Origin of the sequence: Paraburkholderia sp. J94 (genome assembly GCF_905220285.1) — a bacterium.
In the GTDB taxonomy this organism is placed as follows: domain Bacteria; phylum Pseudomonadota; class Gammaproteobacteria; order Burkholderiales; family Burkholderiaceae; genus Paraburkholderia; species Paraburkholderia tropica_A.
Map to the genome: position 1 here is coordinate 342,793 of NZ_CAJMZH010000009.1, position 56,953 is coordinate 399,745.

The following is a 56,953-nucleotide window of genomic DNA, read 5'->3' on the forward strand; positions in this document are numbered from 1 at the left end:
GCGCGCCGAGCGCCGCGTGCGTCATCGCGACGAAGCTGCCGCTTTTCATGGCGTGCGAATCCTGGCCGAAGAATTCGTCGTCGAGCGCGCGCGCGATGCCGGACCACAGCGCGCCGTATTGCGCCGCGCTGATGCGCGCGCGCGGCGCGTCGAGCAGATCCGCGCCGATGCCTGCGGCATCGAGAACCGGCGACACATCGAGCCCCTGAGCACGCGCGAGCGCCAGCGTCTCGTTGACGAGACTCATCGCAATCGTGCCTTTTTCGCTCACTCTGCTGGTTTTCCCTGACTGCAAGGACTGGCCTCCGGTGGGGTTGTCGCAGACGATATGGTAAATCCGCTCAGTCAGTTTGATCGTGGCGGGCATCGAATGCCAGTGCGCCGATGCCTAAACTTTTCGCGAGCCTTGCAGCGGTGCGCGGCCGGGGCCACAGTGGCAGCAAGGCTGTGGACGACGCCGATCCACGACACGCGCCGCGCGGCATGAGACACGAAGGGGACAAACATGGACGAGTTCTATACCGAAGACCAGCGCATGATCCGCGACGCGGCGCGCGATTTCGCCACGGAGCGCCTCGCGCCCCACGCGGCGCAATGGGACCGCGACGCCAGGCTGCCCGACGAGGTCGTCGCGCAACTGGGCGAACTGGGCCTGCTTGGCATGATCGTGCCGCAGGAGCAGGGCGGTTCGTACACCGACTACGTGGCCTATGCGCTCGCGATGGAGGAGATCGCCGCGGGCTGCGCCTCGTGCGCGACGCTCATGAGCGTGCACAACTCGGTCGGCTGCGGCCCGATCCTGCAATACGGCACCGACGCGCAGAAGGACCGCTGGCTCGCGAAGCTCGCGAGCGGCGAGATGATCGGCGCGTTCTGCCTGACCGAGCCGCAGGCGGGCTCTGAGGCGAACAATCTGCGCACGCGCGCCGAGCTGCGCGACGGCCAGTGGGTGCTCAACGGCAACAAGCAGTTCGTGACCAATGGCGCGCGCGCGAGCCTCGCGATCGTGTTCGCGGTCACCGACCCGGACGCGGGCAAGCGCGGCATTTCCGCGTTCGTGGTGCCGACCGATACGCCGGGTTTCAACGTCGGGCCGCCCGAGAAGAAGATGGGCATTCGCGCTTCGGATACCTGTCCGATTGCCTTCGTCGATTGCGCGATTCCCGAAGCGAACCTGCTCGGCCAGCGCGGCGAGGGCCTGAAAATCGCGCTGTCGAATCTCGAAGGCGGGCGTATCGGCATCGCGGCGCAGGCGCTGGGCATCGCGCGCGCGGCCTTCGACGCGGCGCGCGCCTACGCGCACGAGCGCGTGCAGTTCGGCGAGCCGCTCATCAAGCATCAAAGCGTCGCGAACATGCTGGCGGACATGCACACGCGCATCAATGCCGCGCGCCATCTCGTGCATCACGCGGCGCGCCTGCGCACGCTCGGCAAGCCGTGTTTGTCGGAGGCTTCGCAGGCCAAGCTCTATGCGTCGGAAATGGCCGAGGAAGTGTGTTCGCACGCGATCCAGATTCACGGCGGCTATGGCTTCCTCAACGACTATCCGGTCGAGCGCCATTACCGCGACGCACGCATCACGCAGATTTACGAGGGCACGAGCGAAGTGCAGCGCATGGTGATCGCGCGTCAGCTTTGACGAAGCGCGATGAAGTTGCAAAGGATGGCTAAATAAATAAACGATAGAGACTGGAGACGACGATGACCGGGTTCACCCCTTCCGCGCAGGCCTTCATCGACGCACGCGATCTGCTGCAGCGTCACCGCACCGACTACGCGCGCGCTTACGCGGAATTCGCGTGGCCGACGCTCGATACGTTCAACTGGGCGCTCGATTACTTCGACGTGATTGCGCGCGGCAATGCGAATCCTGCGCTCTGGATCGTCGACGATCTCGCGAGCGGCGGCACGCAATATTCCTATGCGCAAATGGCCGAGCGCTCGGCGCGCGTGGCGAATTTCCTGCGCGAGCAGGGCGTGGGGCGCGGCGACCGGCTGCTGCTGATGCTGCCGAACCGCGTCGAACTCTGGGACGTGATGCTCGCGGCGATGAAGCTCGGCGCCGTGGTGCTGCCCGCCACCACGCAGCTTTCGCCCGACGACGTGCGCGAACGCGTGGAAGCGGGCGGCGCGCAATACGTCGTGGTGGATGCGGCCGAACTCGCGAAATTCGACGCGCTGGATGCGAACGTGAAGCGCATCGCGGTGGGCGCGCCGAACGTCGGCGCGCCGTGGATCGATCTGTCGCGCGCCTATGAGGCGAGCGCCGCGTTCGCGCCCGACGGCCCCACGCGCGCCAGCGATCCGATGCTGCTCTACTTCACCTCGGGCACGACTTCGAAGCCCAAGCTCGTCGAGCATACGCATCAGAGCTATCCGGTGGGCCATCTGTCGACGATGTACTGGATCGGCCTCGTGCCCGGCGACGTGCACTGGAACATCAGCTCGCCCGGCTGGGCCAAGCACGCGTGGAGTTGCTTCTTCGCGCCGTGGAATGCGCAGGCCTGCGTGTTCGTCTACAACTACGCTCGCTTCGTGCCGAAAGACACGCTGAACGCGATCGTGCAATGCGGCGTGACCACGCTGTGCGCGCCGCCGACCGTGTGGCGCATGCTCGTGCAGGAGCCGCTCGCGAGCTATCCGGTGAAGCTGCGCGAGATCGTTGGCGCGGGCGAGCCGCTCAATCCCGAGATCATCGAGCGCGTGCGCCACGCCTGGAACATCACCATCCGCGACGGTTACGGTCAGACCGAAACCACCTGCCAGATCGGCAATTCGCCGGGCCAGCCGGTGGTGGCCGGATCGATGGGGCGGCCGTTGCCGGGTTATCGCGTCGAGCTCGTCGATCCCGACGATCAGCCCGTGAGCGAAGGCGAAATCGCGCTGCCGCTCGGGCCGGATTCGACGCTGCGTCCGCTCGGCCTGATGACCGGCTACGCGAACAACGCGAAGGCAAGCGAGTACGCCATGCGCAACGGCTACTACCACACGTCCGATGTGGCGATGCGCGGCGAGGACGGCTACTACGTCTACGTGGGCCGCGCCGACGATGTGTTCAAGTCGTCCGATTACCGGCTCAGTCCGTTCGAACTCGAAAGCGTGCTGATCGAGCACGAGGCGATTGCCGAAGCGGCCGTGGTGCCGAGCCCCGACGAACTGCGCCTCTCGGTGCCGAAGGCGTTCGTGATCGTGCGTCAGGGCTATGAGATCGGCCCCGATCTCGCGCGCGAAGTGTTCCGCTTTTCGCGCGAGAAACTCGCGCCGTACAAGCGCATTCGCCGGCTGCAATTCAGCGACTTGCCGAAGACGATTTCGGGCAAGATCCGCCGCGTCGAACTGCGCCGCCGCGAGATGGACCGCACGCCCGACACCGCGCGCCAGCCCGACGAATACTGGGAAGAGGATTTCCCCGAACTGCGCGGCTGAGCCCGCGCGCGCATGGAGTCACGCCATGATCGAATTCGAGTATCTGCATGAAGGCGCGGTCGCGCTCATCACGCTCGCGCGGCCGCCCGCGAACGCCTTTACCGTGGACGGCTTGCGGCAGTTTCAGCAGGTCGTCGAAGCGTTCGACCGCGAGGCGCAGGTGCGCGCGATCGTCGTCACGGGCAATGGGCCGAAGTTTTTCAGCGCGGGCGCTGATCTGAACGCCTTCGCCGACGGCGACCGCGAAGCCGCGCGCACGGCGGCCACGGCGTTCGGCGCGGCGTTCGAGACGCTGCAAAGCGCACGCGCGGTGACCTTCGCAGCCATCAACGGTTATGCGATGGGCGGCGGTCTCGAATGTGCGCTCGCCTGCGATATCCGCGTGGCCGAAGAACACGCGCAGATGGCGCTGCCCGAGCCCGCCGTGGGTTTGCTGCCGTGCGGATGCGGCACGCAGACGCTGCCCTGGCTCGTCGGCGAAGGCTGGGCCAAGCGCATCATTCTCACGGGCGAGCGCGTGGATGCGGCTACGGCGCTGCGCATCGGTCTCGTCGAGGAAGTGGTGCCGCAAGGCGGCGCGCGCGAGGCCGCGCTCGCGATGGCCGCGCGCGTCGCGGGGCTGAGTCCGCAAGCGGTCACGTTCAGCAAATCGCTGATTCATCAGGCGCGCAACGGCGTGCCGCGCGGCGCGGCGCTCGCGGTCGAGCGCGAGCGTTTCGTCGATTTGTTCGATTCGCCCAACCAGCGCGAGGGCGTCAACGCCTTTCTGGAAAAACGCAAACCGCGCTGGCATATTGAAACGGAGAGCTAAGTAATGAATGCACGACCGGAAGCCACGCGGCTGGCCGTTGGGGAAACGGAGGCGCAAACGCCAGCGGAAAGCGAAGTGCTGTACCGCGTGGTCAATCGCGTCGCGATCGTCACGCTTAATCGTCCCGCCGCGCTCAACGCGCTCTCGCACGCGATGGTGCGCGAGCTGGCCGTGCTGATCGAACGCGCGCGTCACGACCGCGATGTCGTCGCGCTCGTGCTCGAAGGCGCGGGGCCGAAGGGCTTTTGCGCGGGCGGCGACGTGCGCGCGATCGACCGGCTCGCGCGTGCGGGCGAGCGGTTCGGCGAAGACGGCTGGCAGCAGTTTTTCGTCGACGAATACCGGCTCGATTACGCGCTGCATACCTTCGAAAAACCGGTCGTCGCGCTGCTCGACGGCGTGACGATGGGCGGCGGCATGGGGCTCGGCCAGGCGGCGTCGCTGCGCGTGGCGACCACGCGCACGAAGATCGCGATGCCCGAGACGCGCATCGGTTTGCTGCCCGATGTGGGCGCCACGCATTTTCTCGCGCGCATGCCCGCGCACTTCGAGCTTTACGTCGGGCTGACCGGCGCGATGCTCAACGGCGCGGACGCGCTGCACGTGCATCTCGCCGACGCCTGCGTGCCGGGCGACTGGCTCGACGGCTACGAGGCGCGGCTCGCGCAGGTGTCGTTCGACGATGGCGTGTATGACGCGCTGCGGCAGGTGTTCGAGACGCCTGGCGACGACGCGAACGCGAGTCCGCTGGCCGCGCGCGAGCCGCTGATCGCGCGGCACTTCGACCGGCGCGCGCGCGTCGAGCAGATCGTCGCCTCGCTGCGCGCCGATCTCGAACGCGAGCCCGCCGACCTGGCCGACGATGAGCGCCAGTGGCTCGAAGCGACGCTCGACGCGCTCACGCATTATTCGCCGACGATGCTCGAAGTCACGCGCGAGGCGCTGCTGCGCGGCCGTCATGCGACGCTCGCGGAGAGCTTCCGCATGGAGCTGGGTATCGTCGTGCACGCGATCGAGGCGGGCGACTTTTGCGAGGGCGTGCGCGCGCATCTCGTCGACAAGGACCGCGCGCCGCGCTGGGCGCCCGCGACGCTCGCCGAATTGCGCGAGCAACGCGTGCAGCAATTTCTCGCGTCGCCGTGGCGCGTGGAGGACCATCCGCTGGCCGACCTCGGCGCGTAAGCGCGACGCAATAGAAAACGCCCGCCGTGCGCAAGGCACGGCGGGCGTTTTCACCTCTGCGATCCGAGACGGGCGCTTACACGCGCGCGGATCTCACAGATAGCTGCAGCAGTAGTCGAGCGTTTCGACCACGTCGATGTCGAAGCGGCTCTTGCCCGGCACCGAGAACGACTCGCCCGCTGCGTAGGTCTTCCATTCTTCGCTGCCGTCGAGACGGATGCGGCACTTGCCGGCTTGCACTTCCATCAGCTCGGGCGCGTCGGTGCCGAAATTCAGCTGGCCAGGCAGGATCACGCCGAGCGTCTTGCGCGTGCCGTCCGCGAACAGCACCGTGTGCGAGACGCACTTGCCGTCGAAGTACACGTTCGCTTTGCGGATTACGGAAACCTGGTCGAATTGCGTTGCTGCCGTCATGGCGGTCTTCCTCTGAGTCGTCGTGAATGAATGCGTGGGCGCTTCGCCGCGCGGGGCGGCGCGCGAAGCGCGGCCCGCCATCATACCGGCTCCCGGTGCGCGCGGCGCGTCCGAAACGTATTCGCCGATCGCTCACGCCGGCAACGAATGCCGACACGCGCGGCGCGTCCGCGCCGACATATTTCGTAATCAGTGTTTACAGAAAATTAACATGTAATTACAATTGCGACAGCGAATGAGAATCATCCTCATTTGCAAATAACATAAATCACAGGATTCCGGAAGGGTTGCGTGGCGCGTGACGCCCGGCTCTATCCCGTCTCCGCCTTCGATCAAGCCGCTCACCATGTCCGCTCACATCCCGAGTCGGATGCGCACAGTCGCGTCCGTCGCAGCCCTCTATTGCTCTGGATTCTTCGCCGCGACCGCCGCGCATGCGCAAGCCGCACCTGCCGAGCCCGCTTCCGCCAGCGCGGCCAGCGCGGCCACCTCGACGCCCACGCCGAACGCCGCCGACGCCATGCTGCCCGCCGTCAAGGTGAGCTCGTCCGCGCCTTCGGACATGCAGACGAAGACGCTTTCGTCGTACAAGTTCACGTCGCCGCTCATCGACACGCCGCGTTCGATCACGGTGATCCCGGAGGAAGTGCTGAAGCAGAAGAACGTGTCGACGTTCCAGGACGCGCTGCGCACGGTGCCGGGCATCACCTTCCTCGGCGGCGACGCGGCGGCGAATCCGTCGGCGGACCGTCCGGTGATCCGCGGCTTCGAATCGCGCAACTCGATCTTCGTCGACGGCATGCGCGACTCGGGCGTGCAGAACCGCGAGACCTTCGACGTCGAGAACATCAGCGTCGTGAAGGGCCCGGATTCGGTGTACGCGGGACGCGGCTCGGTGGGCGGCAGCATCGACATCACGACCAAGACGCCGCAGGCCGATAACTTCATCAATGGCAGCATCGGCCTGGGCACGGACAGCTATCGCCGCGCGACCATCGACTGGAACCAGAAGTTCAACGACACCACGGCGTTCCGCCTGAACGTGATGGGCCACGACGCCGACCAGGCGGGCCGCACCAACGTCTACAGCAAGCGCTGGGGCGTGGCGCCCTCGATCGCGTTCGGCCTGAACTCGCCGACCACGGTCACGCTGAGCTACTACCACCTGAACACCTACGACATGCCGGACTTCAGCGTGCCGTTCCGCTCGACGGGCGGCACGCCGGTGCAGAGCGACCGCAGCCAGTTCTACGGCCTGAACTCGCGCGACTATCGCTACGGCCAGACCGACACGGGCGAAGTGAAGGTCGAGCACCGCATCAACGACGCGTGGAAGATCAAGAACACGACGATGTTCGGCCGCTCGACGCTCGACTACGTGGCGACCAATCCGCAGCTCACGAGCGCGACCTCGAACATCCTCAGCCTGCAGGCCAAGAGCGGCAAGTACGCGACCAATAGCGTGTCGAACCAGACCGAGGCGAACGGCAAGTTCGATCTCTACGGCATGCGCCACACGCTCACCGCGGGCGTGGAGTTCAGCCACGAGCAGGACCTCTACGAGGGCTATCTGGTCACCGACTCGAAGGGCAACAACATCCGCTCGGGCGGGCCGTGCTCGGTGGCGTACAACTGCACGCCGCTCGGCAGCTGGAACCCGGACAATCCCTGGACCGGCAGCATCCTGCTGAACGGCGACAAGAGCTTCCCCGGCCCGGCGACGCACACGCAGACCAATATCGCCTCGGCGTATCTGTTCGACAGCGTGCAGCTTTCCGAGCGCTGGATCTTCAACGCGGGCATGCGCTTCGACCGCTACGACGTGACCGCCGAGCAGGCGGGCGTGGCGAATCTGAACAACACGTCGAACCTGTTCAGCTATCAGTTCGGCCTCGTGTTCAAGCCGATCAACACGGTGAGCCTGTACGCGTCGTATGGCACCTCGGCGAATCCGCCGGGCGCGAACTCGGGTCTGGGCGGCGGCACCGACCAGATCACGGCGACCAACCAGGACCTCGCGCCCGAGCGCTCGCGCAACATCGAAGTGGGCGCGAAGTGGGACGTGCTCGATCGCCGTCTGTCGCTGACCACGGCGCTGTTCCAGACCGACAAGACCAACGCGCGCGTCAGCGACGGCCTGGGCGGCACGATCAACGCAGGCTCGCAGCGCGTGCGCGGCTTCGAGTTCGGTTTCGCGGGCAACGTGACGGAGAAGTGGGCCGTGTTCGGCGGTTACTCGTATCTCGATGCGATCACGACCAACGCGGGCCCGACGAGCCCGGCGCTCTCCGGCCTGCCGATGGTGATGGTGCCCAAGCACAACTTCACGCTGTGGACGAGCTATGACGTGCTGCCGAAGCTGAACATCGGCGCGGGCGCGACGGTGTCGAGCCTGACGTATGCATCGGTGTCGGCGACTTCGCGCAAGTGGACGCCGGGCTACGCACGCTTCGACGCCTCGGCGACGTGGCGCGTGTCGAAGAAGATCGATCTGCAGCTCAACGTGAACAATATCTTCGACAAGAAGTATTACCAGAGCGCGTATCCGATCTACGCAACCTGGGCGCCGGGCCGCTCGGCGATGGTCACGATGAACTTCTATCAGTGATGCGGGATTGAGTGGTGTTAGTGAAAAAGGGGCGCTTGCGGGCGCCCCTTTTTTTGTTGGTGTGCGGTGTGTCACTGACTGTGTGACCAGCGCGCCCTTACTCCGCCGTCACCGTCACCGACGCCTCGGACGTCAGCATCATGAACGTGAAGCTTTCCTGCAGATAGAGCTTCACGCTCTTGTCGTCGTGCGAGGCATAGCCGATCGACACGTCCTGGCCCAGATGCAGCGCGAAGTCGCCGCCGCGCGTCGTGAGGATGCTGCCGCCTTCGATCGCCGGCGCCCAGATGATCTCGCCGTTCACGAGGCGGCGGATGTGTTCGAGAATCGGATAGCCCTGATCGCTTGCCTCGCTCACGGCCGTGTACGCGTCAGAGCCCAGCAGCACCGCGTACGGGCCGTCCACGCCTTGCAGGCGCAGCTGTTCGAGCGCCTTGGCGATGACCGTCGGGTACTCGGCGATATCGGCGGGCAGCGGCAGCAGCGGATTCGACGTGCCTTCGCGAATGCCCGTGATCTGCGCGGCCTTGTAGCCGTCGAAGATCGCGCGGTCTTCGGCGAACGCGAGGCGCGTGGCCGCGTCTTTCGCGGGTTGCCAGTCGGAGTCGTCCGCGCCGCGTTCGACGTCGTCGATGGCGTCGCGCGAGAGTTCGAACGGCACGCGCAGTTCGACGATCGCCTTCACTTCGCGCTGGCGCGCGCGGATGCCTTCGAACGGCGCTTCGATGCCGTTCTGATGGCCGGTGCCGACCGCGGCGAGCGCCGCGCCGCCGGGGCCGTTCACGTCCACGACGCGGCGGCCCGCGAGCGAGCGCTTGAAGGTGCGCGCGACTTCTTCTTCGATCTGCGACCACGCGGCCGTGGAAATGGGCGCCAGCTCGCGATGCAGGTTATTCATACCGGGGTGCTCCTTTGAGTGATCCGATGGTGAGCGAGCCGTCCGCGTTCGCGGCGGCCGTCTCGGTTTCCGTGTCCGGCGCGGAGGCGTCCGGCGTGTCGATGGTGTCGATCGTGGCGGCCGTGCCCGGCTCGTGGTCCGCGAGCGCTTCGAGCAGCGGCTGCGACGGCACGAAGAACAGCCCGCCGGTGACGGCGCGGCTGAAGTCGAGCAGGCGGTCGTAATTGCCCGGCGGCACACCGACGAACATGTTTTCCAGCATCTGCTCGATGGGCGCGGGCGTGCGCGCATAGCCGATGAAATACGTGCCGAACTCGCCCGAGCCCGGCCGGCCGAACGGCATGTTGTCGCGCAGGATCTTGATCTCGTTGCCGTCGGCGTCGTCGAGCGTGGTCAGCGAGCTATGCGACCAGCTCGGCTTCACGTCTTCGTCGAGCTCGATGTCCTGCAGCTTGGTGCGCCCGATGATGTGTTCCTGCGCTTCCACGGGCAGCGCGTTCCAGCCCTTCATGTCGTGCAGGTACTTCTGCACCAGCACATAGCTGCCGCCGCAGAAGTCCGGGTCCTCGTTTTCGCCGATCACGGTGAAATGGACCGCTTCGTTGCCGGTCGGATTCTCGGTGCCGTCGACGAAGCCGATCATCGCGCGCATGTCGAAGTTGCGGAAGCCGTGCACTTCGTCCTCGGTCGTGACCGCGCCGTCGAGCTTCTTCATGAGCTGCGTGGCGAGCTCGAAGCAGAGGTCGGTTTCGTCGGCGCGGATGTGCAGCAGGATGTCGCCCGGCGTGGCGACGGCCACGCGCTCGCCCTTGCCGAACTCGCGGAACGGGTGCAGCTCGGCGGGACGCGGCTCGCCGAACAGCTTGTCCCATGCGTCGGACGAAAAGCCGACCACGCACGAGAGGTTGCCGGCGGGCACGCGCTTGCCCACGGCGCGCACGAGATTGGCGACGTCCGCGCACCAGGCGCGCACGGCGGCGCGGCTGGCGGCATCCTCGTTGACGGACAGGACGATGAAGAAGGCGCTGCGGGTGACGGCGCTGGAGACGGACTGCGGTTCCTGCGTGAGTGAGGCCGGCGTCATGGTGTGGGGTTTCGCTCGTGGAGTCGGATTCGGATGCGGATGCGGTGCCGCGCACGCAGCGTGCGGCGCGCGCGGCGGGAAGCTTTCGGTTCCCTGCCGGGCGCGCGCGGGGAGCGTGGGGGCCAGTGCCGCATAGTGTAATCAAACTCGCGGAAACGGGCGGTTTGCAGGTAAAAGGCGCGCGTGCGACGATAGCCCTGTCCTGTCAGCGGAGAGAGCAGCCATGTGGGATCACACCGAACATGAAGGCTTCGAAATCTGGGTGCTGCCGATTCCGGCATTCGGGCCACGCTCGCCCGAGCCGCTGTTCCACTACAGCGGCTATATCTGCCGGCACGGCGCGGACGCGCATCTGGACGGGCGCAGCGTGCGCTTTCACGATCTGATGCGCAATTACATCGGCCCCGACGCGGCGCTCGACGCCGCTTACGCCGACGCGCGCACGCGCATCGACCGCTTTCACGCCACCGGCAGCTGGGCCGAGTCGCACGCTTAGCGGGGCGCACGCCCAACGCCGTAACCGACGGGCGGCGCGCCGCGCGAATTCAGCGGCTGCCGGAAATGATCAGCATGACCGGACGGCCCTCGCAGCCTTCGCTGCCCGGCATCGTCAGCACGTGCCAGCCGGGCGGCTCGCCGGGCGCGGCGAGGTCGGGGCGGCGCACGCGGTCGCTGCCGTCGTTGTCGCGGTCCACGTAGGTGGTCAGCACGTTGAACGGCCAGGACGCGCGCCGCAGCCGCTCGTGCACGAGCGAGCCGACCCAGATCGGTGTGTCGCCGGGCGCGAGCGCATAGCCGGTCGGCCAGAAGCGCAGCACGTCGCGGCGGCTGCCCGGCCGCTGCGGATCGTCGGGCAGATGCAGGCGCGCGAACATCAGTGGCGACGGCTGGCCGTTGTTCAGCTTCGGCAGCAGCGGCAGCGAGAGCGCGTCGACGTTCGGCGCGACCAGCGAGAGCACGCTTTTGACCGTGAACCGCGCCCCCTCGCTCCAGCCCGCGTCGCGCAGCGCGCGGCGCAAGTCGGCGGCGCTGGCGGCCCACTGGAGCGTCATCGGCTCGCGGCGTTCGCCTTTCATGTCCACGCGGTAGCACGCGAAGGTGCGCCAGAGCGTGTCGGTCCACGCCATCTGGCTCACGATCACGGGCGGCTCCTGCTCGCGCGACTCGACGGCGGCCTCGCGCTCGGCCGCGCCGCGCTGCAGCACGAACGCCAGCACCAGCACCGCGAGCACGATCGACGGCATGACGTTGCGCTCGGGCGGACGCTGCGGATAGCGCCACAGCGACAGCAGCACGACCGCCGCGACCCAGATCGAGGCGAAGGCCGCGCCGCCGATCGCATCGGAGAACAGGAAGCGGTCGAAGTAGAGGCCCGCGAAGGTCACCGACACCACGATCGCGTTGCCGAGCGTCGCCACGATGGCGGCCTGCGGCATGTTCGCGCGCCGCACCAGCAGAAACATCATGAAGCCGTAGACGATCACCATCGACGCCACGCGGTCGCTCGGAAACACATACGCGCCCACGTGCGCCGCCGCGCCCACGTCGTGATGGATCAGGATGCGCAGCAGCAGGATCAGCACCTGCGAGACGCCCGCGGCCAGCATCCAGTACGCGATGGTGCGCCAGCGCCGCTCGAGCGCCATCCAGGCCGTCACGGTCACGACCAGCATCGCGAGCGTGAGATTGCTGCCGAGCGTTTCGACGCGCGCGAGCACGTCGTCGGCCCAGGTGGTGTGGATCGAATGCAGGAAGAGGCGCACCGACTGGTCGACCTGCACGAGCGGATCGCCGCGCAGCAGATTGCTCAGCACGTACGAGAACACGGCCGCGCATAGCGGCACCAGCGCCGTCACCACCAGCACGGCGCCGAGCGCGGGCTGCTTCGGATCGAGCAGGCGCGCGATGCGCCGCGCCGCCGCGCTTTCGCCGTGGCGCGAAGCCCAGTGCGCCGCGCCGAGCCGCGAGGCGCTCGCCCATTGGTCCAGATGCACGAGCAGCACGTGCGTGAAGCGCCAGATCAGCCAGAGCGCGAGCGCGATCATCGCGAGCGCGACCACGAGCCGGAACGACACCGCGCCCGCCAGTTGCAGCGACGCGCCGAACACCACGCCCGGCACGATATGCGCGGGCGCCCAGACCAGCGCGGAGATCACGTTCATGACGAAAAAGCGCATCGGCGTCATGCCCGCCATGCCCGCGACGATCGGCACCACGGCGCGCAGCGGCCCGACGAAGCGCGCGAGGATCACGCTGCGCGTGCCGTGGCGCGCGAAGTAGGCTTCGGCTTTTTCGAGGATTTCGGGGTGGCGGCTGAACGGCCAGATCTTGACGATGGAGTCGCAGTAGCGGCGGCCGAGCCAGAAGCTCAGCGCGTCGCCGCCCACCGCGCCCACGATCGCGCAGACGAACAGCCAGCCGAGATTGAGCGCGCCCGTGCCCGCGAAGGCGCCCGCGATGAACATCGCCGTGCTGCCCGGAAAGAACGTGCCGACGAGCGCGAGCGATTCGACGAACGCCGCGAACAGCACGAACGCGAGCGTCCAGCCGGGATACTCGGCGAGCAGGTGCAGCAGGTGGACGTAGGCGTGCTCCATCGACGCTCGGTTGGGAGCCGCGCGGGTGGCGCGGCGGTGGGTTGGCGTGGGGCGCGGCGCGTAGCGTCATCGACGTCATCGACGTCATTGCGCCGGGAGCGAATCGTGCCGCGTCCCATCCGCAATATAACCGGGGTCGGATTTGCGCGCGCGGTGGCGCTCCGGCAGCGTCGTGGACGGGCGACGGGTTGCGCCCGCCGCATCCGCATCGACCCCGCCGCGCCCATGAAAAACGCCCCGCGGCGTGCGCGAGGCACGCGCTGCGGGGCGCGAGAGCGGCCGCCGCGCGCGGCGGCGGCATCGGCGTATCAGTGCTTGACGGCCTCCATCGGCAGCAGGCCGGTCTGGCCGTAGAACTCCTGAGCCGCGAACGCCTCGCGTTCCTTACGGGCGCGCGCGCTGGTGTCGAGGCGCGAGACCGCCCAGATGCCGATGAACGCGAGCGGCACCGAAATGAGCGCCGGGTTGTCGAGCATGACGAGCGCGTGCGCGTGATGCAGCACGTCGACCCACACTGACTTCGAGAACAGCGTGAGCAGCACCGAAGCCGCGAGGCCGAGCGCGCCGCCCGCCACCGCGCCGCGCGTGGTCATGCCGCGCCAGAAGATCGACATCACGAGCACCGGGAAGTTGGCGCTGGCCGCTACAGCCGCGACGAGGCCGACGAGAAACGCCACGTTCGCATGCTCGAACAAAATGCCGAGGCCGATGGCGATCACGCTGAGCGTGAGCGTCGCCACGCGCGAGATGCGCATTTCGCGGCGTTCGTCCTTGCGACCGCGCGCGAGCCAGCTTGCGTAGAGGTCGTGCGAAACGGTGGTCGCGCCCGAGAGCGTGAGACCCGCCACCACGGCGAGGATCGTCGCGAACGTGACCGCCGCGATGAAGCCGTAGAACAGGTTGCCGCCCACTGCCTGCGCGAGCTTCACGGCCACCATGTTCGAGCCGCCGAGCAGGTCGCTGGTCAGGTTGAAGTGGCCGTCGGCGTCGAGGCGGAAGAACTCGGGATGCTGCGCGAGCAGCGCGATCGCCGAAAAGCCGATCACGAAGGTCAGCAGATAAAAATAGCCGATGAAGCCCGTCGCGTAGAACACCGACTTGCGCGCTTCCTTCGCATTCGGCACCGTGAAAAAGCGCATCAGGATGTGCGGAAAGCCCGCCGTGCCGAACATCAGCGCAATGCCGAGCGAGAGCGCGTTGAGCGGGTCGCGGATCAGCTTGCCGGGCGCCATGATGCTGAGCGCGCCCGGATGCACGTTCACGGCCTGGCGGAACATCTCGTTCGGACTGAAGCCGAAATGCGCGAGCGCGAGAATCGCCATGAAAGTCGCGCCGCACAGCAGCAGCGCGGCCTTGATGAGCTGCACCCACGTGGTCGCGGTCATGCCGCCGAAGAACACGTAGATCACCATCAGCGCGCCCACCACGATTTCGGCGATCCAGTAGTCGAGGCCGAACAGCAGCTCGATCAGCTTGCCCGCGCCCACCATCTGGACGACCAGATAGAAGATCACCACGACGAGCGAATTGGCCGAGGTCATCATGCGGATCGGGCCTTGCGCGAAGCGGTAGGCGACCACGTCGGCGAAGGTGAATTTGCCGAGATTGCGCAGCGGCTCCGCGATCAGGAACATCACGAACGGCCAGCCGACGAGAAAGCCGATCGAGTAGATCAGGCCGTCGAAGCCGAAGATGAACACCATGCCCGAGAGCCCGAGGAACGAGGCCGCCGACATGTAATCGCCCGCGATGGCGAGGCCGTTCTGGAAGCCGGTGATGCCGCCGCCGCCCGTGTAGAAGTCGCGCGTGGTGCGCGTGCGGCGCGCGGCCCATTGCGTGATGCCCAGCGTGACGAGCACGAACAGCAGGAACATGCCGATGGCGACGGGATTGTGCTGATGCGGCGGCATCGGCGCGGCCGGGCCTGCGGGCACGTTGGCGTGCGCGAGCGCGGCGGCCGTGGCGAGCGTGCCGCCGAGTGCGAGCGCGCTGAAGGAGCGAAGCGAATGAAGCGAGCGCATCATGCCGTCACCTCGTGTTGCAGCCGGGCGATCAGCGCGCGCATGGCCGGGTCGAAGCGGCGATTCGCGCGCAGCACGTAAAGACCGGTCAGCGCGATGGCGCCGAGAATGATGCCCACGCCGACGATGATGCCGATGCTCGTGGTCGCGCCCGCATAGAGCGGATGCGCAAGCTGATGCGGCGCGAGCGCGACGATCAGGATGAAGCCGTAATACAGGGCGATCATGAGCGCGGTGAGCGAGAAGCTGAAGCGGCGGCGTGCCGCGACGAGCTGCCGGTACTCGGGATGCGCCTTGATCGTGTCGATCGAGGATGAGGCCATAGGTGTCTCCTTGCCAGTGCCGCCAGATGGCGACGGACGAACGGGGCCGGGCCACCTTTACGGGGTTGCCTGACACTTTCTCCGACGGGAACGCTGTGTTTTTATGAGTGCGCCGCGCCGCGATGGAGCGGGGCGGCGCGCGCTGGTGTTGATGCGCGTTGTTTTTATTGGGTGCTGCGTGCTGCGGGTTTCTGGTTTTAGTCGAGCGTGCTCACGAGTTCCGGCACAGCAGCGAACAAATCGCCGACGAGACCGTAATCGGCGACGGTGAAGATCGGCGCTTCTTCGTCCTTGTTGATCGCGACGATCACCTTCGAGTCTTTCATGCCTGCCAGATGTTGAATTGCGCCGGAAATACCGACGGCCACGTAAAGCTGCGGCGCGACGATCTTGCCGGTTTGTCCGACCTGATAATCGTTCGGCACATAGCCCGCGTCTACAGCGGCGCGCGATGCGCCGAGCGCGGCGTTGAGTTTATCGGCGAGCGGTTCGAGCACCTTAGTGTAGTTCTCGCCGCTGCCCAGACCACGACCACCCGAGACGATGATCTTCGCGCTCGTCAGTTCGGGGCGATCGAGTTTCGTGACTTCACGATTGATGAATTGCGATTTTCCGTTGTCGGCTGCTGCTTCGATTTTTTCGATTGAAGCGCTGCCGCCTTCTGCGGCAACCGCATCGAATGCCGTGGTGCGAACCGTGATCACCTTGATCGCGTCTTGTGATTGCACGGTCGCGATGGCGTTACCCGCATAGATCGGACGTTCGAACGTATCGGCATTCTCGACCGCGGTGATATCGCTGATCTGCGCGACGTCGAGTTTCGCGGCGATACGCGGCGTGACGTTTTTCCCGCTTGCCGTGGCGGGCGCGAGAATATGTGAATACTGCTTCGCGATGGAAAGAACCGTCGCTTCGATGTTTTCCGCAAGACCTTGTTCGAGTTGCGGCGCATCGGCGAGCAAGACTTTGCCAACACCGACGATTTTCGCCGCCGCATCCGCCGCCGCTTGCGCGTTATGGCCCGCGATCAGCACATGCACATCGCCGCCAATTTTCTGCGCCGCTGCAACCGTATTCAGCGTCGCCGCTTTAATCGACAGATTGTCGTGTTCTGCAATTACCAGATTCGTCATTTTCGATTCGCTCCTCACAGCACCTTGGCTTCGGTCTTCAGCTTCTCGACCAGCGTTTTCACGTCAGGCACCTTCACGCCTGCGCTGCGCTTGGGCGGTTCCGAAACCTTCAGCGTCTTCAAACGCGGAGCGACATCCACGCCGAGAGCGGCGGGCGTGATCGTTTCGAGCGGCTTCTTCTTCGCCTTCATGATATTCGGCAGCGTGACGTAGCGCGGCTCGTTCAGACGCAGATCGGTGGTGACCACTGCGGGCAGCGAGAGCGACAAAGTTTCCGCGCCGCCATCGACTTCACGCGCGACCGTGGCTTTACCATCCGCCACCGTGATTTTCGAAGCGAACGTCGCTTGCGGCAGATCCGCCAGAGCGGCGAGCATCTGGCCGGTCTGATTCGAATCGTCGTCGATGGCCTGCTTGCCGAGAATCACCAGCGAGGGCTGTTCTTTATCGACGAGCGCTTTTAGCAATTTGGCCACGGCCAGCGGCTGCAAATCCTCATTCGATTCGATCAGCACCGCACGATCCGCGCCAATTGCCAACGCGGTGCGCAGCGTTTCCTGTGCCTGCGAAACGCCAGCGGAAACCGCGATGACCTCGGTAGCAATCCCCGCTTCCTTCAACCGCACCGCTTCTTCAACCGCAATTTCATCGAACGGATTCATCGACATTTTCACGTTCGCGATATCCACGCCCGTGCCGTCCGACTTCACACGAACCTTCACGTTGTAATCGACCACGCGTTTGACGGGTACAAGAATCTTCACAGCATGTCTCCTGTTCCAACGGTTTTATTCAAGCGGGCTTAAATCACGCCCTTGTCTTTCAATTGTGCGAGTTGTTCGTCGCTATAGCCGAGCGACGCGAGCACGTCGCGCGTGCCTTCGCCGAGTTGCGGCGGCGCGCGGCGCACGGGCATGCGTTCGCCGTCGAAGCGCCACGGCGGCGCGAGCACCGGCGTCGTGCCGCTTTCGGTATCGGGATGCGGCTGCTGCGTCACGAGTCCCGCATCGGTTGCGCGCTTCGAGAGCAGCGCTTCGCGCAGGCCCGCGACTTCGCCGCACGGAATGCCCGCGCCCGCGAGCCGTTCGAGCAGCAGCTTGCGCCCACGGCTCGCCAGTTCGCGTTCGAGTTCCGGCACGAGCGTCGCGCGATTCTGCGAGCGCAGGATGTTGGTCTTGTAGCGCGCGTCGTCGGCGATATCGGGGCGCTCGATCACTTCGCGCGCGAAGCGTTCGAATTGCGCGTTATTGCCGACCGTGATGACGAGCGGACCATCGGCGGCGTCGAACACGCCATACGGCACGATCGACGGATGCGCGTTGCCGTAGCGCGGCGGATCTTCGCCCATCACGAGCGCTTCGAGACCGTAGTACGCGGTGATCATCAGGCCGCAATCGAACAGCGCCATTTCGATGTGGCGGCCGCGCCCGCTGCGCTCGCGTTCGTAGAGCGCGGCGAGCATCGCCTGCGCCGAATACATGCCGGTGAACAGATCGACGGCCGCGACGCCGAACTTCAGCGGCGGTTGACCGGCTTCGCCGTTCAGCGCCATCAGACCCGCCTCGCCCTGCACGACGAGGTCGTAGCCGGGACGCTTCGCTTCGGGACCGGTGCGGTCGTAGCCGGAAATCGAGCAATAGATGAGGCGCGGATTAATCGCGCTCAATTGCTCGTAGCCGAGCCCGAGTTTCTCCGCGCCGCCGAACTTGAAGTTCTGGATAAAGACGTCGCTGGTCTTCGCGAGTTCGCGCACGATCTCCTGCGCTTCGGGCGTTTGCAGATCGAGCGTGAGCGAACGCTTGTTGCGGTTCACGCTGTTGAAGTACGCGGTCTCGGTCTTGCCGATGCGCACGCCCCAGTCGCGCGTGTCGTCGCCGCGATCAGGGTGTTCGATCTTGATGACTTCCGCGCCGAGGTCGCCGAGCACCATCGCGCTCCACGGACCCGCGAGCACGCGCGACAGATCGAGGACGCGCACGCCCGAGAGCGGCAGGCCGGTGTTGTGAGTCTGCATCAGCAGGCACTCCTGGTTCGTTGTAGAGGGAAGGCCGCGCGCATCGCTGTATTGCCTCGCGCCGCCGCCTTCCCGTCGCCGGGTTCGAGCGAAGACGCGACGCTCAGGCCGCTGCGCGCGACAGCGCGATATAGCGCGCGAGATGATGATCCTCGTCGCCGAGTTGATGATCGATCATCACGAGACGCTTGGCGTAATGTGCGAGCGGCAACTCCCACGTCATGCCGATGCCGCCGTGCAACTGGATCGCTTCTTCGGCCACGCGCGCGCCGATGCGCCCGATCGTGACCTTGGCCGCCGAGAGCGCGCGCTCGCGTTCGACGCGCGGCGCGTCGATGGCCGCCGCCGCGTTGATCACCGACGAACGCGCCTGCTCGATTTCGAGCAGCAGATCGGCCATGCGATGCTGCAGCGCCTGGAAGCTGCCGAGCGGCACGCCGAACTGCTTGCGCGTGCGCAGATATTCGAGCGTGTGATCGCGTGCCACGTCCATCGCGCCCACCGCTTCCGAAGTCAGCGCGACGAGGCCGTAGCCGCATGCGTGTTCGAGCGTCGCGAAGCCCGTGCCCACCGCGCCGACGAGCGCATCCGCGCCCACTTGCACATGGTCGAGCGTGACTTCGGCCGCGCGTCCGCCATCGATCTTGCGATAGCCGCGCACGCTCACGCCTTGCGCGTTGCGCGGCACGAGAAACAGCGCAATTCCCGCTTCGTCGAATTCCGCGCCCGACGTGCGCGCCGAGACGAGCAGCATGTCGGCGTGTTCCGCATGCTGCACGACGCCTTTCGCGCCTTGCAGCAGCCAGCCGTCGCCGCTCTTTTCCGCCCGCGTGCTCACGCGCGCCGCTTCGTAATGCGAGCCCGGCTCGTCGTGCGCGAAGGCCGCGATCTGCGAGCCGTCGATCAACGATGCAATGCGCGCGCGCTGCGCCTCGTTGCCCGCATGCGCGAGCGCGCGGCCCACGATCAGCGTGTCGAGGAACGGCTCGACCACGAGGCCGCGCCCGAGCGATTCGAACACCACGGCAACGTCGAAACCCTGGCCGCCGAAGCCGCCATCCGCTTCGTCGAACAGCGCGCCGATCACGCCGAGTTCGGCGAAGCGCTGCCACATCGGCGCACTGAAACCTTCTGGCGAGCGCGCGATTTTATCGCGGCTATCGAAACCGTATTGCTCCGCGATGAAGCGATTGAGCGTATCCGCAAGCATGCGGCGGTCTTCGGTGTGCTGGAAGTTCATAGCAGGACCTCTTAAAGACCGAGAATCATCTTGGAGATGATGTTCTTCTGGATTTCGTTGGAGCCGCCGAAGATCGACAGCTTGCGATTGTTGAAATACTGCGACGCGGCGCCGGCGGCTTCGTCGGGACCGATCGGCGCGCCTTCGTAGCCTTCGTGCAGCGCTTCTTCGACGAAGGGCGCCGCATACGGACCCATCGCGCGGCGCAGCAGCGAGGAAATCTCCTGGCGGATCTCGGTGCCGCGAATCTTGAGCATCGAGCTTTCCGCGCCCGGCACGCCGCCGCCGGCCACCGCTGCGATCACGCGCAGATTGGTGGTCTTCATGTTCTCCAGATCGATCTCGACTTTCGCGAGACGCGCGGCGAATTGCGGATCGTCGGCGAGCGGCTTGCCATTGCGCTTGACCTGCTGCGCGGCGTGCTTCAGGCGCGCGAGCGCGGCCACCGAAAAGCCCACGCCCGCGATATTGGTGCGCTCGTAGGTCAGCAGATATTTCGCGTAGGTCCAGCCCTTGTTCTCTTCGCCGACGAGATGCTCGACCGGCACGCGCACATCGGTGAAGAACACTTCGTTCACTTCGTGCTCGCCGTCGAGCGTGACGATGGGGCGCACTTCGATGCCCGGCGTGTTCATGTCGATCAGCAGAAAGCTGATGCCTTCCTGCTTGCGCACGTCGGTGGCGGTGCGCACGAGGCAGAAGATCATGTTCGCGTAATGGCCGAGCGTGGTCCACGTCTTCTGGCCGTTCACGAGGTAGTAGTCGCCGTTCGCGTCCGACTTGCGCACGGCGCTCGTGCGCACCGCGGCGAGGTCGGAGCCCGCGCCCGGTTCCGAATAACCCTGGCACCACCAGTCCGCGCCGTTCAGGATGCGCGGCAGCCAGTAGCGCTTCTGCGCTTCATTGCCGTACTTGATGAGCACGGGGCCGAGCATGTTCACGCCGAACGGCACGATGCGCGGCGCGCCCGCAATCGCGCATTCGTTTTCGAAGATGAACTTCTGCACCGGCGTCCAGCCGGGGCCGCCGTATTCCTGCGGCCAGTGATTCGCGAGCCAGCCTTTTTCGTTGAGGATCGCGTGCCATTGCGCCATGTCGTCGCGCGTGAGATGGCGGCCGGTGCGCACGATATCGGCGAGACGCTGCGGCAGATGCTCGTGCAGAAAGCCGAGCACTTCGCTGCGGAAGGCTTCTTCCTCGGCGGTGAATTTCAGGTCCATGGTGGTGTTGCTCCTTGCGGCCCGCGCGCGGCAAAGGGTGCCGGGCGCGGGCGGATGATCAGGCGATGCAGTTTTTTAGCCGCTGCATTCGGCTATTGCGTTAAATCGCGGAATTAAATCGCCGGATTAACTCGCTGAAATCAGGCGATCTGATTCAGGCTCGCGAAGTTCGCGCCGCGCTCCACGAGGTCGACCAGCAGCGGCGAGGGCTTCCAGAACAGCGGATCTTCCTTCGCGTATTCGCGGATATCGGCGAGCACGTTCGCGAGGCCGACCGTATCGGCATACTGCATCGGGCCGCCGCGATAGCGCGGGAAACCGTAGCCGTAGATCAGCGTCACATCCACGTCGAGCGGGCGCAGCGCGATCTTTTCATGCACGACGTTCGCGCCTTCGTTGACCATCGCGGCCATGTAGCGGCGCAGGATGGCTTCGTCGCTGAAGCTGCGCGGCGAGATGCCCGCGCGTTCGCGCTCGGTGCGGATGATCGACTCAACTTCCGGGTCGGGCGTGCCCACGCGCGCGCCTTCGGGATAGAGGTAGAAGCCGCGGCCCGTCTTCTGGCCGAACCAGCCGCGCTCGCAAAGGCGGTCGGCGATCTGCACGTAACGCGCTTTCGGATCGCGCGTGGCCGCGCGGCGCTTGCGCGTGGCCCAGCCGATGTCGCCGCCCGCGAGATCGACCACCTGATACGGGCCCATCGGGAAGCCGAATTCGCGCACGGCCTTGTCGATCTGATACGGCGACGCGCCGTCTTCCATCAGATGATCGGCCGCCGTGCGATACACGGCGAGAATGCGGTTGCCGATAAAGCCGTCGCAGACGCCCGCGCGCACCGGCACCTTGCGCAGCTTCTTCGCGAGCTCGAATGCGGTGGCGACGACGTCGGCGCTCACGGCCTTCGGCACCACGACTTCGAGCAGCTTCATGATGTTCGCGGGCGAGAAGAAGTGCAGGCCGATCACGTCCTGCGGGCGCTTCACGCTGGCCGCGATGGCGTCGATGTCGAGATACGAGGTGTTGGTGGCGAGCACCGCGCCCGGCTTGCAGACGCGGTCGAGTTCCGCGAACACGGCCTGCTTGACGCCCATTTCCTCGAACACGGCCTCGATCACGAGGTCGACGTTCGCGAGCGCGTCGTACGAGGTGCTGCCGCTGAAGCGCGCGAGCACCTGCGCCTTCGCTTCGGGCTTCATGCGGCCTTTCGCGATCAGGCCGTCGTAGACCTTTTCGACATGCGCGCGGCCGCGTGCGAGCGAGGCGTCGTCGCGCTCGATCATCGTCACGGGCAGGCCCGAATCGAGCACGGCTACGGCGATGCCCGCGCCCATCGTGCCGCCGCCCACCACGCCGACGCTCTCGATCGCACGCGGCTTCGCGCTTTTCGTTTCGGGCGACTTCTGCACTTCGCGCTCGGCGAAGAACGCGTGGACGAGGCCCGCGCGCTGCGGGCTTTCGAGGCATTCGAGGAACAGCTTGCGCTCGGTGCGCATGCCTTCCTCGAACGGCTGGTCGAGCGCGGCCTGCACGCAATCGACGATCTTCAGCGGCGAGAACAGGCCGCGCGATTTCTTGCTGGTTTCGGCGCGCGCGGTGTCGATGGCGGCTTGCGAGGCGGCGCGGTCGGCGAGCGCGTGCGCTTCGCGGGTGCGGCGCGGCTGCGCGTGCGCGGCGAGCAGTTCCTGCGCGTAGGCGAGACCTTCCGCAAGAATGTCTTCGCTCGCGCCCACGCGGTCGACGAGACCGATCTTGAGCGCTTCCTGCGCGCTCGCGTGGCGGCCGCTGAGCATCAACGAGAGCGCGGCTTCGGCGCCGATCAGACGCGGCGTGCGCTGCGTGCCGCCCGCACCGGGCAGCAGGCCGAGATTGACTTCGGGCAGGCCGAGCTTCGCGCCCGCGACGGCGAGGCGATAGTGCGCGGCGAGCGCCACTTCGAGACCGCCGCCGAGCGCCGCGCCGTGAATGGCCGCGATCACCAGCTTGTGGCAGGACTCCATGCGCGCGCAGACGTCAGGCAGCGCGGGCGGCTGCGGCGGCTTGCCGAATTCGCGGATGTCGGCGCCCGCGATGAAGTTGCGGCCCGCGCCGACGATCAGCACGGCCTGCACGGCGTCGTTCGATTCGGCGTGCTCGATGGCGGCCGCGAGGCCGCGCCGCACGTCCACGCCGAGCGCGTTCACGGGCGGGTTGTCGACGGTGACGAGCAGCACCTTGCCGCGCAGTTCGTGGGTGACGGGAGAAGCGGGAACGGCCGTATCGATTGCCATGAAGGGTGTCTCCGAATTGAGGGCCTGACAGGCTTCGGGCCCGGAAGGCGGTTCTCTGATATTCGTTTTATTGTGTGTACGCCAAGGTTAATTGACAATCCCATGGTTCGTTGACAGACTGTCAAAGATCTTTTGACAATAGTCAGTCATCAGGAAATCGACGGGACCAAAACGTGGATGTCAATGCGCTGACCATGCTGGTCGAAATTCTCGACGCAGGCAATCTGAGCGAGGCCGCGCGCCGCCTCAAGATGAGCCGCGCGAACGTGAGTTACCACCTCAATCACCTCGAAAAGTCGGTCGGCCTGCAACTCGTGCGGCGCACCACGCGGCGCGTCGAGCCGACCGAGATCGGGCTGAAGCTCTACGAGCACGGCCGCTCGATCCAGAATGCGCTGCTGGCCGCGCGCGAGTCGGTGTCCACGCTCGGCCAGAGCCTGCAGGGGCGCGTGCGGCTCTCGGTGCCCAGCGGCTATGGGCAGCTCGTGATGTCGGACTGGCTGATCCGCTTCAAGCGGCTCTATCCCGGCATCGTGCTCGACGTGATGTTCGAAAACCGCGTGGAAGATCTGCTGCGCGACGAAGTCGATATCGCCGTGCGCGTGATGCACGAGCCGCCGCAGAATCTCGTCGCGCGCGACATGGGCGCGGTGAAGTACATCATCTGCGCGTCGTCGCAATGGGCGGCCGAGCATGGCATGCCGCAGACGCTGGAGGATCTCGCGAGCGCGCCCGTGATCACCGCCACGGTGGTGGGGCGGCAACTGCGTCTCGCGGGCTATCTCGACGACGAACGGCACGAGGTGCTGCTGGAGCCGGCGATCATTTCGGAGAACTTTCTATTTCTGCGCCAGTCGATTCTGTCCGGGCTCGGCGTGGGCATCGTGCCCGACTACGTGGTGCATGACGACATCCGCAACGGCTCCGTCGTGACCTCGCTCGACGCGTGGCGTCTGAGCATCTTCGGCACGCACATGTACATGCTCTACATGCCGAACCGTCACCACACGCGTGCGGCCGCCACCTTCATCGACTTCGTGCTCGAGGAAGCGCACAAGACGGGGCGCGGCGCCGCCGCGTGAGTCTGCATCGCGGCGGCTTGGGCGCGGGTTTGGGTGCCGCTTGAGGGCGCTATGAGGTTGCTTATTCGCCCGTCAGCTGGTTCGTCAGCTCGACGGCGGGCTGCGAGGTGTTGCCGCCTTGCGCGATCAGCAGATGGATCTGGCCGACCGCGAGTTGCGAGAGCGTGCCCGAGATCGGCACCGAGGTGATCAGCCAGTCGGCGTTATTGCCAAGCTGGAAGCTCGCCGACTGGAAGATCGGCGTCTTCGATCCGGCGACCGTCGCGACTGCGATATAGGTGCCGCCGTTCAGATAGTTCGAATCCTGGCCGCTCGCGGGCACGGCGTTCTTGTACGCCACGCCCGCCATGGTCGGCGAGACGGTGCTGATATCGGTGCCGGGCGCGACGATATAGACGTCGAGGTTCTGCGCGTTGACCGTTGCATTGAACGCGCGCACGCGTGCGCTGCTGGAGAGCAGGCCCTTGTCGAACGGATCGTCGATCAGGCCGATGTCGCCGCCCGTGAGCGCGGGCAGCGCGAGCACCGTGTATTCGTGGCCCTTGGTGACGTCGGGGAAGTTGCCGCTGGCGATCGCCGTGGTCGTGCCGGTGTTGGCGTAAGCCACCGTCGTGTTGCCCGTGTTGATGTTCGCGAAGTTGGTGACCTGCTTGTACGCGATGTTGGTCTGCAATGGCGAGCCGTTCACGAGGAAGTCCACGTTGCCGCCGCCGGGCAGCGCGTGCACGAAATGGACCTCGGGGTTTTGCAGGCCGAGTTCCTTGCCTACGTCGTTGCCGCCGCCGCCGCATGCGCTCAGCAGGGCCGCCGCGCTCGCGAGCACGGCCAGGGTGCGAATCGTCTTCATCTCATCCACCTCATCGGGTTTCGTTACAGGCTGTAGAAGGCACGGTGTATGTGTGCGCTGTTGTTATGGCTTCCGTTATGGCTTCCGTTATGGCTTCCGTTATGGCCCGGCCGCGCGCGGTGTTTCGTCGTGCGCGGGTAGGCGAGCATAGTCAGCAATCGCTGTGCCGTGCGAACGCCGCGCGGGGCGGGAAGTCGTAACAAGGCGTAAGCGCACACGCGGGAACACTGCGTGGGGCGAAACCCGGTGCGAGGATGAGGAGAAGCGCGATAAGAAGCGCGAGAAGAAGCGCAATAAGAAGCGCAATGAGGGGCGTGATGAGCGCGGCGGCAGAGAAGCACGCGCGCGAGGCGCGCCGTGCGTTGCCTTTACAACGAAAGCAGCGACACGGTGAAGCTTTTACGTGCGAACCGGTACTCAGGCATCCTGAGCGGGCTTGCCTTCCGGGTCCGCGTTTTGCGCTTTCGAGTGTGCGCCCCTCAAGCGGCCCTTGTCGGCGTCGAGCGGATCATGCGCATTGTCGCGATCGTGTGCGTCGCGCGTATCGCCGTGATCGGCGCATGCGCCGGTGGCGGGCGGACGTCCGCGCGTGGCCGCCGCGAGCGGTACGCGTTGCTGAATGCCGGCCTTCGCGAGCATATGCGCGCTGATCGGCGCGGTCAGAAACAGGAACGCCGGAATCAGCAATTCATGCAGGCTCGCGTAATTGCTGTGAGCGCTGAAATAGATCACCGAGGCGAGCACGATGCCGCCCACGCCGAGCGTGGTCGATTTGGTGGGGCCGTGCAGGCGCATGAAAAAATCGGGCAGACGCGCGAGCCCGATGGCGCCGATCAGCGTAAACAGGCTGCCGATCAGCAGCAGCACGCAGACGATCGCTTCGACGACGGTTTGCATCGGCGGGCCTCGTTCAGTTGAGCATTCAATTGAGTTCGATGATGTCGCCGCGCTGCAGATACTTCGTCAGCGCGACGGTGCCCACGAAGCCCATCACCGCGATCAGCAGCGCGACTTCGAAGAAGACGGTCGAGCGCAGGCTGATGCCGTACACCACGATCAGGGCGATGGCGTTGATGTTGAGCGTGTCGAGCGCGACGATGCGGTCGGGCAGCGACGGGCCACGCACGAGCCGCACGAGCGTGAGCAGAAAGGCGAGGCCGAGGATCGCGAGCGAAACCGGAATGGCGATGGCTAGCATGTGAAGATCTCCATCAACGGGGCTTCGTAACGGGACTTGATGAGCGCGACGAGCGCGGCTTCGTCCGCGAGGTCGAGCACGTGCACGACGAGGCGCGTGCGGTCGTCGCTGAGTTCGGCGCAGAGCGTGCCGGGGCTCAGCGAGACGATGCTGATGAGCGCCGTGAGCGCAATCTCGTGCGTGCTGTCGAGCGGCACTTCGATGAACGCGGGGCGCAGGCGCTTCGTCGGGCCGAGCACGAGCAGCGCCACTTCCACATTCGCCACGACGATGTCGATCAGCACGTGCAGCGCGAGGAGCGCGAGCCGCCACGGCTTGCCGAAGCGCACCGGCTGCAGCCACAGGCCTTCGCCGACGCAGAACGAAATCACGCAGCCGAGCACCGCGCCGAGCAGCAGATTGCCGGGCGAGATGTCGTTCATCAGCAGCACCCAGCAGACGAGCAGCACGAATGTGAGCCACGGGTGCGGAAAGAGCCGTTTGAACATGGTCAGCTCCCTTGGGCCGCGGATGCGGGTGCGGATGAAGGCGCGGATGGCGGCGCAAGCTCCGGCGCAGGTCCGGGCACGGCCGACGGCGCGGGCAGGATCGCGTGCACGTAGGCTTCGCGGTCGAGCAACTGCGTGGCCGTGGCGTCGAGATAGTGGCGCAGCGCGCCCGCGTCCAGCGTGATCGCCGCCACGCAGCCGAGCAGCAATGCACAGGCCGCGAGCTTCGCGTTGCTGCCGCGCGGCGCGGGCGTTGTGGCGTGGGCCTGCGCGCGCGCGGCGGGTTCGGCCCACAGCAGGCGCGTGCCGGTGCGGCTCAGCGCGACGATCGACAGGAGGCTCGACAGCAGCACGGCGGGCCACAGCACGGCGGCCGCGCCGAGCGGCGTGGCGGAGAGCACCATCGCCTTGCCGAGGAAGCCCGAGAGCGGCGGCAGGCCCGCCGCGCCCACCGCCGCGATCAGATAGAGCAGCCCGGCGACGTTCGAGGGCCACGGGGCGTAGGCGCGCGCGGTGGGGGCGGGCTGCGCGGTGTCAGCCGCTTGCACCGTTTGCTCTGCTTGCGCCGATGCCACCGCCTGCGCGGCGCGCTGGCGCGCGAGCCTCGCAACCGCCGCCGCGTCGGATTCGGGCGAGATGGCGGCCACGTTGGCGTCGTCGAGCGCTTCGAGCGAACCGGGTTCGATGTGCTCCGTATCGGCGGCGTGCGGGGCCGCGGCGGCTTCGGGTTCGAGCGTGTCGGCGAGCAGGAACAGCGCGCCCGTGCACAACGTCGTGCTGATCAGATAGTAGAGCAGCGCGCTCCACGCGAGCGGCGTCTGCTGCGTGGCCGCCGCGATCAGCAGGCCGACCGAGACGAGCACGAGATAGCCCGTCGTGGTCTTGAGGCTCGACACCGCGAGCGCGCCCAGCGCGCCGAACACGATGGTCGCGATCGCGAGCCACCACGCCCAGTGATGCATGAACGCATCGAGCACGCCGCCCGCTGCGCCGAACACGAGCGCATCGCAACGCAGCATCGCGTAGATGCCGACCTTGGTCATGATCGCGAACAGCGCCGCGACCGGGCCGATGGCGCTACGGTACGCCTGCGGCAGCCACATCGACATCGGGAACACGGCGGCCTTCAGGCCGAACACGAGCATCAGCGTGATGCCCGCGAACTGCGCGAGCGGCAGCGAGCCCGTGGGCAGCAGCGCGAGACGCTCGCCCATGTCGGCCATGTTGAGCGTGCCGGTGATGCCGTACAGCACGCCCAGCGCGATCAGGAAGAACGACGAACCGACGAGGTTCATCAGCAGATAATGCAGCCCGTTGCGCACGCGCCGCGCGCCGCCGCCGTGCAGCAGCAGCGCATACGAAGCGATCAGCAGGAGTTCGAAGAATACGAACAGGTTGAACAGGTCGCCCGCGAGGAACGCGCCGTTCAGGCCCATCAGCTCGAACTGGAACAGCGCGCGGAAATAGCGTCCGCGCCGCGCGTCGGCGCTCGATGTGCCGATCAGGCAGCAGACCGCGAGCACGGCGGTCAGCAGCAGCATCAGCGCGCCGAGCCGGTCGAGTTGCAGCACGATGCCGAACGGCGCGGGCCATGCGCCGAGCGCGTAGGTGGCGATATCGCCCTGCGCCGCGTGCGCCATCAGCAGGGCGGCGACCGGCAGCAGCGCGACGATGGCGAGCGCATTGAGCGCGCGTTGCAGGCGCTTCGCGCGCGGCGGCAGCGCGACGATGGCCGCCGCCGCGAACAGCGGAATCAGGATGGGGAGCAGAAGGGCGTGATTCATTCGTCGCGCGCCGCCTCGCTGGAGATGCGGTCGTCGGCGAGGCCGTCGACGTGATCGTTGCCCGTGATCGCGAGCGAGCGCAGCGCGAGCACGACCGTGAAGGCCGTCATCGCGAAGCCGATCACGATGGCCGTGAGCACGAGCGCTTGAGGCACGGGGTCGGCGTATTCGGCGCCCGCCGCGATCACGGGCGGCTTGCCGGTCGAGAGCCGGCCCATGCCGAGCAGGAACAGGTTGATCGCATACGAGAACAGCGTGATGCCGAGAATCACGGGCAGCACGCGCGCGCATAGCAGCAGGTAGATGCCGCAGGTGCAGAGCACGCCGATTGCGGCGGCGAAGGCGGCTTCCATCAGCTTTTCTCCACGGATTGCATGTCCTTGTCGCGCACGCCGAGGTGCGAGACGATCGTCAGCGTCGTGCCCACCACGGCACCGACCACGCCGAGATCGAACAGCATCGCCGTGCTCAGTTCGATCTCGCCGATCAGCGGCAGATGGAAGTGTCCGAACGCGCTCGTCAGGAACGGATGGCCGAAGGCGAGACTGCCCAGCCCCGTGGCCGCCGCGACGAGCAGCCCGAGCCCCGCGAGCGCGCGATAGTTGAGACGGATGCGCGACTCGGTCCAGAGCACACCGCTCGCCACGTATTGCAGCAGCAGCGCGACGGAGACGATCAGCGCGGCGATGAAGCCGCCGCCCGGCAGATTGTGCCCGCGCAGGAACACGAACACGGCCACCAGCACGGTGAGCGGCAGCATCAGCCGCGCGAGGATCGCGAGCAGCAGCGGATGCGATTGCGACGACCACGGCAGCCCGCCCGGACCCGTGTCGGGCGCTTTCAGGCGCAGGCCGCGCAAGAGCGCCTTGACGGCGAGACCGGCCACCACGAGCACGCTGATTTCGACCATCGTGTCGAAGCCGCGAAAGTCGACGAGGATCACGTTCACGACGTTGTGGCCGCCGCTGCCGGGCAGCGCGTTGGCGAGGAAGTATGGCGCGATGCCGTGCTCGGGCGTGCGCGTCATCACTTCGTAGGCCACGCTGCCGAGCAGGCCGCCGCCCGCGAGCGCGAGCAGGCCGTTGCGCAGGCGCGTGGGGATCGGCTCGGCGGCGGTTTGCAGTTGCGGCAGGAAATAGATCGCCAGCACCAGCAGCAGGATCGTGACCACCTCGACGGAGATCTGCGTGAGCGCGAGATCGGGCGCGGAGAAGCGCGCGAACGCGAGCGTCACGAGCAGCCCGCAGGTGCTCAGCATGACGAGCGCGTAGAGCGTGTGTGCGCGTGCGAGCACCACGCCGAGCGCGAACAGCGCCATCAGCCCGAGGCCGCAGAGCGTGACGGGATCGAGCGGCATGCTCGCGTACGTGCCGCCGAACGCGCCCAGCGCGACGAACGAGGCGCCCGGCACGATCAGCATCGCGGCGATCATCCACGAAAGATAGTGCGGCAGCGAGCGCGTTTCGAACACGCGCACGATCGCGCCCGCGCCTTTTTCGAGGCGCTGCACGAGGCGGTCGAAGTCCTCGCTCGCGTTCATCTCCGTGAGCAGCGAGCGATGATGGCGGAACGCGTCGCGGCGCGCGAAGAACAGCACGCCGCCCGCCACGAACGACACCACGCTCATGACGAGCGGCGTGTTGATGCCGTGCCACAGGCTCAGGCTGTATTCGGGCAGCTTGCCGCCGAGCGTGAACCATGCCGCCGATTCGAGCAGACGGCCGATCGACTGCTGCGGAAAGAGGCCGATCAGCAGACAGATCACCACGAGGATTTCCACCGGCAGCTTCATGAAGCGCGGTGGTTCGTGCGGCGGATAGTGGGGCAGGTCGCGCGGCGTCTCGCCGTCGAAGAACACGCCCCAGACGAAGCGCAGCGAGTACGCCACCGAGAGCGCGGCGGCCACGATCGCGACGACCGGAATCGCCCAGTTCAGCGGGCCGAACATGCCTTGCGCGAGCGTCTCGCCGAAGAACATTTCCTTCGAGAGAAAGCCGTTGAGCAGCGGCACGCCCGCCATCGCGAGCGACGCCACACTCGCCAGCACGGCCGTGTGCGGCATGAACTTGCGCAGGCCGCGCAGACGGCCGAGATCGCGCGTGCCGCTTTCGTGATCGATGATGCCGGCCGCCATGAACAGCGAGGCCTTGAACACCGCGTGGTTGACGGTGTGAAAGAGCGCGGCGACGGTGGAGAGCTGCGTGTCGAGACCGAACAGCAGCACGATCAGGCCGAGATGGCTGATGGTGGAGTAGGCGAGCAGGCCCTTGAGATCGCGCTGGAACAGCGCCATCGACGCGCCGCCCACGAGCGTGACGAGGCCCGCGAGCGTCGCCGTATAGGCCCACCAGTGCGTGCCTTCGAACACGGGGTAGAGACGCGCGAGCAGGAACACGCCGGCCTTCACCATCGTCGCCGAATGCAGGTAGGCGGACACGGGCGTGGGCGCCGACATCGCGTGCGGCAGCCAGAACTGGAACGGGAACTGCGCCGACTTCGTGAACGCCGCGAACAGCGCGAGCAGCAGAATGGCGGGATAGAGCGGATCGTGCTGGATCGTGTCGACTTGCGCGAGCACGTCGTTGAGTTCATAGCTGCCGCAGACGTGGCCGAGCAGCAGCACGGCCGCGAGCAGCGCGAGCCCGCCCGCGCCCGTGATGGTGAGCGCCATGCGCGCGCCGCGCCGCGCGTCGGGCCGCGACGGCCAGAAGCCGATCAGCAGGAAGGAGACGAGGCTCGTCAGCTCCCAGAAGATCACGAGCAGCAGCAGATTGTTCGCGAGCACGACGCCGAGCATCGCGCCCATGAACAGCAGGAGCAGCAGATAGAGACGCGGCAGCGCCTCGCTGCCCGCGAGGTAGTAGCGCGCGTAGATGAACACCAGCAGGCCGATCGCGAGCACCAGCAGCGCGAACATGAACGACAGGCCGTCGAGACGCAGCGACAGCGCGAGACCGATGTCGGGCACCCACTCGCGGCGCCATTGCAGCACGCCGTGGCTCGACATGCCCACGCGTTCGCTGAGCAGCAGGCCGAGGCCGAACAGCGCCGCCGCGAAGGCGATCCAGGTGGAGAGCGCGCTGGCGCGCCGCGCCGTGAGCGCCACCAGCGCCGCAGCCACGAACGGAAGTACGACGAGCCACCCCAATACCATTCGATGCTCTCCGGGAATCCCGCTGCACGCGGTTTGAACGGTGCGGGCCCGCCGGGCCGCAGCTACGATCATAGCCGCAAACGGGGTCGGAGTTCATGCGATTGGCATTGGGGCTGCCTTGGGGCTGCATTGAGGGCGCATTGAGGCCGCATCGACGCGGCGCTCGCGTCTGCGCGCGGCGCTCGCGTCTGCGCGGTGCGTGCGCGGCGCTTGCGCGGCGGCGATCCGCGCGCGCCGCGCCATGCTCAGGCCATCTGGCTGAGCGTCTTGCGAAAACGCGCGAGCGAGAACACGAACAGCACGGTGCCGATCACGGCGAGCCAGAGAAACGGCTGCCAGACGACCGAGATGCCCGCGCCGCGGAACAGGATCGCCTGCCCCAGTTCGACGAAGTGCGTGGTGGGCGCGGCGAGCATGATGTGCTGCACGAATTCCGGCATGCTCTCGCGCGGCGTGCTGCCGCCCGAGAGCATCTGCAGCGGCAGCAGCACGAGCACGAGCAGCATGCCGAACTGCGGCATGCTGCGCGCGAGCGTCGCCATGAAAATGCCCATCGACGTGGTCGCGAACAGATGCAGCGCCGCGCCCGTGAGAAACAGCGCGACCGAGCCTTCGATCGGCACGTGCAGCGCGCCGCGCACGATGAACGTGAGCGAAAGCGCGGCGGCCACGAGCACCACGAGCCCCATCGACCAGACCTTCGCGAGCATGATCTCGGTGGGCGTGACGGGCATCACCAGCAAGTGCTCGATGGTGCCGTGCTCGCGCTCGCGTATCAGCGCCGCGCCCGTGAGGATGATCGACAGCATCGTCACGTTGTTGATGATTTCCATCAGCGAGCCGAACCACGCCTGCGTGAGATTCGGATTGAAGCGCGCGCGCACGGCGAGATCGACGGGCAGTTCGGTGGGCGCGCGGTAGCGGTTCACGAATTCCGTCGCTTCGTCGTTGATCATCTGCTGGATGTAGCTGCTGCCCGTGAACGCCTGGCTCATGCGCGTGGCGTCCACGTTGAGCTGCACTTGCGCCGCGCGTCCCGCGAGCACGTCGCGTTGCAGGTTCGGCGGAATGTTCAGCACGAAGGTGTAGTTGCCCGCGTCCATGCCACGGTCGGCCTGTGCGGGCGTGACCATCACGGGCGCGAGAAAATGCGGCGGAAAGAACGCCTGAATGAGACGTTGCGAGAGCGGCGAAACATCGTTGTCGATCACGGCGATGGGCGCCATATGCAGCGACTCGGGCCGCGAGGTCGCCGACGAATAGATCATCGCCGTGAACGAGAACACGATGAGGATCAGCAGCATGGGGTCGCGCGCGAGGCTCCAGAGTTCCTTCACGCCGAGACGGTAGATGTTGGCGAGGTGGCGGCGCATCTCAGCTCTCCTGCTTCTTGAGCAGCGCGACGGTCAGGCCGAGCACGATGGGCGTGGCGATCGCGAGCGGCCAGAACGAATGCCAGAGGTCGCCGAAATTGAGCGCCTTGTTGAACACGCCGCGGCTGATCGTGAGCATATGGCTCGCCGGATAGATCTGCCCGATCAGGCGGCCCGTGCCTTCGAGCGACGACACCGGCGTGATGAGGCCCGCGAACTGAACCGAAGGCACCATCGTGCCGATCATCGTGAAGAACAGCGCGGCGATCTGGCTTTTCGTGAACGTCGAGGCGAGCAGGCCGATCGCGGTCGCGCAAAGGCAGTAGAGAATGGCCGCGCAGAACAGCGTGGAGAAACTGCCTTTTATTGGCACCCCGAATAATGTAATGGCGAGCAGCACCATCAGCAGGAAATTGAGCATCGCGAGCAGCACGTAAGGCGCCTGCTTGCCCAGCAGGAATTCGAGCCGCGTGACCGGCGTGACGTAGAGATTGATGATCGAGCCCAGTTCCTTCTCGCGCACCACGGCGAGCGCGGTGAGCATCGCGGGCATCATCAGCAGCAGCACGGGGATCACGGCGGGCACCATCGCGGGCAGGCTGCGCACGTCGGGGTTGTAGCGAAAGCGCGTCTCGACGGAGACCGCCGAATGCGCGGTGACGCCCAGACGCAGCTTCGCCTGTTCGAGCAGCCAGCCCTGGTGCATGCCGAGCACGTAGCCGCGCACGGTTTCCGCACGTTGCGGCATCGCGCCGTCCACCCAGACGCCGATCTGCACGGCCTTGCCGCGCCCCACGTCGCGCGCGAAACCGGGCGGAATCTCGATCGCGAGCGCGAGTTCGCCGCTGCGCATGCGCTTGTCCATTTCCGCGTAACTCGCGATGGGCGGCCGCTCGACGAAGTAGCGCGAGCCCGCAATATTCAGCTCGTAGTTGTGCGAGAGCGCGGTCTGGTCGTGATCGAGCACGGCGAAGCGCAAGTCCTCCACGTCCATGCTGATGCCGAAGCCCATCACGAACAGGAGCAGCAGCGAGCCCGCGAGCGCGAGCGTCGCGCGCACGGGATCGCGGCGCAGTTCGAGCGCCTCGCGCCACATATAGCTCCAGGCGCGTTGCAGGCTGAAGCCGCGATGCTGTTCGGGATGCGCGGCGGCATCGGGGTTTTCGGCGAGCGCGGAGAGTTCGTCGGTCGTGCTTTCTTCGGTGCCCGCGCCTGCGTCCACCAGGTACGCGATGAAGGCTTCTTCGAGCGTGGCCGCGCCGCGATCGCGTGTGATGTTCGCGGGCGTGTCGCTCACGAGTACGCGCCCCGCGTGCATCAGCGAAATGCGGTCGCAGCGCCCGGCCTCGTTCATGAAGTGCGTGGAGATGAAGATCGTCACCTGATCCTCGCGGGCGAGCGCGATCAGCAGGCGCCAGAAGTTGTCGCGCGCGACCGGATCGACGCCCGAGGTCGGTTCGTCGAGGATCAGCAGTTCGGGCTTGTGCACCATCGCAACCGCGAGCGAGAGCCGCTGGCGCACGCCGAGCGGCAGGCTCTCGGGCAGCGTGTCGAGCGCCTCGGCGAGCGCGAAGCGTTCGACCATTTCGTCGACGCGCGCGGGAATCTCGGCTTCGGGCACGTGAAAGAGACGCGCGTGCAGCACGAGATTCTGGCGCACCGTGAGTTCGCCGTAGAGCGAGAACGCCTGCGACATGTAGCCGACGCGGCGGCGCGTGTCGAGATCGCGCGGATCGACTTCATGGCCGAACAACCACGCCTTGCCTTCGCTCGCGGGCAAGAGGCCCGTGAGCATTTTCATCGTCGTGGATTTGCCGCAGCCGTTCGAGCCGAGAAAGCCGAAGATCTCGCCGCGCTGAATGCGAAAGCTCACGTGATCGACGGCCACGAAGTCGCCGAAACGCATCGTCAGGTCTTTCGCTTCGATGGCGATTTCAGTGTGCTCGTCCACGTTCAGCGGCACGATTTCGACCGGCTCGTGGCCGCGCTTTTTCGCTTCGGGCAGCAGCGCGATAAACGCATCTTCGAGCGAGGCCGTGTGCGTGCGTGCGAGCAGTTCGGCGGGCGTGCCAGTCGCGAGCACCGCGCCGTCGTCCATCGCGATCAGCCAGTCGAAGCGCTGCGCCTCGTCCATGTATGCGGTCGCGACGATCACGCTCATCGACGGGCGCTCCTTGCGGATGCCGTTGATGAGGTCCCAGAACTGCGCGCGCGCGAGCGGATCGACGCCCGTGGTGGGCTCGTCGAGAATCAGCAGATCGGGGTCGTGGATCAGCGCGCAACAGAGGCCGACTTTCTGCTTCATGCCGCCCGAGAGCTTGCCTGCCGGGCGCGCGAGAAACGGATCGAGGCCGGTGCTGCGCGTGAGCGCGTCGATGCGGCGGCGGCGCTCGCCGGCGTCGTGGCCGAACAGGCGGCCGAAGAATTGCAGATTCTCCTCGACCGAGAGCGTGGGATAGAGATTCTTGCCGAGCCCTTGCGGCATGTAGGCGATGCGCGGGCAGACGTCGTCGCGATGCTTCTTGCTCGACATGTCGCCGCCGAGCACCCACACGAGACCTTCCTGCACCTTGCGCGCGCCCGCGATCAGCGAGAGCAGGCTCGACTTGCCCACGCCGTCCGGGCCGATCATGCCGACCATCAGTCCGGCCGGAATGTCCTGCGTGACGTCGCGCAGCGCGACGGTCTTGCCATAGTGCAGGCCGACATGCTCGAGGCGAACGGCGGGTTCACTCATCAGGGCACCTTGACCTCAAGTTTGCCGGGCCAGTCTTCGTTGGGGTCCAGCTTGACCCACGCGACGCCGGGCAGGCCGGTTTTCACGTACTTGAGATGCGCCTGGAGCAGCACGGGATCGATCTGCGCCTTCACGCGGAACATCAGCTTTTCGCGCTCGCTTTGCGTTTCCACGGTCTTCGGCGTGAACTGCGCGGTCGAGGAAACGAACGTGACCTTGGCGGGAATCACCCATTGCGGCGCGGCGTCGAGAATGATGCGCACGTCCTGGCCGAGCGAGACGCGGCCCGCCGCATTGGTCGGCAGGAAGAAGGTCATGTAGACGTCGGCGAGGTCGATCATGTTGAGCACCTTGCCGCCCGAGCCGAGCACTTCGCCGGGCTGCGCGACGCGGTACTGCACGCGGCCCGCGCGCGGCGCTTTCAGATCGCTGTCCTGAATGTCGGCCTGCACGCGGTCGATGGTCGCCTGCGCCGCCGCGATCGCCGATTCCGCGCCGGTCTGCTGCGCCTTCGCCGCTGCGACGGCTGCTGCGGCGGCGGTGACCTGGGCCTTGGCGGCAGCCACGGCGGCTTGCGAGCTGCGTACGCGTGCGCGGTCGTCGTCGAGTTCCTGCATCGACGAGGCGCCTTCCTTCGAGAGCTTTTCCGAGCGCGCGAGACGGCGGCGCGCCGCGTCGAGTTCGCTTTCGCGCTGCGTGACGGTGGCCTCCGCGGCGCGCTGATCGCTCTCGCGCAAGGCGACCTGCGCTTTCGCGCTTGCGTCCTTGTTGACGGCCTGCTGATGCTGCGCGACCGCTTCGCTGCGCTGCGCCTGAAGCGTGTCGACCTGCATGTGCGCGAGCGTCTGGCCCGCCTCGACGAAGTCGCCCTCCTTGACCAGCACGTCCTGCACGCGGCCCGCGAGCTTGGTGGCGACGTCGATCTCGGTGGCCTCGATGCGGCCGTTGCCGTTCACGAAATCGGCGCCCAGACCGCGATCCGCGTAATGGCGCCAGCCGAAATAACCGCCCGCCGCGACCACGATCACGACGACGGCGGGAATCCATTTGCGGGCTGATATTGGCATGACGGGAACCTCTGAATCAGGGAGTGTGGGGCGCGGCGGGCGCGTGCGGCGCGCGTTGGGCATTCGGCACGGGCATCGCGCTCGGCGTGCCGGTGCCGGGCGCGGCGATTTCGGGCGAGATCGCGTTCGATGTGGCGGTGGCGTCGGCTTTGCCAGATAGATCGGCATCCGAAATAATTGCGCCAGGCACGCTGGTGGCGAGCGCGCCGCCGCCGAGCGCCGCATAGAGCGAGACGAGACTCGACAGATACGCGCGGCGCGTCTGCACGAGCTGCTGCTGCATGGTGAGCAGATCGCGCTGGGCATCGAGCACTTCGAGGAAGGGCGAGGCGCCGTGGTCGTAACGCAGTTGCGCGAGACGCGCGCGTTCGGCCTGCGCCGCCTCGGTCGCGCGCAGTGCGGTGACCTGCTCGGCGAGCCATTCGCGCGCGGCGAGCGCGTCGGCCACGTCGCGGAATGCCGACTGCACCGCGCGTTCGTACGAGGTCACGGCCTGATCGCGCTGTGACTTCGCGATGTCGAGATTCGCCTCGCGGCGGCCCGCATCGAAGATCGGCAACGATACGCTCGGGCCGAAATTCCACGCGCGGCTCGGGCCGGTGAACAGATCGGAAAGCTGCGTGCTCGCGGTGCCGAACGCGCCGGTGAGCGTGATCTTCGGGAAGAACTCGGCGCGCGCGGCGCCGATGTTCGCGTTCGCGCCGCGCAACTGATATTCGGCGGCGACGATGTCGGGACGGTTCGTCAGCAGATCGGACGGCAGGCCCGCGGGCAGGCCGCGCATCACGGCGTTGTCGTCGAGCTTGACGTCTTCGTGCGGCAGGTCGATCGGCTTGCCGACGAGCAGCTGCAGTGCGTTCAGGCGCGTCGCGCGCTCCTGCTGAAGCTGCGCGCCGAGCGCTTCGGCCTGACGCCAGAGTGTTTCGACCTGCTTGAGATCGAGCCGCGAAATCGAGCCCACTTCGTGACGCCGCTTGAAGATGCGATACGACTCCTTGCGGCTCGCGATGGTCTGCTGCGTGAGCATGAGGCGCTCGTCGAGTTCGCGCAGGCTCAGATAGCTGTTGGCGACCTGCTCGACGACGGCGAGCGTGACGGCCTGGCGCGCGGCGTCGGTGGCGAGATAGTTCTGCAGCGCCGCTTCCTTGAGATTCGCCACGCGGCCCCAGAAGTCGAGTTCCCAGCTCGCCATGCCGATGCCGACCTGATACTGCGTCGCGGTCATCGGCACGCCGTAGCCCGATAGTTGCGCGGGCACGCGGGCGCGGGCGAGATCGGCTTCGACGCCGAGGGTCGGAAACTGGTCCGCGCGGCGAATGCCGTACATCGCGCGCGCTTCTTCGACACGCTGGATCGCGAGTTGCAGATCCTTGTTGTGGTCGAGCGCGTCGGCGATCAGGCCTTGCAGCACGGGGTCGGTGAAGTAATCCTTCCAGCCCACTTCGACGGCGCGCAGCGCGGCGGCGCTGCTCGCATCACCATTCTGCTGCGCGCCGCTTTCGGGGAAGGTTGGCGGAACCGGCAAGGGCGGCTGCTGGTACTCGGGCGCGAGCGACATGCAGCCGGACAGCGCCGCCGTGATGACCGCGAACGCGAGTGCTTGCGGCCAGCGCCGCGCCGGCTGGCTGAATGCGCGCGAGGAACGCGAGGGGCGCGAGGAACCCGGCGTGCCGGATGGAGCGTTGGCTCGTCCAGACCGGCCGAAAGCTGAGCCGAAAGCGGTGGGGCGGCGGATCATCGGTGACTTCTCCTCTCGCGCGTGCTGCGGTTAGCCGCGTCGAAGCGCGTGCGGGCGCGTGCGCTGCGGCTCACTGCGGTTCACAAACGACGCCGCCGCGCGCGCGAGATACGCGCGGCCTGCGTCGGGCTGACTGCGGGCGTCGTTTGAGGGGCAAAGCGGTGCGGCGCGCATCAGGGCGAGCCGTGGGGCAAAGGCCGAGGAAATCCGGCGTCCGGCTTTTGGATATGGGTGACGGCGCGCCGCGTAACAAGAGCCGCGCGGTGCGGCGCAGTGCCGCTGCGGCGTGCGCCGTGAGCCGCCGTGCGTGGCGCGCGATGCGCGAGCGCCGGCTTGCGCCTCGGGTCGAGGCGATTCGATGGTTGCGTGGTCATCATCTGGGTGCGCGTGTGGCGGACGATGGCGACTCGCGGGATGCGGTGCGCATCGCGTTCGGGACGCGCGCGGTTCACGTGCGTCCCGATTCGCGAACGATCGTGACACAAAGAAAAAAGCCGTGACGGCCAGGTGTGCAGCGGCGAGCGGTGGTGCGATCGCGTTGTCCGTTCCGGCGCTGCGCGCGCCAATCGAACGGCGGCGCGCGCGGCCGCGCGGACCGTGTGATTCGCTTGATTCGCGCGTGCGATGCCGCTTACGCGGTCTTTCCCGCGTTTACATCGGCCAGACGAAGGCCTCGTGCGCGTGCGCGGTCTTGCCGATATCGACGGCGCGGTGCACGGTCTTGCCGTCGTGGCTCGCGGTCACGATGTAATGGCCGTCGGGCAGCGTGACGAGCATGAACGGACCGTTCGCGCGCGTGGCGAGCAGTGTCTGGCCGTGCGCGTCGGCGATCTGCACCGGCACGTTGGCGAGATATTCGTTGCCGTCCGCGCTTTGCCGCGCGAATTCGAGCGAGAGCGGATAGCGCGCCATCGCGGCCTTGAACGCCGCCGACTGGTCGCTGCCGATGCCGCCCGAGCGATACGCGATATCGCCCGCGTGTTGCGTCGGCGGCAGCGCGGCGAGGGGGCTTGTTTCAGCGGCTGTCGTGGCGTTGGCGTGGTTCGCGAGCGCCGCCGCATACGCGCCCGGTGCGCCGAATGCACCGAAAGTGAGCGCGAGCGACGCGGCCGTCGACAGCGCCATCCGCGGAAAAGTGCGTGCCTTCATGATCGACCTCCATCGATGGGTTCGAGGTGTATCGAGCGTAGGCGGCCGTACTTAAAAGTCCCTTAAAACAGGGACGATTTGCGTTTTCGGTGTCTGCATTGCAATGCAAGCAGATTGAAAAAAACGAAGCCGCCGTGCGCGCGAGGCGGACGGCGGCTTCGGTGGTGTCGAACAGCCAGCTTACTGCGGAATCATGCCCGTGAGCACATAGGCCTGAATCAGCGTGACGATACCGACGATGGCCGCGAAAAAGAGGCTATGGCGCAACGTGAAGCGGAACAGCGAGGCTTCCTTGCCGACGAGGCCGGTGGCCGCGCAGGCGACCGCGATCGACTGCGGCGAGATCATCTTGCCGCTCACGCCGCCCGAGGTGTTGGCCGCCACGAGCAGCGTGTCCGACACGCCGATCTGGTGCGCGGTGGTGTGCTGAAGCGAGCAGAACAGCGCGTTCGACGAGGTGTCCGAACCGGTCAGGAACACGCCGAGCCAGCCGAGGAACGGCGAGAAGAACGGGAACGCCGCGCCCGTGCCGGCCAGCGCGAGCGCCAGCGTCGACGACATGCCCGAGTAGTTCGCCACGAACGCGAAGGCGAGCACGAGGCCGATCGAGAGCACCGGGCGGCGCAGTTCGCCGAGCGTTTCGAAGAACGCGGCCACGGCGGCGCGCGGTTTCATGTTCAGCACGATCACGGAGATGATGGCCGTGATCATGATCGCCGTGCCCACCGCCGAGAGCCAGTCGAGCTTGAACACGGCGTCGTAGGGTTTGGGCGAGGCGACGATGGGCGCGGTGCGCACCACGAGCTGGTCGAGGCCGGGCACGTGGAAGCTCAGCACGGTGCCCGCGAGCGCGCCCTTCGCGGCGAACAGCGCCTTGAACGGCTTCACGCTCCAGACCGTGACGATGGCCGTCAGCAGAATGAACGGCGACCATGCGCGCACGGTTTGCGCGATCGAATACGGCGACGCCTGGCGGCTCGATGCCTTCATGCCGTCGTTGCCGCCGAAATGTCCGCCGCCGAAGCCGCCGAGCGTGGCTGCGCCACCGCTCACGCGCACGTTCGCGCCAGCCGATTGCATCGCGCGGCGCGGCTGCCAGACCTTGAGGAAGGCGGCGAGCGCGACGAGGCTCACGAGCGCCGAGGTGATGTCCGGCAGTTCAGGCCCGATGTGATTCGACGTGAAGTACTGCGTGATCGCGAAGCTGCCGCCCGCGACCAGCGCGGCGGGCCACGTTTCCTTGAGGCCGCGCTTGCCGTCCATGATGAAGACAAGCCAGAACGGCACGAACAGCGAAAGCAGCGGCAATTGACGGCCCGCCATCGCGCCGATCAGGAACGGATCGATGCCCGTCACCTGGCCCGCGACGATGATCGGAATGCCCATCGCGCCGAACGCCACGGGCGCGGTGTTGGCGATCAGGCACAGGCCCGCCGCGTAGAGCGGCTCGAAGCCGAGGCCCACGAGCAGCGCCGAGGTGATCGCCACCGGCGCGCCGAAGCCCGCCGCGCCTTCGAGAAACGCGCCGAACGAAAAGCCGATCAGCAGCAGTTGCAGACGCTGGTCGTCGGTGATCGAGAGCACGGAGGCGCGAATGACTTCGAACTGCCCCGTCTTCACGACGATCTTGTAGAGGAACACGGCCGTCACGATGATCCACGCGATCGGCCAGATGCCGTAGGCGAAGCCGAAGCCCGCCGACACCAGCGCCTGTTTGACCGGCATGCCGTATTCGAAGATCGCCACGCCGAGCGCGAGCACGAGCGTGATCGCGGCGGCCACGTGGCCCTTCAGGCGCAGGCCCGCGAGCGCGACGAAGAAGAACAGGATGGGCACGGCGGCCACGAGCGCGGACAGCCACAGACTGCCGAGCGGGGTGTAAATCTGATGCCAGGGTTGCACTACGGTCTCCTCCGATGATGCGGATAAAAATGGCGATGCGGTCTCGTCAGGCGGTTATGCAATGTAGTTCGGATGCCTGACGAGTTTGGGTTCGCAGCGTGATAAAGGCTATTTCGGCTGGTCGCGATCGTTGAGCAGATCGTGCAGGCTGCGCGGCGCGGGCTTCAGCGGCGTGCGGTGCTGCGTCCAGCCCATCTGCTGCGAAGGCGCGAGCGCGCGCAGACGCGTCGCGGCCCAGCGCAGCGCGCGATACGCACGCGGATGCGCGAACGCGCCGCTCCAGAAGCGCCAGACGAACTGCTCGCTCTTGCTGTGATTCGCACCCTGGCCGCGCAGCGGATGCGCCACCGCTTCGTCGGGCGCGCGGTTCGCTTCGGTGCGCAGACGCACGAGCAATTGCGGAATCGGAATGCGCACGGGGCAGACTTCGCCGCACGCGCCGCACAGGCTCGACGCGGTGGGCAGATCGGCGGTGGCGTCGAGACCGAGCAGATGCGGCGAGATGATCTTGCCGATCGGGCCCGGATAGGTCGTGCCATACGCGTGGCCGCCGATGCGCGTGTACACCGGGCAATGATTCATGCACGCGCCGCAGCGGATGCATTGCAGCGTGGCGCGCAACTGGTCGTCGGCGTAGGCCTGGCTGCGGCCGTTGTCGAGCAGCACGAGATGCACTTCGCGCGGGCCGTCTTTCTCGCCGGCGCGGCGCGGGCTGCTGATCAGATTGAAGTACGTGGTGATCGGCTGGCCCGTCGCCGAGCGCGTGAGCAGGCTGGAGAGCGGCACGATATGTTCGAGCTTCGCGACCACTTTTTCCATGCCCATGATCGCGATATGCACGTCGGGCACCGTGGTCGAAAGACGGCCGTTGCCTTCGTTTTCGACGAGCCAGAGCGTGCCGGTATCGGCGGCGGCGAAGTTCACGCCCGAGAGCCCGATCTGCGCATCGACGAACGCGCGGCGCAGCGCGCGGCGGCCCGTTTGAATCAGCGTATCGACGTCTTCGGTGTAGGGCGTATCGGGAATGTGCTCCTCGAACAGATGCCCGATGTCGCCCTTCGTTTTGTGGATCGCGGGCATGACGATATGCGAGGGCTTTTCGCCCGCGAGCTGGACGATGTACTCGCCCATATCCGATTCGATGCAGTCGATGCCGCGCGCGCCGAGGTAATGGTTGAGCTCGATTTCCTCGCTCGCCATCGACTTGCCTTTGATGACGCGCGTCGCCGCGTGACGTTGCGCGATGTCGTGGACGATGCGGTTGGCGTCGTCGGCGGTTTCGGCCCAGTGCACGCGCACGCCGTTCTCGCGCAGCTTCGCTTCGAGTTGTTCGAGCAGATCGGGCAGACGCGCGAGCGCGTGCTGGCGCACGGCTTCGCCGAGGTCGCGCAATTGTTCGAGTTCGTCGGCTTCGGGAAACTGCGCGGCGCGCTTGCCTTGCAGAAAGTCCATCGCGCCGCGAAAGCTCTTGCGCAGTTGCGGGTCGTCGAGCGCGGTGCGCGCGCGGGCGCGGAATTCGGCGGTGGGCACGAAATGCAGCGTGTTTTCAGCGGTGCTGGCCGTGCTCATTGCGCGTCTCCTTGCGTGGTCTCATCGCCCGTGGCTTCGTCGGTGACGACGATCACCCACAGCGCGCGCGGTCCGTGCGCGCCGTATGCGGTGGTCTGCTGGATGTCCGAGGTCTTCGAAGGACCGGAGATCATCACGAGATTGGTGGGCATGCCGTCGCGCCAGCGTTCCGCTTTGGCGGCGGCGTGCAGGTCCGCGTGCAAGGTGTTCGCGTGAATCAGCGCAACGTGCAGCGGCGGCACCAGCGAGACCGTGCGCGGCGCGTTCGCGTCGGGCACCACGATCAGCGTGCCGGTGGCCGCGAGGCCGGAGCGCGCGACCGTGAAGCCCGCGTCGATCGTGTCGAACAGTTCGGACTTCCAGGTTTCGATCGGCGCTTCGTAATATTTCGCCGCGATCTCCGAGGGCAATGCGGCCGCGAGCGCCGCGCCTTCCGCGCTCGACGGATCGAGCAGCAGACGCTTCACGCCCGCCTGCGCGAGGCGGCGCGCGAGTTCGGCGGGCCAGGCGCGCGCAGTCGTGATCGTCACGTCGGCGTGCGCGGCTTCGAGCATGCGCTGGAATTGCGCGAGGCACTCGGCCTGCGTGCTGTTGGCGTGAGCGCGGCGCGCGTCGAAATGCGCGTCGATGCGGGCGTCGAGTGCGTCGATCTGCGTGGCCGACGCGGGCGCGTTCGCGCGCAGTCGTCCGAGCATGCGCGCGCGGGCGCCGAGCGAATCCGGGGTATCGACTGCGTTCGTCATGCCGCTTCTCCGCCCGTGCGCCGCCACAGGAAGCTGGCGAGGTGTTCGACTTCGAGCGGCGCGCCCTTGCGCTCCGCCGCGTGGCCGATGTTCAGCAGGCAGCCGCAGTCGGCGGACACGAGCCGGTTGCAGCCGGTCGCGCAGGCCGAGGCGATCTTGTCGGCGACCATCGCGCCGGAAATGTCGGGGTGCTTGAGCGAGAACGTGCCGCCGAAGCCGCAGCATTCCGATTCGCGTTCGTGCTCGATGCGCGTGACGCCGGGCAGCGCATCGACGGCTTCGACGCCGTGGACGCGCGTGCCCATCTCGCGGCGCGCGCCGCAGGAGGTGTGCAGCACCACGCGCTCGTCGGGCTGGGTGCGCGCGGCATCGGCGTAGGCGCCCGCCGGGCCCAGATCGACGTCGAGCACGCGCACGAGGAATTCGGTCAGTTCGTAGACGCGCGACGAGAGGTCGAGCGCGCGGGCTTCGTCATCGGCGTCGTCGGCGAAGAGGGCGGGCCAGTGGTGCCGCATCATGCCCGCGCACGATCCCGAGGGCACGATCACGGGCCACGGTTCGGCGAACAGGCCGAGCTGCGCGCGCGCCACCTCGCGCGCCTGGCGCGGGTTGCCGCTGCTGTACGCGGGCTGGCCGCAGCAGCTCTGGCCGCGCGGAAAGTGGACCGTAAGGCCTTCGCGTTCGAGCAGTTTGACGGCGTCGAGTCCGGCCTGCGGCACGAACAGGTCGACGAGGCAGGTGGCGAACAGATAGACGTCGGTGGGACGCGCGCCGGTGGGGTAGAGCCGTGGCTTCATGTCTCGCTTTGATGTGAGGTGGCGCGTCGTCCGGCGCGGCGGTGCGCGGCAACGGCAGGTTTGTGGCGCATAATTCCCGCTTCGGGCGGCGCACACAAACTGGTTGGACCAGTGCGTATCGGCGTGTTGCCCAGAGACAAGCCAGACAGCGATTCGGGGACGATCTATGAGGGACAGGGCGGGCACGCGCGGACGCGTGGAAACGGTGATGCGGCGCATGGAGACATCGCTGCTCGACGGCACGTGGGGCGCGGGCGCGAAGCTGCCGTCCGAGCGCGACCTCGCGCAGGCGTACGGCGTAGCGCGCAACACGGTGCGCGAGGCGACCCAGCGGCTGGCCGCGCGCGGCCTCGTGGCGAGCCGCGCGGGCGCGGGCGTGTTCGTGACCGATCAGTTGCGCACGGGCTTTGCGTCGCCGTGGGGGCAACTGGTGGCCGACCATCCTGCCTTGCGCGACGACATCCTCGAATTCCGCCGCGTGCTGGAAGGCGCGACCGCGTATTTCGCGGCGTTGCGCGCGAGCGACGACGATCTCGCGCGCATCCGCGCGCAGATGGCCACGCTGGAGCGCACGCGCGAAGCCGACGACAAGACCGCCGAGGCCGACGCCGACGCGAAGCTGCACGAAGTGATCGCGCAGGCCTCGCACAACGCGATGTTCCTGCATCTGCACACGAGCGTGCTGGGCGTGCTGCGCGAGCACATCACGATCAACGGAACGGGCTTGCGCGAGCAGACCGCCGACGCCTCCGGGCTGCTGCTGCTGCAGCACCGCACGCTCTGCGACGCGATTCTGGCGCGGCGTCCCGAAGAGGCGCGCACGGCCATGCAGACGCATATCGACTTCGTGCGCGCGCGGGTGGGCGAGGAGAGCGGATTGCTTGAAACTGGTCCGACCAGTGGCGAGGCGCCTGGTCGCGAATCGAGCACCGATTCAGGCCGGAAGTCCACCGCGCCGAAGGGCCAGGGCAGGTCAAGGCGCGGGCGCACGTGATGCCAACGGCGGCGAAAGGCTGCTAAAGTCGGCAGATAGGGGCCGTGCGCGCGCAGCCAGACTGCGTGCGCAGCCCGCGAAGCCCATCACAAGGAGGCCTGGCCATGACGCCGCCCGCCGCGCCCAGCGAAAAGCCAATCGAAGCGCCCACCGAAGCGCCCACCGAATCCCGCATCCAGTCATTGAGCGCCGTGACCCTGACCGTGAGCGACCTCGCGCGCTCGCTGCGTTTTTACGAGCCGCTCGGCTTCGCGCACAAGGCGGGGCCGCGCATTGCGGGTTTCGCGTCGTTCGTTATCGGCGGCGGCGTTGGTGGTGCGCACGGCGGCGAGTCCTACCTGAACCTCCTCGAAGGGCCGCATGACGCCGTCGCGGGCTGGGGGCGCGTGATTCTCTACGTCGCCGACGTCGACGCTTTCTACAATCAGGCCGTGGCCGCCGGCTTTTCGCCCGAATTCGCGCCGCAGGATGCGCCGTGGGGCGAGCGCTATTTCCATCTGCGCGACCCGGACGGCCACGAACTCAGTTTTGCGCAGCCGTTGCTGCGGCCCTGAGCACGCGCGGCGAAATCGGCAAATCGGCAAATCAGCGAATTGGCACATCGCGCGATGCATATGAAATACGCGTGACACCCACCGCGCCGATAGTGGCGTGTGGCCGTGTCCATCGGCGCTTCGCTCGCGCGTAGCGCATCCGGCGCGGGGTGCCATTGATCGAAAAAGGAGAGTCGCCATGAACGAACTGGACCGCGAAGCGGCCATCGAGCAAGACGAGGAAGCGGAGCGCCATCGCCGCCGCCGTCTCGACGAAGAACTGATCGACGCCTACGACGAAGAACTCGAAATGGAAGTCGACGACCGCCTGCAGGAAAGCGGTCTGCAGATCAGCGACGAAGCGCGCGCGCTGCGCCGCGTCTATTTCCGCGAGCTGATCCGCCTTCAAGGCGAACTCGTGAAGATGCAGGACTGGATCGTGAGCACCGGCCATCGCCTCGTCGTGATCTTCGAGGGCCGCGACGCGGCCGGCAAGGGCGGCGTCATCAAGCGCATCACGCAGCGTCTGAACCCGCGCATGTGCCGCGTGGCCGCGCTGCCCGCGCCGAACAACCGCGAGCGCACGCAGTGGTATTTCCAGCGTTACGTGCAGCATCTGCCGGCGGGCGGCGAAATGGTGCTGTTCGACCGTAGCTGGTACAACCGCGCGGGCGTCGAGCGCGTGATGAACTTCTGCACCGACGACGAATACGAAGAGTTCTTCCGCTCGGTGCCCGAGTTCGAGAAGATGCTCGTGCGCAGCGGCGTGCAGATCGTCAAGTACTGGTTCTCGATCACCGACGACGAACAGGAAGTGCGCTTCCAGAGCCGTATCGACGATCCGCTCAAGCAATGGAAGCTTTCGCCGATGGACCTCGAAAGCCGCCGCCGCTGGGAAGCGTACACGCACGTGAAGGAAGTGATGCTGCAGCGCTCGCATATTCCCGAAGCGCCGTGGTGGGTCGTGCAGGGCGTGGACAAGAAGCGCGCGCGTCTGAACTGCATTCACCATCTGCTGAGCCAGGTGCCGTATCACGAGGTCGAGCATCCGCAGGTGACGCTGCCCGCGCGCGTGCATCATCCCGATTACATCCGCCAGCCGGTGCCCGAAACCATGATCGTGCCCGACGTGTATTGAGCGTCGGGTTTCTTCGACTGCGCGGCTTCGGCGGCGCAAGGAAAAAGCCGCGCCCCTCACAGGGCGCGGCTTTTTTGCATCGGTGCTGCTTGCTTGCTGCTTGTTTGCGGTCCTTGCCGATAGCGAGAATCCGAACCGGACGCGGCGCTCAGAACAGGTGGCGGAACACCCAGTACAGGCCGCCCGCGAGCACGATCGACACGGGCAGCGTGAGCACCCACGCGAGCACGAGGCTGCGCACCGTGTTCCATTGCAGGCCCGAGCCGTTGGCGGCCATCGTGCCCGCCACGCCCGAGGACAGCACGTGCGTGGTCGAGACCGGCAGACCGTAGGCGTCGGCGGCGCCGATGGTCGCCATCGCCACGAGTTCGGCGCTCGCGCCCTGGCCGTAGGTCAGGTGCTGCTTGCCGATGCGCTCGCCCACCGTCACCACGATGCGCTTCCAGCCCACCATCGTGCCGAGTCCCAGCGCGATCGCCACCGCCACTTTCACCCACGTCGGGATGAACTTGGTCGCGTGATCGATCTGGCTGCGGAAATTGAGGATCGCCTTGGCGTCGTCGGCGGCGAAGGCGGGTTGCTTCGCCTTGTCGATCAGGCGAATCGCCTCGGAAATCACGTACATGTTGTTGCGCACGTTATCGACCACCGATTGCGGCACGTTTGCCATCGAGCCGTAGCCCGCGACCTGCTTGCCCACTTCGGCGGACAGCGAGGAGAGCGCTGGAATCGTCTGCGGCGCGAGCGTGCGCGAGCTGATGTAGCGTTCGATTTCGCTGCGCACGGCGGCGGCATCGGTCGGCGCGGGCACGCCGTTCGCATACTTGTCGAAGGTGCGCGAGGCTTGTTCGGCGACCGCGACGAAGGTCTGCGATTCGCCGGCCGTCACGGCCTTGTTGAGCGCGTAGGCGGTCGGCACCGTGCCGATCAGGATCAGCATGATGAGGCCCATGCCCTTCTGGCCGTCGTTCGAGCCGTGCGCGAACGACACGCCCGTGCAGGTGAGGATCAGCAGCGCGCGGATCCAGAACGGCGGCGGCTCCTTGCCCTTCGGCTCGGCGTAGAGCGCGGGCACGCGCACGAGCGCCTTGAGCACGAGCAGCAGCAGCGCGGCGCACAGGAAGCCGACGATCGGCGAGAACAGCAGCGACTTGCCGACGCCGAGCGCCTGGCTCCAGTCCACGCCGCTCGTGCCGCTCGACCCGTGCATCATCTGGTTCATCAGGCCCACGCCGATGATCGAGCCGATCAGCGTGTGCGAGCTCGACGACGGCAGGCCGAAGTACCACGTGCCGAGGTTCCAGATGATCGCAGCGATCAGGAGTGCGAACACCATCGCGAAACCGGCGCTGCTGCCGACCTGCAGAATCAGCTCGACGGGCAGCAGTTGCAGGATGCCGAACGCCACCGCGCCCGAGGACGTGAGCACGCCGAGAAAATTCCACGCGCCCGACCAGATCACGGCGAGGTTCGGCGAAAGCGAGTGCGTGTAGATGACGGTTGCGACGGCATTCGCGGTATCGTGGAAGCCGTTCACGAATTCGAAGCCCAGCGCGATCAGCAGCGCGATGCCGAGCAGCAGCCACGGCAGCGCGGAGCTTTCGCGCACGGGAGACAGATCGTCGGCGAGATGCATGCCGACGTAGACGGCACCCGCTGCGATCACGAGCAGGAAGGCGAGCAGGCTCGCGCTGCGGCCGCGTGCAGGCGTGGCGCCCGGCTGCGGTGACAGGGAAAGGTCCGGCATGACGTGCTGGCTCCTGTAGCTGGAAGGGCGATGAAAATGCGGCGAAAGTCGCGTTTCCGATCATCCAGAGCCAGCGTGTCGGATTGATGACATTTTCATGGGCACGCCGTGCGAAGGCGGCAAGATGCGCGCGTTTGGCGGGGGCTTCGCGTGGGTTTGCGCGGGTATGGCGTGAATTTCGTGTCTCAATCGTCGGAGGAATGAGCGCGTGGTCGACCGTGTTCGAGAGCCTGAGCGGGAGCATGAGCGACAGCCCGAGCGGGAGCCAGCCGCGCCGGGCGTGCCGCCGCGCCGCGTGTTCTCGCCGGGGCAGCGTCTGCGACGCTGGCTGTTCGCGCGAGGCCGGCTCGCCACGCGCGCGATCGGCAATCATCCGTTCTTCGCGGCGCTGTCCGGCACGCTCGTCGCTACCGTGATGGCGGCCGTTACCTATGCTGCGTTCTACGAAAGCCGCGCCGAGGAGTTGCGGCACGCGGTCGAGAATTCAGAGAACATCGTGCGGCTCCTGAGCAGCGACATCGCGCGCAACGTCGAGCTTTACGATCTCTCGTTGCGCGCCGTGGTGACGGGCGCGCAGCAGCGCTCGACGTGGACGCTGCCCGACGCGCTGCGCCAGCGCGTGCTGTTCGACCGCGCGACGGCGGCCTCGTATCTCGGCGGCGCTTATGTGCTCGATGCGCAAGGCTACGTGAAGGCCTCGCAGAGCGACACGATTCCGCCCGCGAGTTCCGTGGCGGACCGCGATTACTTCGTCGCGCAACAGGACGATCCGCAGCGTGGCCTGTTTATTTCGAAGCCCTACGCATCGCGGCTGCGCAACGGCGTGCTGTCGGTCGGGCTCTCGCGCCGCATCAACGCGAACGATGGCGCGTTCGCGGGCGTCGCGCTGCTCGTCGTGCGGCTCGAATATTTTCAGCAATTGCTGGATCGCCTCGACATGGGGCCGCGCGGCGCGGTCATCATCATGATGGGCGACGGCACGCTGCTCGCGAGCCGGCCGCAACTGACGAACGGCATCGGCACCAATTTCGCGCAGTGGCGCAACTTCAGGATCATGATGAGCCACGATTCGGGCACCTTCGCGGCGCACGCGCAAGTCGACGGCGTCGAGCGCCTCTACACCTATAGCCGCGTGGGCGCGACGCCGATCATCATCGGCATCGCGCCGGCCGTCAGCGATATTCTCGCGGGCTGGCGCCGCCGCAGCACGATCGCGCTCGTGATGACGACGGTGTTCGGCGGCGCGTGGGTCGCGGTTTCGTGGATCCTCGCGTTCGCGCTGCGCGACAAGCTGATCGCCGAAGAGGAGCTGCTGCGCCTCGCGGTCACCGATCCGCTCACGGGTCTGTCGAACCGCCGCGCGCTCGACCAGCGTCTTGCCGCCGAATGGGAGCGTGCGGTGCGCGAGCGCACGCCGCTGGGCGTGCTGTTTCTCGACATCGATCACTTCAAGATCTTCAACGACACCTACGGTCACGCTGCCGGCGACGAAGTGCTCGCGGTCGTCGCCGAACGCATCGCCTCGGGCACGCGGCGCGCCTCCGATATGGCCGCGCGCTATGGCGGCGAGGAGTTCGCCGTGGTGCTGCCGGGCGTGACGCTCGCGGGCGCGGAGAAGATCGCGCAGAAAATCCGGCGGCGCATCGAGTCGGCGAATCTCGCGTTCACGGGCTCGCGCTATGGCTGCGTGACGGTCAGCGTGGGCTGTGCCAGTTGCGATCCGCCCGTGGGCGGCAGCGCCGCGAAGCTACTGGCGGCCGCCGACGCGCAACTCTACGAAGCCAAGGACGCAGGGCGCAACCAGGTGCGCGCGAAGGCGTGGAGCGGCGAGGAAAACGCCACGCGCGGCGCATCGGCTGCGCCGGACGTGACGGATTGACGGGGTTGGATGCGTGGGCGTCGCCCGGATCAACGCACACGCGCGCGGCACGCAGCGACTGTCGCAGGCAGCGTGACGACGCCGCCCGCGATCGGGTTCAGGCTGAGTGCAACGTTTGCTGAAATCGCCGGACCTGCTCGCGTGAACCCCCTCGACTCAGCGTGCCGATTTCGACAGGCGATGGCCGAGGCCGAGGTTCGACACGATCTGCCACGTGTAGACGCGCGAATAATGGACCCCGAACTGGCGGCCGATCAGTTCGCGCACGCGGCTGTTGGTCCACGCGTCGCTTGCAAAGCCATGCTCTCGCGCCGAGCCGTGCAGCGCATTGGCGATCCAGCCTAGCGCGGCCTGGTCGAGCACGGAAGGACGCCCGCCTACGCTCATCTGCTGGAGCGCGGCGAGACCGCCGTCCTCCACGATCGATTTGTAGCGGCGCACCGTCTGGGCGGAGAGGTGCAGGGAATCAGCCACGGCATGCACCGTGGCGCCTTCCACGAGCATCTGTCCGGCGGCCATCCGGCGCGCGACGCTCGGTAAATTTTCGGTTCTGGTCAGCATGTGATCACTCGTCGACGAAAGATTCCGGTCATGCGGCTTGCGGATGCGCCGCTCCTTCAACCCAATTCCTGCATGCGGGTCTTGTCGTTTGCTGCGGCCTTGCGCCATTCACGGCATGACGCGCGGCCTCTTGCGGACGGCGAAACGTGACGTCTCATCTGAGACGCGTGCGGACCGCTCGGGCAGTCCGCAGCGGATATTAATAATTGTTTTTGTAGGGAATGTGTATAGCTAGCGGAAAAATAGTCTGCTTGACTTACAGATTTTCCTGGTCTATCGGAAAAAATGTACGTATCCAATTCGCTGAACAATGGGTCGAGCCATTGCGCGTTTGCGTCATGATGGACCGCACAGCGGTCACCGACAATGTTTGCAATCTTTTTTCCCGCCATTGCCGGGGGCAGATTGCGAGAGCGATCCGGTAATTTTGGGCAGAATGCATTTCCGATTTGCATTGAATCGCTTTACGAAATTCGATGTGCCTGAATTGACGCGTTTGAATCGACGAATGCGATTTGAATGCAGTCGATCGGACGGAAAGGGCTGACCGGTTTCACGCTGTTGCGCGACGCGGCGCGAATCCGCATTGCATCCCTCGCCTTGAATACTTTTACGGGCTACAGCAATGAACAGAGAACTCGACGAAAAGGTAGGACGCCTGCTGCGGCGCGCAGCCAGCCGGCGTGGTCTCGTGCCGTATGGAGCGTTTCATGCGCTGTTCGCGCAGACGGTGCCGCTGCGCGAGCGTTACGAACAGCTCGAAGCGTCGGCGGCGGCGCTGTGCGAGCCGCAGGTGGCCGACTATGCGTCGCTGCTCGCGACCGATTCGGGACTGCCCGGGCCGGACTTCTTCACGCGCTTTCGGCGCCTGCATTCGGAGCGCTACTACGCGACGCTCGGCGCGGACCGCCATCGCATGCTCAAGCTCACGGAAAAACGCCGACTCGCGAGCGAGGAGCGCGAGCGTGTCTACGATCACTACCGCAGCGCGGTGCCTTGCCTGCCGGTTGGGCAGGACGCCTGAAAGCGCCGCGCGGCCGTGGCGGGTCCACGGCGCGCGACGACCGATCGACCGCTGGCCTAATCGACGCGATTACGGTCGCGGGCCAGAATCGTGACGTACACCGCCGTCGAGACGATGATGACGGCCACGCCGACCATCACCTTCTGGTTGTTGAACTGCACGAGCCCGAGCACGGCGATGGCGATGCCCGTGGCCGAGCCGAGCGTGCCGATGGCGGCCACGAAGATGCGCAGCTTGCTCCAGACGCGATGGCGCCGCTCGGGACCAGCGCCTGCCCTTAAACGATCGAAGATCATATCGGCCCTTTCACGTGATGATGCGCGGCCTGCCGGTCGGACGTGGCGGCGCGTGTGCAGCCCGGCAACGAGAGTAATCGATCGTGCGATTCGCTGCTTTCTGAACGGCTGCAATGCGCTGTCACAAAACCGCGGTCATGAACATTTTCGCGGACTTTCCCGCAGGTTTAAGTTTGCCTTAATTTTGCATCGCCATGATGGGTGCGTCGGGTCGATTCGATAGTCGATTCGCGGTTGTTCTTCACGTCCCCTGTTTAGCCGCCGATTTCATCGGCGGCTTTTTTTTGTCCGTTTTTTTTCGCCGCTGTTTCCGCCGTTTCTTCGCTTTGCATTCGCGGTTTGCATTCATGCGCGACCTGCGACGATTCGCCCGCGGCTGGCGCTCTTTATGGCGGCCTTATTGCACAGGGATGCGCACTATTCAGGTGCTAAGCTCGATTGAGTCCGGGTCGGTCATGACATCGGACGACGCATGGTTTCTTTTCTTTTCCTCGTATCGCCGAAATGGAGGAGCGAGATGAAAGCACTCGTATTCAAGGGGCCTGGCCAGAAAGCGCTGGAAGACAAACCCGAGCCGAAACTCGAGAAGCCGTCCGATGCGATCGTGCGCATCACGAAGACGACCATCTGCGGCACCGATCTGCACATCCTCAAGGGCGACGTGCCTGAGGTGAAGCCCGGCACGACGCTCGGCCACGAAGGCGTGGGCGTGGTGGAAGCGGTGGGCGAGGGCGTCTCGAACTTCAAGGTCGGCGACGCGGTGCTGATCTCCTGCATCAGTTCCTGCGGCAAGTGCGAATATTGCCGCCGCCAGATGTATTCGCACTGCACGACGGGCGGCTGGATTCTCGGTCATCTGATCGACGGCACGCAGGCGGAGAAGGTGCGCATTCCACACGCCGACACGAGTCTCTATCACTTGCCGAAGGGCGCCGACGAAGAGGCGCTCGTGATGCTCAGCGACATCCTGCCCACCGGTTTCGAATGCGGCGTGCTCAACGGCAAGGTGAAGCCGGGGCAGACGGTGGCGATCGTCGGCGCGGGGCCGGTCGGGCTCGCCGCGCTCATGACAGCGCAGTTCTACGCGCCGGGCCGCATCGTCATGATCGATCTCGACGACAACCGGCTCGAAGTCGCGAAGCGCTTCGGCGCGACCGACGTCGTGAACAGCCAGGGCGGCGACGCCGTCGAGCGCGTGATGGCGCTCACGCACGGGCGTGGCGTGGATGTGGCGATCGAGGCGGTGGGCATTCCGGCGACGTTCGCGATCTGCGAGTCGATCGTCGGCGCGGGCGGCACGATTGCGAACGTGGGCGTGCACGGCACCAAGGTCGATCTGCATCTGGAGAAGCTCTGGGCGCACAACATCACGCTCACGACCGGGCTGGTGGATACCTACACCACGCCGATGCTGCTCGCCACCGTCGAGTCGAAGCGGCTCGAACCGGGCAAGCTCGTCACGCACCGCTTCACGCTCGATCAGATCATGGAGGCGTACGCGACCTTCGGCGAGGCGGCGCGCACGCAGGCGCTCAAGGTGATCATTGCGGCTTGAGCGCGGGTGCGATGGAGGTGTTGGGATGCGCGTCGTCAGCCGCGCTCAAACGTGTTCAGGAAAGCCCGCGCGGCCCTGCGTGAGATCGCGCAGCGTGTCGCGCGCGGCATCGACTTCGGTGGCCGGAAGCTGGATCGTCAGGCGCACGGTCATCGTGTACTGGCTGTCCACCAGCGTGTGCTGGCCCTGCTCGATCCAGTGGCGCACGCGCGTTTCGTCGGGATAGCCCACTTCCACCGTGAAGCGCGCCTGCGCGATGCGCTCGACGCGCGGCGCGTCCTTGAGCGCGTGCGCGATGGCATCGGTATAGGCGCGCACGAGGCCGCCCGCGCCGAGCTTCACGCCGCCGTAGTAGCGCACCACGGCCGCGAGCACGCCGTCGAGATCGTGATGGCGCAGCACTTCGAGGATCGGGCGGCCCGCCGTGCCCGACGGTTCGCCGTCGTCGGACATGCCCGACTGGCCGCCCGCCAGCAGCGCCCAGCAGACGTGCGTGGCCGTGGGGTGTTCGTCGCGCAGACGGCGCAGTTCGGCCATGGCGGCTTCGCGGTCGGCGACCGGAATCGCGAGGGCGATGAAGCGGCTCTTGCGGATTTCGAGTTCCGCGCCGACGGTGTTGGCAAGGGTATAGGTGGGCAAAGCGGACGGGGCCGGCGAGGCCGCTCACAAGAAGGCCGAAGCGGCGTAGGCAAACCGTCATGTTAGCGGATGTGCCGGCGAGCGCGGCGGGGCGGGCGTGCTGCGGTCGCGGTCGTCGGCGTTTTTGGCTCCGTCGTCGTCGCGATAACTGCGACGCCAGGCCGCGTCATCGCATCTTGACAATTTCCGTAATGGATTCTTGCGCGTTGTGCTAATGACGCTTTCGGCGCGAGGCCCGATAATGCGTTCCATGGCGGGTCTAGCTCTGGCTGGAGCGAATCCGAACTCCTCATTCGGTGATCCGTCATATTCCGATTTCGTCGTGGCGCCGCAGGTCTTGCGCCGCGATATCCCGACGCTTCCCCTCGTGCGGAACGCACGCAGAAAAAATCCCCGGTCAGGATGGGCTCCGATGACCGGGGGGCATAAGGCTCGCCTGTTCTCAAGAGGCAATTCCACCTTACGCCCATCAAAAATCCGCAGCAACGCAAAAAAATGTCGCAGACCGCGGGCGGTTGCGCGATTGCTCGCAATTGCCCGCAGTTGCGATGTCGCGCGCGCTACGACCGCATCCGCTTCAGTTCATCGATTCGGAGGCGATAGCTTTGCAGTAGACAGGCTTTATCGCTGCACGCGTTACGGGAATTACGAAGCCATGCGCGTTGATCGGCTCGCAATCGCGCCTTGTTCGCCGATTCCTTCATTCTTTGGGCATAGATTTCCGCCAATGCTTTATCGATAGTTGTGAGTTCCGCATCCCCGCAAATCAGCTGCGCCTGCACAGAGATCAGCTTGCTGCACTCAAGACTGTGTATCAGCGCAACCTTCGTCCCGCCCCGCGTCTCCAATAGCCCTGGTTTGCATAGTCCTTGCAGCGAATTGCAGGCGACTTTATGCCCGACCCATGCCATATCGGTCGCGCCATATTGCTTAACGAAACGATTGATGCCTGCATGCGTGACGCCTCTTTGCATGGCGTTTGCCGCGATGATTTCGTTGCAAAGCGAGTCCTCGGAATAGGTGCGGCCATCGCGCCGGTAGCAACTGTGAAAACCGAGCAGCCCGGTACCCATGACGCTTCGGCGTTCTCCTGATGCGAACAGAATGGACGCGCAGGCGGACGCGCACTTCGCGCTATCTGGAACGGTGGTATAGACGCGCACTTTATCCATGGCGTCGACCACCCGGAAAGCCGCTTCGACATTCCCGCCTGGACTATTTAAAACAAGGATAACGAGTCCTTCGTCATCGCGGTCGGCCATTCTGGCGAACGCCAGAAACTTCTCCGCATCGCCTTCCTGAATCCGCCCCTCGCCGATCACCATTTTCAGCTTGAGTTGTGGCTGGTAATAGATCTTGAAGTCCATCGCCGGCGCTGTACCGGGAATTATCAGCACAGTGAAACACAGCCACGAAAGCAATCGTTGGATCAAGCGTTGCGCCGCCGCGTCTTTGGCTGTTGGGTGCTTGATGCTGCGCATACGCTTCTCCCCCGGAATATCAGAAGCATAGTCTTGAGTCTGTCTTGGGGAGCGTAATGACGCGCCATGCCCCGGTGTGAAATGACCGTTCGACTTCGAAAGTCGTCGTACAGGTTACCAGGGATTGAAGGAGGGGCTGTGAGGGGGGAACAGAGCCTTTCCGCAGCCTCTGCGAACAGGCAAAAAAAAGCCCCAACCGTGGAAGGCCGGGGCAATGAGAATACACCGTGCGCTCCGGGG

Annotated in this window: 47 protein-coding genes (1 of these 47 cut by a window edge); 13 read left to right on the forward strand and 34 right to left on the reverse strand. The window is 66.3% G+C overall.

The features are described from left to right. On the reverse strand, positions 1-247 hold the 5' portion of the coding sequence (locus tag U4Y88_RS21500) for an AraC family transcriptional regulator (RefSeq protein WP_321786185.1). Its footprint begins 755 nt before the window's first position; only the first 247 of its 1,002 coding nucleotides appear in the window; its start codon is at positions 245-247; its stop codon lies beyond the left edge, outside the window. 258 nt (positions 248-505) lie between these two features. Between U4Y88_RS21500 and U4Y88_RS21505 the strand changes: the two genes are divergently transcribed. From U4Y88_RS21505 to U4Y88_RS21520, 4 genes are all read left to right on the forward strand, one after another. Beyond that, complete coding sequence (locus U4Y88_RS21505; protein ID WP_321786187.1) at positions 506-1,639, forward strand: acyl-CoA dehydrogenase family protein; 1,134 nt, start codon at positions 506-508, stop codon at positions 1,637-1,639. 62 nt (positions 1,640-1,701) lie between these two features. Beyond that, positions 1,702-3,426 carry an AMP-binding protein gene (locus U4Y88_RS21510; protein ID WP_321786189.1) on the forward strand — a complete coding sequence of 575 codons (1,725 nt, stop codon included), beginning with the start codon at positions 1,702-1,704 and terminating at the stop codon, positions 3,424-3,426. Positions 3,427-3,451: 25 nt separating this feature from the next. Continuing rightward, positions 3,452-4,237 carry an enoyl-CoA hydratase gene (locus tag U4Y88_RS21515; protein ID WP_224014398.1) on the forward strand — a complete coding sequence of 262 codons (786 nt, stop codon included), beginning with the start codon at positions 3,452-3,454 and terminating at the stop codon, positions 4,235-4,237. Between the two features lie 3 nt (positions 4,238-4,240). Beyond that, the gene (locus U4Y88_RS21520) at positions 4,241-5,419 is read left to right on the forward strand and encodes an enoyl-CoA hydratase/isomerase family protein (RefSeq protein WP_321786190.1); all 1,179 of its coding nucleotides are present in this window, start codon (positions 4,241-4,243) and stop codon (positions 5,417-5,419) included. 93 nt (positions 5,420-5,512) lie between these two features. On the opposite strand, the gene U4Y88_RS21525 is transcribed toward U4Y88_RS21520, so the two are convergent. Continuing rightward, positions 5,513-5,833 (reverse strand): pyrimidine/purine nucleoside phosphorylase, encoded by a 321-nt coding sequence (locus U4Y88_RS21525; protein ID WP_321786192.1) that lies wholly within the window; start codon positions 5,831-5,833, stop codon positions 5,513-5,515. 370 nt (positions 5,834-6,203) lie between these two features. On the opposite strand from U4Y88_RS21525, the gene U4Y88_RS21530 reads away from it, so the two are divergent. Further along, a complete protein-coding gene (locus tag U4Y88_RS21530; protein WP_415774479.1) occupies positions 6,204-8,441 on the forward strand; it encodes a TonB-dependent receptor in 2,238 nt (745 codons plus the stop codon). A 97-nt stretch (positions 8,442-8,538) separates the two neighbouring features. Here U4Y88_RS21530 and U4Y88_RS21535 read toward each other — a convergent pair whose 3' ends face one another. Then, the gene (locus tag U4Y88_RS21535) at positions 8,539-9,339 is read right to left on the reverse strand and encodes a family 1 encapsulin nanocompartment shell protein (RefSeq protein ID WP_310633060.1); all 801 of its coding nucleotides are present in this window, start codon (positions 9,337-9,339) and stop codon (positions 8,539-8,541) included. After that, positions 9,332-10,423, reverse strand: a complete 1,092-nt coding sequence (locus U4Y88_RS21540) for a Dyp-type peroxidase (RefSeq protein WP_224014387.1) — start codon at positions 10,421-10,423, stop codon at positions 9,332-9,334. The genes U4Y88_RS21535 and U4Y88_RS21540 overlap by 8 nt, the downstream gene beginning before the upstream one ends. A 223-nt stretch (positions 10,424-10,646) precedes the next feature. On the opposite strand from U4Y88_RS21540, the gene U4Y88_RS21545 reads away from it, so the two are divergent. Beyond that, on the forward strand, positions 10,647-10,919 hold the full coding sequence (locus U4Y88_RS21545) for a hypothetical protein (RefSeq protein ID WP_310633062.1): 273 nt from the start codon (positions 10,647-10,649) through the stop codon (positions 10,917-10,919). Between the two features lie 49 nt (positions 10,920-10,968). Here U4Y88_RS21545 and U4Y88_RS21550 read toward each other — a convergent pair whose 3' ends face one another. From U4Y88_RS21550 to U4Y88_RS21590, 9 genes are all read right to left on the reverse strand, one after another. Beyond that, on the reverse strand, positions 10,969-13,020 hold the full coding sequence (locus U4Y88_RS21550; RefSeq protein WP_321786196.1) for a VTT domain-containing protein: 2,052 nt from the start codon (positions 13,018-13,020) through the stop codon (positions 10,969-10,971). Positions 13,021-13,328: 308 nt separating this feature from the next. Further along, positions 13,329-15,041: a cation acetate symporter gene (locus tag U4Y88_RS21555; RefSeq protein ID WP_415774483.1), complete on the reverse strand. Its 1,713-nt coding sequence runs from the start codon at positions 15,039-15,041 to the stop codon at positions 13,329-13,331. Beyond that, the gene (locus U4Y88_RS21560) at positions 15,041-15,364 is read right to left on the reverse strand and encodes a DUF485 domain-containing protein (RefSeq protein WP_310633065.1); all 324 of its coding nucleotides are present in this window, start codon (positions 15,362-15,364) and stop codon (positions 15,041-15,043) included. Before U4Y88_RS21560 ends, U4Y88_RS21555 begins: the two co-directional genes overlap by 1 nt. Before the next feature lie 197 nt (positions 15,365-15,561). Further along, a complete protein-coding gene (locus U4Y88_RS21565; RefSeq protein ID WP_321786199.1) occupies positions 15,562-16,497 on the reverse strand; it encodes an electron transfer flavoprotein subunit alpha/FixB family protein in 936 nt (311 codons plus the stop codon). Between the two features lie 14 nt (positions 16,498-16,511). Further along, entirely contained in the window at positions 16,512-17,261 is a 750-nt protein-coding gene (locus U4Y88_RS21570; protein ID WP_321786201.1) for an electron transfer flavoprotein subunit beta/FixA family protein, read from the reverse strand. Positions 17,262-17,299: 38 nt separating this feature from the next. Beyond that, positions 17,300-18,511 (reverse strand): CaiB/BaiF CoA-transferase family protein, encoded by a 1,212-nt coding sequence (locus U4Y88_RS21575; protein WP_321786202.1) that lies wholly within the window; start codon positions 18,509-18,511, stop codon positions 17,300-17,302. Positions 18,512-18,614: 103 nt separating this feature from the next. Then, the gene (locus tag U4Y88_RS21580) at positions 18,615-19,751 is read right to left on the reverse strand and encodes an acyl-CoA dehydrogenase (RefSeq protein ID WP_321786204.1); all 1,137 of its coding nucleotides are present in this window, start codon (positions 19,749-19,751) and stop codon (positions 18,615-18,617) included. Between the two features lie 11 nt (positions 19,752-19,762). Continuing rightward, complete coding sequence (locus tag U4Y88_RS21585) at positions 19,763-20,971, reverse strand: acyl-CoA dehydrogenase family protein (protein WP_321786205.1); 1,209 nt, start codon at positions 20,969-20,971, stop codon at positions 19,763-19,765. Between the two features lie 140 nt (positions 20,972-21,111). Beyond that, positions 21,112-23,238 (reverse strand): 3-hydroxyacyl-CoA dehydrogenase NAD-binding domain-containing protein, encoded by a 2,127-nt coding sequence (locus tag U4Y88_RS21590; protein WP_321786207.1) that lies wholly within the window; start codon positions 23,236-23,238, stop codon positions 21,112-21,114. A 173-nt stretch (positions 23,239-23,411) separates the two neighbouring features. On the opposite strand from U4Y88_RS21590, the gene U4Y88_RS21595 reads away from it, so the two are divergent. Continuing rightward, complete coding sequence (locus U4Y88_RS21595; protein WP_224014366.1) at positions 23,412-24,320, forward strand: LysR family transcriptional regulator; 909 nt, start codon at positions 23,412-23,414, stop codon at positions 24,318-24,320. 61 nt (positions 24,321-24,381) lie between these two features. On the opposite strand, the gene U4Y88_RS21600 is transcribed toward U4Y88_RS21595, so the two are convergent. From U4Y88_RS21600 to U4Y88_RS21675, 16 genes are all read right to left on the reverse strand, one after another. Beyond that, the gene (locus U4Y88_RS21600) at positions 24,382-25,167 is read right to left on the reverse strand and encodes a DUF4397 domain-containing protein (protein ID WP_224014364.1); all 786 of its coding nucleotides are present in this window, start codon (positions 25,165-25,167) and stop codon (positions 24,382-24,384) included. A gap of 417 nt (positions 25,168-25,584) precedes the next feature. Beyond that, a complete protein-coding gene (locus U4Y88_RS21605; protein WP_415774480.1) occupies positions 25,585-26,064 on the reverse strand; it encodes a Na+/H+ antiporter subunit G in 480 nt (159 codons plus the stop codon). Positions 26,065-26,089: 25 nt separating this feature from the next. After that, a complete protein-coding gene (locus tag U4Y88_RS21610; protein ID WP_065063380.1) occupies positions 26,090-26,365 on the reverse strand; it encodes a K+/H+ antiporter subunit F in 276 nt (91 codons plus the stop codon). Next, entirely contained in the window at positions 26,359-26,853 is a 495-nt protein-coding gene (locus U4Y88_RS21615) for a Na+/H+ antiporter subunit E (RefSeq protein ID WP_224014362.1), read from the reverse strand. Before U4Y88_RS21615 ends, U4Y88_RS21610 begins: the two co-directional genes overlap by 7 nt. A gap of 2 nt (positions 26,854-26,855) precedes the next feature. After that, positions 26,856-28,637, reverse strand: coding sequence for a monovalent cation/H+ antiporter subunit D (locus U4Y88_RS21620; RefSeq protein WP_321786209.1), 1,782 nt, complete (start codon positions 28,635-28,637; stop codon positions 26,856-26,858). Next, positions 28,634-28,990, reverse strand: coding sequence for a Na+/H+ antiporter subunit C (locus tag U4Y88_RS21625; RefSeq protein ID WP_224014358.1), 357 nt, complete (start codon positions 28,988-28,990; stop codon positions 28,634-28,636). The genes U4Y88_RS21620 and U4Y88_RS21625 overlap by 4 nt, the downstream gene beginning before the upstream one ends. After that, entirely contained in the window at positions 28,990-31,791 is a 2,802-nt protein-coding gene (locus U4Y88_RS21630; protein ID WP_321786211.1) for a monovalent cation/H+ antiporter subunit A, read from the reverse strand. Before U4Y88_RS21630 ends, U4Y88_RS21625 begins: the two co-directional genes overlap by 1 nt. 245 nt (positions 31,792-32,036) lie before the next feature. Further along, complete coding sequence (locus U4Y88_RS21635; protein WP_224014354.1) at positions 32,037-33,164, reverse strand: ABC transporter permease; 1,128 nt, start codon at positions 33,162-33,164, stop codon at positions 32,037-32,039. Position 33,165: 1 nt separating this feature from the next. Next, positions 33,166-35,901, reverse strand: coding sequence for a ribosome-associated ATPase/putative transporter RbbA (gene rbbA, locus U4Y88_RS21640; RefSeq protein WP_321786213.1), 2,736 nt, complete (start codon positions 35,899-35,901; stop codon positions 33,166-33,168). Continuing rightward, positions 35,901-36,968 (reverse strand): HlyD family secretion protein, encoded by a 1,068-nt coding sequence (locus U4Y88_RS21645; RefSeq protein WP_224014351.1) that lies wholly within the window; start codon positions 36,966-36,968, stop codon positions 35,901-35,903. The genes rbbA and U4Y88_RS21645 overlap by 1 nt, the downstream gene beginning before the upstream one ends. 16 nt (positions 36,969-36,984) lie before the next feature. Further along, positions 36,985-38,706: an efflux transporter outer membrane subunit gene (locus tag U4Y88_RS21650; protein WP_321786215.1), complete on the reverse strand. Its 1,722-nt coding sequence runs from the start codon at positions 38,704-38,706 to the stop codon at positions 36,985-36,987. Between the two features lie 651 nt (positions 38,707-39,357). Then, complete coding sequence (locus U4Y88_RS21655; RefSeq protein WP_321786217.1) at positions 39,358-39,855, reverse strand: carboxypeptidase regulatory-like domain-containing protein; 498 nt, start codon at positions 39,853-39,855, stop codon at positions 39,358-39,360. Between the two features lie 180 nt (positions 39,856-40,035). Next, positions 40,036-41,757, reverse strand: coding sequence for a lactate permease LctP family transporter (locus tag U4Y88_RS21660; RefSeq protein WP_224014346.1), 1,722 nt, complete (start codon positions 41,755-41,757; stop codon positions 40,036-40,038). Positions 41,758-41,865: 108 nt separating this feature from the next. Further along, the gene (locus U4Y88_RS21665) at positions 41,866-43,326 is read right to left on the reverse strand and encodes a LutB/LldF family L-lactate oxidation iron-sulfur protein (protein ID WP_321786218.1); all 1,461 of its coding nucleotides are present in this window, start codon (positions 43,324-43,326) and stop codon (positions 41,866-41,868) included. Then, complete coding sequence (locus tag U4Y88_RS21670; protein WP_321786220.1) at positions 43,323-44,069, reverse strand: LutC/YkgG family protein; 747 nt, start codon at positions 44,067-44,069, stop codon at positions 43,323-43,325. The genes U4Y88_RS21665 and U4Y88_RS21670 overlap by 4 nt, the downstream gene beginning before the upstream one ends. Next, entirely contained in the window at positions 44,066-44,866 is an 801-nt protein-coding gene (locus U4Y88_RS21675) for a (Fe-S)-binding protein (RefSeq protein ID WP_321786222.1), read from the reverse strand. The genes U4Y88_RS21670 and U4Y88_RS21675 overlap by 4 nt, the downstream gene beginning before the upstream one ends. Before the next feature lie 166 nt (positions 44,867-45,032). On the opposite strand from U4Y88_RS21675, the gene U4Y88_RS21680 reads away from it, so the two are divergent. From U4Y88_RS21680 to ppk2, 3 genes are all read left to right on the forward strand, one after another. Next, on the forward strand, positions 45,033-45,860 hold the full coding sequence (locus U4Y88_RS21680; protein WP_321786224.1) for a FadR/GntR family transcriptional regulator: 828 nt from the start codon (positions 45,033-45,035) through the stop codon (positions 45,858-45,860). A gap of 104 nt (positions 45,861-45,964) precedes the next feature. Next, positions 45,965-46,414 carry a VOC family protein gene (locus tag U4Y88_RS21685; RefSeq protein WP_321786226.1) on the forward strand — a complete coding sequence of 150 codons (450 nt, stop codon included), beginning with the start codon at positions 45,965-45,967 and terminating at the stop codon, positions 46,412-46,414. 178 nt (positions 46,415-46,592) lie between these two features. Further along, a complete protein-coding gene (gene ppk2 / locus U4Y88_RS21690) occupies positions 46,593-47,531 on the forward strand; it encodes a polyphosphate kinase 2 (protein ID WP_224014334.1) in 939 nt (312 codons plus the stop codon). Positions 47,532-47,679: 148 nt separating this feature from the next. Here ppk2 and U4Y88_RS21695 read toward each other — a convergent pair whose 3' ends face one another. Then, complete coding sequence (locus tag U4Y88_RS21695) at positions 47,680-49,278, reverse strand: inorganic phosphate transporter (RefSeq protein WP_321786228.1); 1,599 nt, start codon at positions 49,276-49,278, stop codon at positions 47,680-47,682. Positions 49,279-49,558: 280 nt separating this feature from the next. Between U4Y88_RS21695 and U4Y88_RS21700 the strand changes: the two genes are divergently transcribed. Beyond that, entirely contained in the window at positions 49,559-51,157 is a 1,599-nt protein-coding gene (locus U4Y88_RS21700) for a diguanylate cyclase (RefSeq protein ID WP_321786230.1), read from the forward strand. A gap of 156 nt (positions 51,158-51,313) precedes the next feature. On the opposite strand, the gene U4Y88_RS21705 is transcribed toward U4Y88_RS21700, so the two are convergent. Beyond that, positions 51,314-51,718, reverse strand: coding sequence for a helix-turn-helix domain-containing protein (locus tag U4Y88_RS21705; protein WP_224014328.1), 405 nt, complete (start codon positions 51,716-51,718; stop codon positions 51,314-51,316). Positions 51,719-52,343: 625 nt separating this feature from the next. On the opposite strand from U4Y88_RS21705, the gene U4Y88_RS21710 reads away from it, so the two are divergent. Next, positions 52,344-52,742, forward strand: a complete 399-nt coding sequence (locus tag U4Y88_RS21710) for a hypothetical protein (protein WP_321786232.1) — start codon at positions 52,344-52,346, stop codon at positions 52,740-52,742. Positions 52,743-52,798: 56 nt separating this feature from the next. Here the strand turns inward: U4Y88_RS21710 and U4Y88_RS21715 are convergent, their stop codons facing one another. Continuing rightward, positions 52,799-53,038, reverse strand: coding sequence for a DUF2964 family protein (locus U4Y88_RS21715; RefSeq protein WP_224014325.1), 240 nt, complete (start codon positions 53,036-53,038; stop codon positions 52,799-52,801). A gap of 517 nt (positions 53,039-53,555) precedes the next feature. On the opposite strand from U4Y88_RS21715, the gene U4Y88_RS21720 reads away from it, so the two are divergent. Further along, positions 53,556-54,593, forward strand: coding sequence for a zinc-dependent alcohol dehydrogenase family protein (locus U4Y88_RS21720; protein WP_321786234.1), 1,038 nt, complete (start codon positions 53,556-53,558; stop codon positions 54,591-54,593). Positions 54,594-54,638: 45 nt separating this feature from the next. Here the strand turns inward: U4Y88_RS21720 and U4Y88_RS21725 are convergent, their stop codons facing one another. Both U4Y88_RS21725 and U4Y88_RS21730 read right to left on the reverse strand, forming a co-directional pair. Further along, positions 54,639-55,232, reverse strand: coding sequence for an IMPACT family protein (locus U4Y88_RS21725; protein WP_224014321.1), 594 nt, complete (start codon positions 55,230-55,232; stop codon positions 54,639-54,641). 560 nt (positions 55,233-55,792) lie between these two features. Beyond that, positions 55,793-56,713: an ATP-dependent Clp protease proteolytic subunit gene (locus tag U4Y88_RS21730; protein WP_321786235.1), complete on the reverse strand. Its 921-nt coding sequence runs from the start codon at positions 56,711-56,713 to the stop codon at positions 55,793-55,795. Positions 56,714-56,953 lie beyond the last annotated feature (240 nt).

What these genes read in the sequence shown, in the direction of transcription:
- U4Y88_RS21505 (WP_321786187.1), top strand. Translation starts at nt 506, where the DNA reads ATGGACGAGTTCTATACCGAAGACCAGCGCATGATCCGCGACGCGGCG.
- U4Y88_RS21510 (WP_321786189.1), top strand. Translation starts at nt 1,702, where the DNA reads ATGACCGGGTTCACCCCTTCCGCGCAGGCCTTCATCGACGCACGCGAT.
- U4Y88_RS21515 (WP_224014398.1), top strand. Translation starts at nt 3,452, where the DNA reads ATGATCGAATTCGAGTATCTGCATGAAGGCGCGGTCGCGCTCATCACG.
- U4Y88_RS21520 (WP_321786190.1), top strand. Translation starts at nt 4,241, where the DNA reads ATGAATGCACGACCGGAAGCCACGCGGCTGGCCGTTGGGGAAACGGAG.
- U4Y88_RS21525 (WP_321786192.1), bottom strand. Translation starts at nt 5,833, where the DNA reads ATGACGGCAGCAACGCAATTCGACCAGGTTTCCGTAATCCGCAAAGCG.
- U4Y88_RS21530 (WP_415774479.1), top strand. Translation starts at nt 6,204, where the DNA reads ATGCGCACAGTCGCGTCCGTCGCAGCCCTCTATTGCTCTGGATTCTTC.
- U4Y88_RS21535 (WP_310633060.1), bottom strand. Translation starts at nt 9,339, where the DNA reads ATGAATAACCTGCATCGCGAGCTGGCGCCCATTTCCACGGCCGCGTGG.
- U4Y88_RS21540 (WP_224014387.1), bottom strand. Translation starts at nt 10,423, where the DNA reads ATGACGCCGGCCTCACTCACGCAGGAACCGCAGTCCGTCTCCAGCGCC.
- U4Y88_RS21545 (WP_310633062.1), top strand. Translation starts at nt 10,647, where the DNA reads ATGTGGGATCACACCGAACATGAAGGCTTCGAAATCTGGGTGCTGCCG.
- U4Y88_RS21550 (WP_321786196.1), bottom strand. Translation starts at nt 13,020, where the DNA reads ATGGAGCACGCCTACGTCCACCTGCTGCACCTGCTCGCCGAGTATCCC.
- U4Y88_RS21555 (WP_415774483.1), bottom strand. Translation starts at nt 15,041, where the DNA reads ATGCGCTCGCTTCATTCGCTTCGCTCCTTCAGCGCGCTCGCACTCGGC.
- U4Y88_RS21560 (WP_310633065.1), bottom strand. Translation starts at nt 15,364, where the DNA reads ATGGCCTCATCCTCGATCGACACGATCAAGGCGCATCCCGAGTACCGG.
- U4Y88_RS21565 (WP_321786199.1), bottom strand. Translation starts at nt 16,497, where the DNA reads ATGACGAATCTGGTAATTGCAGAACACGACAATCTGTCGATTAAAGCG.
- U4Y88_RS21575 (WP_321786202.1), bottom strand. Translation starts at nt 18,511, where the DNA reads ATGCAGACTCACAACACCGGCCTGCCGCTCTCGGGCGTGCGCGTCCTC.
- U4Y88_RS21580 (WP_321786204.1), bottom strand. Translation starts at nt 19,751, where the DNA reads ATGAACTTCCAGCACACCGAAGACCGCCGCATGCTTGCGGATACGCTC.
- U4Y88_RS21585 (WP_321786205.1), bottom strand. Translation starts at nt 20,971, where the DNA reads ATGGACCTGAAATTCACCGCCGAGGAAGAAGCCTTCCGCAGCGAAGTG.
- U4Y88_RS21590 (WP_321786207.1), bottom strand. Translation starts at nt 23,238, where the DNA reads ATGGCAATCGATACGGCCGTTCCCGCTTCTCCCGTCACCCACGAACTG.
- U4Y88_RS21600 (WP_224014364.1), bottom strand. Translation starts at nt 25,167, where the DNA reads ATGAAGACGATTCGCACCCTGGCCGTGCTCGCGAGCGCGGCGGCCCTG.
- U4Y88_RS21605 (WP_415774480.1), bottom strand. Translation starts at nt 26,064, where the DNA reads ATGCAAACCGTCGTCGAAGCGATCGTCTGCGTGCTGCTGCTGATCGGC.
- U4Y88_RS21610 (WP_065063380.1), bottom strand. Translation starts at nt 26,365, where the DNA reads ATGCTAGCCATCGCCATTCCGGTTTCGCTCGCGATCCTCGGCCTCGCC.
- U4Y88_RS21615 (WP_224014362.1), bottom strand. Translation starts at nt 26,853, where the DNA reads ATGTTCAAACGGCTCTTTCCGCACCCGTGGCTCACATTCGTGCTGCTC.
- U4Y88_RS21620 (WP_321786209.1), bottom strand. Translation starts at nt 28,637, where the DNA reads ATGAATCACGCCCTTCTGCTCCCCATCCTGATTCCGCTGTTCGCGGCG.
- U4Y88_RS21625 (WP_224014358.1), bottom strand. Translation starts at nt 28,990, where the DNA reads ATGGAAGCCGCCTTCGCCGCCGCAATCGGCGTGCTCTGCACCTGCGGC.
- U4Y88_RS21630 (WP_321786211.1), bottom strand. Translation starts at nt 31,791, where the DNA reads ATGGTATTGGGGTGGCTCGTCGTACTTCCGTTCGTGGCTGCGGCGCTG.
- U4Y88_RS21635 (WP_224014354.1), bottom strand. Translation starts at nt 33,164, where the DNA reads ATGCGCCGCCACCTCGCCAACATCTACCGTCTCGGCGTGAAGGAACTC.
- rbbA (WP_321786213.1), bottom strand. Translation starts at nt 35,901, where the DNA reads ATGAGTGAACCCGCCGTTCGCCTCGAGCATGTCGGCCTGCACTATGGC.
- U4Y88_RS21645 (WP_224014351.1), bottom strand. Translation starts at nt 36,968, where the DNA reads ATGCCAATATCAGCCCGCAAATGGATTCCCGCCGTCGTCGTGATCGTG.
- U4Y88_RS21650 (WP_321786215.1), bottom strand. Translation starts at nt 38,706, where the DNA reads ATGATCCGCCGCCCCACCGCTTTCGGCTCAGCTTTCGGCCGGTCTGGA.
- U4Y88_RS21655 (WP_321786217.1), bottom strand. Translation starts at nt 39,855, where the DNA reads ATGAAGGCACGCACTTTTCCGCGGATGGCGCTGTCGACGGCCGCGTCG.
- U4Y88_RS21665 (WP_321786218.1), bottom strand. Translation starts at nt 43,326, where the DNA reads ATGAGCACGGCCAGCACCGCTGAAAACACGCTGCATTTCGTGCCCACC.
- U4Y88_RS21670 (WP_321786220.1), bottom strand. Translation starts at nt 44,069, where the DNA reads ATGACGAACGCAGTCGATACCCCGGATTCGCTCGGCGCCCGCGCGCGC.
- U4Y88_RS21675 (WP_321786222.1), bottom strand. Translation starts at nt 44,866, where the DNA reads ATGAAGCCACGGCTCTACCCCACCGGCGCGCGTCCCACCGACGTCTAT.
- U4Y88_RS21680 (WP_321786224.1), top strand. Translation starts at nt 45,033, where the DNA reads ATGAGGGACAGGGCGGGCACGCGCGGACGCGTGGAAACGGTGATGCGG.
- U4Y88_RS21685 (WP_321786226.1), top strand. Translation starts at nt 45,965, where the DNA reads ATGACGCCGCCCGCCGCGCCCAGCGAAAAGCCAATCGAAGCGCCCACC.
- ppk2 (WP_224014334.1), top strand. Translation starts at nt 46,593, where the DNA reads ATGAACGAACTGGACCGCGAAGCGGCCATCGAGCAAGACGAGGAAGCG.
- U4Y88_RS21695 (WP_321786228.1), bottom strand. Translation starts at nt 49,278, where the DNA reads ATGCCGGACCTTTCCCTGTCACCGCAGCCGGGCGCCACGCCTGCACGC.
- U4Y88_RS21705 (WP_224014328.1), bottom strand. Translation starts at nt 51,718, where the DNA reads ATGCTGACCAGAACCGAAAATTTACCGAGCGTCGCGCGCCGGATGGCC.
- U4Y88_RS21710 (WP_321786232.1), top strand. Translation starts at nt 52,344, where the DNA reads ATGAACAGAGAACTCGACGAAAAGGTAGGACGCCTGCTGCGGCGCGCA.
- U4Y88_RS21715 (WP_224014325.1), bottom strand. Translation starts at nt 53,038, where the DNA reads ATGATCTTCGATCGTTTAAGGGCAGGCGCTGGTCCCGAGCGGCGCCAT.
- U4Y88_RS21720 (WP_321786234.1), top strand. Translation starts at nt 53,556, where the DNA reads ATGAAAGCACTCGTATTCAAGGGGCCTGGCCAGAAAGCGCTGGAAGAC.
- U4Y88_RS21730 (WP_321786235.1), bottom strand. Translation starts at nt 56,713, where the DNA reads ATGCGCAGCATCAAGCACCCAACAGCCAAAGACGCGGCGGCGCAACGC.